The organism is Curtobacterium luteum (genome assembly GCF_014646995.1).
Lineage (GTDB): Bacteria > Actinomycetota > Actinomycetes > Actinomycetales > Microbacteriaceae > Curtobacterium > Curtobacterium luteum.
Window position 1 is genome coordinate 95,860 of record NZ_BMOI01000004.1, and the last position, 57,671, is coordinate 153,530.

General features: G+C 72.8%; 50 protein-coding genes, 2 pseudogenes and 1 riboswitch (1 of these 53 running past the window's edge). Of the genes and pseudogenes, 15 read left to right on the forward strand and 37 right to left on the reverse strand.

The features are described from left to right. From murG to IEY20_RS06360, 7 genes are all read right to left on the reverse strand, one after another. A partial coding sequence (gene murG / locus IEY20_RS06330) for an undecaprenyldiphospho-muramoylpentapeptide beta-N-acetylglucosaminyltransferase (protein ID WP_188888975.1) occupies positions 1 to 1,098 on the reverse strand: 1,098 nt, incomplete at its 3' end. After that, positions 1,095 to 2,519: a putative lipid II flippase FtsW gene (ftsW, locus tag IEY20_RS06335; protein WP_229727913.1), complete on the reverse strand. Its 1,425-nt coding sequence runs from the start codon at positions 2,517 to 2,519 to the stop codon at positions 1,095 to 1,097. The genes murG and ftsW, both read right to left, overlap by 4 nt. Next, positions 2,491 to 4,035: a UDP-N-acetylmuramoyl-L-alanine--D-glutamate ligase gene (gene murD, locus IEY20_RS06340; RefSeq protein WP_175329655.1), complete on the reverse strand. Its 1,545-nt coding sequence runs from the start codon at positions 4,033 to 4,035 to the stop codon at positions 2,491 to 2,493. Before murD ends, ftsW begins: the two co-directional genes overlap by 29 nt. Continuing rightward, on the reverse strand, positions 4,025 to 5,128 hold the full coding sequence (gene mraY / locus IEY20_RS06345; RefSeq protein ID WP_175329654.1) for a phospho-N-acetylmuramoyl-pentapeptide-transferase: 1,104 nt from the start codon (positions 5,126 to 5,128) through the stop codon (positions 4,025 to 4,027). The genes murD and mraY overlap by 11 nt, the downstream gene beginning before the upstream one ends. Beyond that, positions 5,125 to 6,675, reverse strand: a complete 1,551-nt coding sequence (locus tag IEY20_RS06350; protein WP_175329653.1) for a UDP-N-acetylmuramoyl-tripeptide--D-alanyl-D-alanine ligase — start codon at positions 6,673 to 6,675, stop codon at positions 5,125 to 5,127. Before IEY20_RS06350 ends, mraY begins: the two co-directional genes overlap by 4 nt. Beyond that, the gene (locus IEY20_RS06355) at positions 6,672 to 8,309 is read right to left on the reverse strand and encodes a Mur ligase family protein (protein WP_175329652.1); all 1,638 of its coding nucleotides are present in this window, start codon (positions 8,307 to 8,309) and stop codon (positions 6,672 to 6,674) included. Before IEY20_RS06355 ends, IEY20_RS06350 begins: the two co-directional genes overlap by 4 nt. Before the next feature lie 14 nt (positions 8,310 to 8,323). Then, complete coding sequence (locus IEY20_RS06360) at positions 8,324 to 10,093, reverse strand: peptidoglycan D,D-transpeptidase FtsI family protein (protein WP_175329651.1); 1,770 nt, start codon at positions 10,091 to 10,093, stop codon at positions 8,324 to 8,326. Between the two features lie 125 nt (positions 10,094 to 10,218). Here IEY20_RS06360 and IEY20_RS17420 point away from each other — a divergent pair. Next, positions 10,219 to 10,353 (forward strand): annotated as a pseudogene (locus tag IEY20_RS17420) (hypothetical protein); the annotation flags it as partial. 189 nt (positions 10,354 to 10,542) lie between these two features. Here the strand turns inward: IEY20_RS17420 and ftsL are convergent. The 4 genes and pseudogenes from ftsL to IEY20_RS06380 form a co-directional block, all read right to left on the reverse strand. Further along, positions 10,543 to 10,902, reverse strand: a pseudogene (ftsL, locus tag IEY20_RS17475) (cell division protein FtsL); the annotation flags it as partial. A gap of 1 nt (position 10,903) precedes the next feature. Further along, complete coding sequence (gene rsmH / locus IEY20_RS06370; protein WP_022904576.1) at positions 10,904 to 11,878, reverse strand: 16S rRNA (cytosine(1402)-N(4))-methyltransferase RsmH; 975 nt, start codon at positions 11,876 to 11,878, stop codon at positions 10,904 to 10,906. Positions 11,879 to 11,984: 106 nt separating this feature from the next. Beyond that, on the reverse strand, positions 11,985 to 12,416 hold the full coding sequence (mraZ, locus tag IEY20_RS06375) for a division/cell wall cluster transcriptional repressor MraZ (RefSeq protein WP_022904577.1): 432 nt from the start codon (positions 12,414 to 12,416) through the stop codon (positions 11,985 to 11,987). A 906-nt stretch (positions 12,417 to 13,322) separates the two neighbouring features. After that, positions 13,323 to 13,715: an SCO2097 family morphological protein gene (locus IEY20_RS06380; protein WP_022904578.1), complete on the reverse strand. Its 393-nt coding sequence runs from the start codon at positions 13,713 to 13,715 to the stop codon at positions 13,323 to 13,325. Positions 13,716 to 13,799: 84 nt separating this feature from the next. On the opposite strand from IEY20_RS06380, the gene IEY20_RS06385 reads away from it, so the two are divergent. Further along, positions 13,800 to 14,918: a polyprenyl synthetase family protein gene (locus tag IEY20_RS06385; RefSeq protein WP_175329650.1), complete on the forward strand. Its 1,119-nt coding sequence runs from the start codon at positions 13,800 to 13,802 to the stop codon at positions 14,916 to 14,918. A gap of 75 nt (positions 14,919 to 14,993) precedes the next feature. Here the strand turns inward: IEY20_RS06385 and IEY20_RS06390 are convergent, their stop codons facing one another. After that, positions 14,994 to 15,350 (reverse strand): Rv2175c family DNA-binding protein, encoded by a 357-nt coding sequence (locus tag IEY20_RS06390; protein WP_229727915.1) that lies wholly within the window; start codon positions 15,348 to 15,350, stop codon positions 14,994 to 14,996. Positions 15,351 to 15,520: 170 nt separating this feature from the next. Here IEY20_RS06390 and IEY20_RS06395 point away from each other — a divergent pair, with 170 nt between their 5' ends. After that, positions 15,521 to 16,780: a LysM peptidoglycan-binding domain-containing protein gene (locus IEY20_RS06395; RefSeq protein ID WP_229727916.1), complete on the forward strand. Its 1,260-nt coding sequence runs from the start codon at positions 15,521 to 15,523 to the stop codon at positions 16,778 to 16,780. A 136-nt stretch (positions 16,781 to 16,916) separates the two neighbouring features. Next, positions 16,917 to 18,950 carry a Stk1 family PASTA domain-containing Ser/Thr kinase gene (gene pknB, locus IEY20_RS06400; protein WP_175329649.1) on the forward strand — a complete coding sequence of 678 codons (2,034 nt, stop codon included), beginning with the start codon at positions 16,917 to 16,919 and terminating at the stop codon, positions 18,948 to 18,950. Between the two features lie 385 nt (positions 18,951 to 19,335). On the opposite strand, the gene IEY20_RS06405 is transcribed toward pknB, so the two are convergent. The 3 genes from IEY20_RS06405 to IEY20_RS06415 all read right to left on the reverse strand — a co-directional run bounded on the left by IEY20_RS06405 (position 19,336) and on the right by IEY20_RS06415 (position 22,529). After that, positions 19,336 to 20,721 (reverse strand): class II 3-deoxy-7-phosphoheptulonate synthase, encoded by a 1,386-nt coding sequence (locus tag IEY20_RS06405; RefSeq protein ID WP_188888977.1) that lies wholly within the window; start codon positions 20,719 to 20,721, stop codon positions 19,336 to 19,338. Positions 20,722 to 20,816: 95 nt separating this feature from the next. Next, positions 20,817 to 21,542 (reverse strand): lysophospholipid acyltransferase family protein, encoded by a 726-nt coding sequence (locus tag IEY20_RS06410; protein WP_022904584.1) that lies wholly within the window; start codon positions 21,540 to 21,542, stop codon positions 20,817 to 20,819. A 33-nt stretch (positions 21,543 to 21,575) separates the two neighbouring features. Then, positions 21,576 to 22,529, reverse strand: a complete 954-nt coding sequence (locus IEY20_RS06415) for an ROK family glucokinase (RefSeq protein ID WP_175329647.1) — start codon at positions 22,527 to 22,529, stop codon at positions 21,576 to 21,578. Positions 22,530 to 22,673: 144 nt separating this feature from the next. Between IEY20_RS06415 and IEY20_RS06420 the strand changes: the two genes are divergently transcribed. Continuing rightward, on the forward strand, positions 22,674 to 24,650 hold the full coding sequence (locus IEY20_RS06420) for an AMP-dependent synthetase/ligase (RefSeq protein ID WP_188888979.1): 1,977 nt from the start codon (positions 22,674 to 22,676) through the stop codon (positions 24,648 to 24,650). A gap of 106 nt (positions 24,651 to 24,756) precedes the next feature. Here the strand turns inward: IEY20_RS06420 and IEY20_RS17265 are convergent, their stop codons facing one another. From IEY20_RS17265 to IEY20_RS06430, 3 genes are all read right to left on the reverse strand, one after another. Next, the gene (locus IEY20_RS17265) at positions 24,757 to 24,888 is read right to left on the reverse strand and encodes a hypothetical protein (RefSeq protein ID WP_268239142.1); all 132 of its coding nucleotides are present in this window, start codon (positions 24,886 to 24,888) and stop codon (positions 24,757 to 24,759) included. A gap of 122 nt (positions 24,889 to 25,010) precedes the next feature. Then, a complete protein-coding gene (locus tag IEY20_RS06425; RefSeq protein ID WP_175329645.1) occupies positions 25,011 to 25,514 on the reverse strand; it encodes a peptide deformylase in 504 nt (167 codons plus the stop codon). Position 25,515: 1 nt separating this feature from the next. Further along, positions 25,516 to 28,926, reverse strand: a complete 3,411-nt coding sequence (locus tag IEY20_RS06430; protein WP_175329644.1) for a pyruvate carboxylase — start codon at positions 28,924 to 28,926, stop codon at positions 25,516 to 25,518. A 61-nt stretch (positions 28,927 to 28,987) separates the two neighbouring features. Between IEY20_RS06430 and IEY20_RS06435 the strand changes: the two genes are divergently transcribed. Further along, positions 28,988 to 29,800, forward strand: coding sequence for a ParA family protein (locus IEY20_RS06435; RefSeq protein ID WP_027465232.1), 813 nt, complete (start codon positions 28,988 to 28,990; stop codon positions 29,798 to 29,800). Positions 29,801 to 30,135: 335 nt separating this feature from the next. Here the strand turns inward: IEY20_RS06435 and IEY20_RS06440 are convergent, their stop codons facing one another. The 7 genes from IEY20_RS06440 to IEY20_RS06470 all read right to left on the reverse strand — a co-directional run bounded on the left by IEY20_RS06440 (position 30,136) and on the right by IEY20_RS06470 (position 38,729). Then, entirely contained in the window at positions 30,136 to 30,696 is a 561-nt protein-coding gene (locus IEY20_RS06440; protein ID WP_058725924.1) for a MerR family transcriptional regulator, read from the reverse strand. A gap of 190 nt (positions 30,697 to 30,886) precedes the next feature. Beyond that, positions 30,887 to 31,591, reverse strand: coding sequence for a transcriptional regulator FtsR (gene ftsR, locus IEY20_RS06445; protein ID WP_022902147.1), 705 nt, complete (start codon positions 31,589 to 31,591; stop codon positions 30,887 to 30,889). After that, on the reverse strand, positions 31,591 to 32,001 hold the full coding sequence (locus IEY20_RS06450; protein WP_175329667.1) for an FHA domain-containing protein: 411 nt from the start codon (positions 31,999 to 32,001) through the stop codon (positions 31,591 to 31,593). The genes ftsR and IEY20_RS06450 overlap by 1 nt, the downstream gene beginning before the upstream one ends. A gap of 294 nt (positions 32,002 to 32,295) precedes the next feature. Further along, positions 32,296 to 33,849, reverse strand: coding sequence for a chitinase (locus IEY20_RS06455; protein WP_175329643.1), 1,554 nt, complete (start codon positions 33,847 to 33,849; stop codon positions 32,296 to 32,298). Next, a complete protein-coding gene (locus tag IEY20_RS06460) occupies positions 33,849 to 36,257 on the reverse strand; it encodes a glycosyltransferase family 2 protein (protein WP_175329642.1) in 2,409 nt (802 codons plus the stop codon). Before IEY20_RS06460 ends, IEY20_RS06455 begins: the two co-directional genes overlap by 1 nt. Before the next feature lie 433 nt (positions 36,258 to 36,690). Continuing rightward, positions 36,691 to 37,692: a FecCD family ABC transporter permease gene (locus IEY20_RS06465; RefSeq protein WP_175329666.1), complete on the reverse strand. Its 1,002-nt coding sequence runs from the start codon at positions 37,690 to 37,692 to the stop codon at positions 36,691 to 36,693. A gap of 5 nt (positions 37,693 to 37,697) precedes the next feature. Next, positions 37,698 to 38,729 carry a FecCD family ABC transporter permease gene (locus tag IEY20_RS06470; RefSeq protein ID WP_175329641.1) on the reverse strand — a complete coding sequence of 344 codons (1,032 nt, stop codon included), beginning with the start codon at positions 38,727 to 38,729 and terminating at the stop codon, positions 37,698 to 37,700. A 176-nt stretch (positions 38,730 to 38,905) separates the two neighbouring features. On the opposite strand from IEY20_RS06470, the gene IEY20_RS06475 reads away from it, so the two are divergent. Further along, complete coding sequence (locus IEY20_RS06475; protein ID WP_175329640.1) at positions 38,906 to 40,432, forward strand: S1C family serine protease; 1,527 nt, start codon at positions 38,906 to 38,908, stop codon at positions 40,430 to 40,432. 61 nt (positions 40,433 to 40,493) lie between these two features. Here the strand turns inward: IEY20_RS06475 and IEY20_RS06480 are convergent, their stop codons facing one another. Next, complete coding sequence (locus IEY20_RS06480) at positions 40,494 to 41,648, reverse strand: hypothetical protein (RefSeq protein WP_175329639.1); 1,155 nt, start codon at positions 41,646 to 41,648, stop codon at positions 40,494 to 40,496. Positions 41,649 to 41,832: 184 nt separating this feature from the next. After that, positions 41,833 to 42,075 carry a hypothetical protein gene (locus tag IEY20_RS06485; RefSeq protein WP_229727917.1) on the reverse strand — a complete coding sequence of 81 codons (243 nt, stop codon included), beginning with the start codon at positions 42,073 to 42,075 and terminating at the stop codon, positions 41,833 to 41,835. A 42-nt stretch (positions 42,076 to 42,117) separates the two neighbouring features. On the opposite strand from IEY20_RS06485, the gene IEY20_RS06490 reads away from it, so the two are divergent. Further along, complete coding sequence (locus IEY20_RS06490) at positions 42,118 to 42,480, forward strand: RNA-binding S4 domain-containing protein (RefSeq protein WP_175329638.1); 363 nt, start codon at positions 42,118 to 42,120, stop codon at positions 42,478 to 42,480. Between the two features lie 19 nt (positions 42,481 to 42,499). Here IEY20_RS06490 and IEY20_RS06495 read toward each other — a convergent pair whose 3' ends face one another. The 3 genes from IEY20_RS06495 to IEY20_RS06505 all read right to left on the reverse strand — a co-directional run bounded on the left by IEY20_RS06495 (position 42,500) and on the right by IEY20_RS06505 (position 45,433). Further along, on the reverse strand, positions 42,500 to 43,447 hold the full coding sequence (locus IEY20_RS06495; protein WP_175329637.1) for a J domain-containing protein: 948 nt from the start codon (positions 43,445 to 43,447) through the stop codon (positions 42,500 to 42,502). A 138-nt stretch (positions 43,448 to 43,585) separates the two neighbouring features. Further along, on the reverse strand, positions 43,586 to 44,677 hold the full coding sequence (locus IEY20_RS06500) for a winged helix DNA-binding domain-containing protein (protein WP_175329636.1): 1,092 nt from the start codon (positions 44,675 to 44,677) through the stop codon (positions 43,586 to 43,588). A 15-nt stretch (positions 44,678 to 44,692) separates the two neighbouring features. Beyond that, on the reverse strand, positions 44,693 to 45,433 hold the full coding sequence (locus tag IEY20_RS06505) for a phosphotransferase enzyme family protein (protein ID WP_175329635.1): 741 nt from the start codon (positions 45,431 to 45,433) through the stop codon (positions 44,693 to 44,695). 155 nt (positions 45,434 to 45,588) lie between these two features. Here IEY20_RS06505 and IEY20_RS06510 point away from each other — a divergent pair, with 155 nt between their 5' ends. Then, entirely contained in the window at positions 45,589 to 46,230 is a 642-nt protein-coding gene (locus IEY20_RS06510; RefSeq protein ID WP_204620503.1) for a GntR family transcriptional regulator, read from the forward strand. After that, positions 46,227 to 47,480 carry an MFS transporter gene (locus tag IEY20_RS06515; RefSeq protein ID WP_217504554.1) on the forward strand — a complete coding sequence of 418 codons (1,254 nt, stop codon included), beginning with the start codon at positions 46,227 to 46,229 and terminating at the stop codon, positions 47,478 to 47,480. The genes IEY20_RS06510 and IEY20_RS06515 overlap by 4 nt, the downstream gene beginning before the upstream one ends. Before the next feature lie 333 nt (positions 47,481 to 47,813). On the opposite strand, the gene IEY20_RS06520 is transcribed toward IEY20_RS06515, so the two are convergent. Then, on the reverse strand, positions 47,814 to 48,749 hold the full coding sequence (locus IEY20_RS06520) for an NUDIX domain-containing protein (RefSeq protein ID WP_229727924.1): 936 nt from the start codon (positions 48,747 to 48,749) through the stop codon (positions 47,814 to 47,816). Positions 48,750 to 48,834: 85 nt separating this feature from the next. Continuing rightward, positions 48,835 to 48,929, forward strand: a riboswitch (TPP riboswitch). On the opposite strand from IEY20_RS06520, the gene thiM reads away from it, so the two are divergent. From thiM to thiD, 3 genes are all read left to right on the forward strand, one after another. Then, on the forward strand, positions 48,918 to 49,775 hold the full coding sequence (gene thiM, locus IEY20_RS06525) for a hydroxyethylthiazole kinase (protein WP_175329632.1): 858 nt from the start codon (positions 48,918 to 48,920) through the stop codon (positions 49,773 to 49,775). Its footprint overlaps the riboswitch before it by 12 nt. Continuing rightward, complete coding sequence (gene thiE / locus IEY20_RS17060; protein WP_229727918.1) at positions 49,772 to 50,491, forward strand: thiamine phosphate synthase; 720 nt, start codon at positions 49,772 to 49,774, stop codon at positions 50,489 to 50,491. Before thiM ends, thiE begins: the two co-directional genes overlap by 4 nt. Further along, positions 50,488 to 51,984: a bifunctional hydroxymethylpyrimidine kinase/phosphomethylpyrimidine kinase gene (thiD, locus tag IEY20_RS06530; protein ID WP_229727919.1), complete on the forward strand. Its 1,497-nt coding sequence runs from the start codon at positions 50,488 to 50,490 to the stop codon at positions 51,982 to 51,984. Before thiE ends, thiD begins: the two co-directional genes overlap by 4 nt. A gap of 49 nt (positions 51,985 to 52,033) precedes the next feature. Here the strand turns inward: thiD and IEY20_RS06535 are convergent, their stop codons facing one another. The 4 genes from IEY20_RS06535 to IEY20_RS06550 form a co-directional block, all read right to left on the reverse strand. Next, entirely contained in the window at positions 52,034 to 52,537 is a 504-nt protein-coding gene (locus IEY20_RS06535; protein WP_175329630.1) for a metallophosphoesterase family protein, read from the reverse strand. Next, a complete protein-coding gene (locus IEY20_RS06540; RefSeq protein WP_175329629.1) occupies positions 52,534 to 53,007 on the reverse strand; it encodes a MarR family winged helix-turn-helix transcriptional regulator in 474 nt (157 codons plus the stop codon). Before IEY20_RS06540 ends, IEY20_RS06535 begins: the two co-directional genes overlap by 4 nt. Positions 53,008 to 53,099: 92 nt before the next feature. Further along, on the reverse strand, positions 53,100 to 53,561 hold the full coding sequence (locus tag IEY20_RS06545; protein ID WP_175329628.1) for a VOC family protein: 462 nt from the start codon (positions 53,559 to 53,561) through the stop codon (positions 53,100 to 53,102). 17 nt (positions 53,562 to 53,578) lie between these two features. Then, positions 53,579 to 53,935 carry a GNAT family N-acetyltransferase gene (locus IEY20_RS06550; protein ID WP_372379366.1) on the reverse strand — a complete coding sequence of 119 codons (357 nt, stop codon included), beginning with the start codon at positions 53,933 to 53,935 and terminating at the stop codon, positions 53,579 to 53,581. A gap of 29 nt (positions 53,936 to 53,964) precedes the next feature. Between IEY20_RS06550 and IEY20_RS06555 the strand changes: the two genes are divergently transcribed. Further along, positions 53,965 to 54,612, forward strand: coding sequence for an NADPH-dependent F420 reductase (locus tag IEY20_RS06555; protein WP_175329626.1), 648 nt, complete (start codon positions 53,965 to 53,967; stop codon positions 54,610 to 54,612). A gap of 182 nt (positions 54,613 to 54,794) precedes the next feature. Here the strand turns inward: IEY20_RS06555 and IEY20_RS06560 are convergent, their stop codons facing one another. Next, positions 54,795 to 55,775, reverse strand: a complete 981-nt coding sequence (locus IEY20_RS06560) for an aldo/keto reductase (protein ID WP_022903940.1) — start codon at positions 55,773 to 55,775, stop codon at positions 54,795 to 54,797. 281 nt (positions 55,776 to 56,056) lie between these two features. On the opposite strand from IEY20_RS06560, the gene IEY20_RS06565 reads away from it, so the two are divergent. After that, complete coding sequence (locus IEY20_RS06565; RefSeq protein WP_175329625.1) at positions 56,057 to 57,076, forward strand: hypothetical protein; 1,020 nt, start codon at positions 56,057 to 56,059, stop codon at positions 57,074 to 57,076. 4 nt (positions 57,077 to 57,080) lie between these two features. Here IEY20_RS06565 and IEY20_RS06570 read toward each other — a convergent pair whose 3' ends face one another. Beyond that, positions 57,081 to 57,671 carry the 3' portion of a LysR substrate-binding domain-containing protein gene (locus IEY20_RS06570; RefSeq protein ID WP_022903942.1) on the reverse strand. The gene runs 267 nt beyond the window's last position, so only the last 591 of its 858 coding nucleotides appear in the window; its start codon lies beyond the right edge, outside the window — the gene reads right to left on this strand; the stop codon is at positions 57,081 to 57,083.

Here is a 57,671-nt window from a genome sequence, read left to right on the forward strand (position 1 = left end):
TGCGTTCCGCGCGGCGTCGGTCGTCGCGTTCCGCGCGGCGTCGAGCACGAGGTCCGTCATCCGGTCGGCGCCGTCGCGGTGTCCGACGCTGCCCGCACGGACCGCCATGCTCGCGATGCGGGCACGGTCCTGCAGGAGCGTCAGGAGCTGGAACGTCACCCAGTCCTGGTCGAATTCCTCGTCGGCGACGAGGACCGCTCCCCCGGCGTCGACGACGTCCTTCGCGTTGTGGCGCTGCTCGCCGTTGCCGACCGGGTACGGCACGAGGACGCTCGGGAGGCCGACGGCGGTCAGCTCGCAGACCATGCCGGCGCCGGACCGGGAGACCACGAAGTCGCTCGCGGCGTACGCGAGGTCCATGCGGTCGCAGTACGGCAGCACGTGGTACCCGTCGAGGTCGCTCGGCCCGATGTCCGACTTCGCGCCGACGACGTGCAGCACCTGCCACCCCGCACCGACGATCGCCGCCGCGCTGCGGTTCACCGTGCGGTTGATGCTCCGCGCGCCCGACGAGCCACCGGTCACGAGCAGCACCGGACGGTCCGGGTCCAGACCGAACTCGGCGAGCCCCTCGGCCCGGGCCGCCCGGCGGTCGAGGGACTCGACCTCGCGCCGCAGCGGCATGCCGACGACCCGGCCGTGCCGGAGCCGGGTGTTCGAGAACGTGACGCCGACGTGCTCGGTGAGGAACGCGGCGAGACGGTTCGCGAGGCCCGGCTTCGCGTTCTGCTCGTGCACGACGATCGGGGTCCCGGTGCGACGGGCCGCGATGTACGCCGGCGCGGCCGCGTAGCCGCCGACGCCGAGCACGACGTCGACGTCCCGGTCACGGATGATCTGCTCCGTGCGGCGCACCGCGCGCGCGAACGCGCCCGGGAAGCGCAGGGCTGCGGCGTTCGGCTTGCGCGGGAACGGCAGGCGCGGGATCGTCAGCAACTCGTAGCCGCGCATCGGGACCAGGCGCGACTCGAGGCCCTCGGCCGTGCCGAGCACGAGCACCTCGGCGTCCGGGTCGCGCTCGGTCAGCCGGTCGGCGACCGCGAGCAACGGGTTGACGTGACCGGCGGTGCCGCCGCCGGCGAAGAGGTAGCGGCTCACCGCTGGGCTCCGTTCGTGCGTGTGCCGCGCGGGGACGAGGTGGTCCCGGCGCGCAGGGTGGTGCCGGGGTCGAGGCCGGCGTCGTCGTTCCGCTTGCCCGGCAGGTCACGCGCGAAGGAGAGCACCACGCCGATCGCGACGAGCGTCATGATGAGCGCCGAACCACCGGCGGAGATGAGCGGCAACGGGACGCCGAGGACCGGCAGCAGCCCCAGGACGACCGCGATGTTGACGAGGGCCTGGCCGATGATCCAGGCGAGGATGCCGCCGGTGACGGTCTTCACGAACGGGTCGCGGCTCTGCCGGATCACCTTGATCATGCTGATCGCCAGCACGACGAAGAGGGCGAGCACGACGACCGCGCCGATGAGTCCGAGTTCCTCGCCGATGATCGCGAAGATGTAGTCGTTGTCGGCCTCGGGCAGCCAGGACCACTTGGCCTTCGAGTTGCCGAGCCCGACGCCGAAGACCCCGCCGGACGCCAACGCCCACATGCCGTGCACGGGCTGCCAGCAGAGGTCCTGGTACTGGTTCGAGTCGGTGCAGCCGGAGAGCCAGGCACTGATGCGGTACGACCGCGACGAGGACGACATCGTGACGAACGGCAGCGCGACCGCGATCGCGCCGACGACGGCGAGCAGGTGCTTGGCCCGGGCGCCGCCGATGTAGAGCGCGCCCAGCACGAGGATGAGCATGATCATCGCCGTGCCCTGGTCGCCCCCGAGGAGCACGAGGCCGAGCGGGAGGAGGATCGCGATCCCGATCGGGACGAACAGCTCCTTCCAGTTGTCGAGCTTGTCGCGCTTGACGTACATGATCGCGCCGACGCCCAGCGCGAGGCCGAGCTTCACGGCCTCGGACGGCTGCGCGGTGAACGAGCCGATGCCGATCCAGTTCCGGTTGCCCTGCACCTCGATGCCGAGCGGCGCGTAGACGAGCAGCTGCAGCGCGAGGGCGGCGCCGAAGATCCGCATGGCCCACTTCCGCCAGACGCGGGAGGGGACGCGGCTCGCGATGAGCATGAGCGGCACACCGAGCACGGCGTAGAGGCCCTGGCGCGAGGCTGCTCCGAAGAAGTCGTGCGTGGCGGCGTACTGCTCGACGCTCGACGAGGACAGCACCATCACGACGCCGAAGACGACGAGGAAGAGTGTGACGCCGAGGATCGTGTAGAACGTCGCGGACTCGGCCACGAACACGTTCTTCACCGCGACCACGGCACCCTGCGGACGACGCCGCCCGGAGGCGCCGGTGTCGGTCGCACGCCCGGTGCGTGCGGCACCCGTCATCGCGCCGCGTGCGGCACCCGTCGTCGCGCCGCGTGCGGCACCCGTCGTCGCGCTGCGTGCGGCACCCGTCGTCGCGCCGCGTGCGGCACCCGTCGTCGCGCCGCTAGTGCCGTTCGCCGGAAGGTCCGCCATCGCCGTTTCCTCCCAGGTGCTCGTGGACCGCCGCCGCGAACCGACGCCCCCGGTCGGAGTACGAGTCGAACTGGTCGAACGACGCCGCAGCCGGGGCGAGGAGGACCGTGTCGCCCGGCCTCGCGACCGATGCGGCATGCCGGACCGCCTCGGGCATGACCTGATCAGTGTCCGATGCCTCGACCTGCAGGACCGGGACCGACGGCGCGTGTCGCGCGAATGCCTCCAGGACCGGCTGCCGGTCGGTGCCGATGACGACGACGCCGCGGACACCGGGGCCGAACCGCGCCACGAGCCCGTCGATGTCGACGCCCTTGAACAGGCCGCCGACGATCCACACGACGGTGTCGAACGACGCCAGGGACGCGGTGGCGGCGTGCGGGTTCGTCGCCTTCGAGTCGTCCACCCAGGTGACGCCGTCGGCGCTCGCGACCAGTTCGGTGCGGTGGTGGTCGGCGCGGAATCCGCGGACCGCCTGCTGGATCGCTGCGGGCTGCACCGTCGCCGCACGGGCGAGGGCGGCCGCGGCGAGCACGTTCATGGTCATGTGGGGACTCGCGAGACCGGCGACCTCGAGGTCGGCGAGGGTCGCGAGCTCGAGCGCGCTCGACCGGCGGTCCTCGGTGAAGGCGCGGTCGCAGAGGACGTCCTCGACGACGCCGACGTCACCGGGTGCGGGCACTCCGGGGGTGAACCCGACGGCCCGGCACCCGTCGACGACGTCCGCCTGCTCGACCATGCCGCGGGTGACCTCGTCGGTGGTGTTGTAGACGCACGCCATCACCGTGCGCTCGTAGACCTTCGCCTTCGCCGCGCGGTACGCCTCGGCGGACCCGTGCCACTCGAGGTGGTCGTCCGCGATGTTGAGGCAGGCACTCGCGAGGGGCACGACCGCACCGTCGCCGGCGTCGGCCATGTAGTGCAGCTGGTGGCTCGAGAGCTCGACGACCAGCACGTCGAACCCGTCCGGGTCGCGCACGACGTCGAGCACCGGCACGCCGATGTTGCCGCACGACACCGCCCGCAGCCCGGCGGCCTCGAACATCGCGGTCGTCAGCTGGGTGGTGGTGGTCTTGCCGTTCGTGCCCGTGATGGTGACCCACGGCGCGGCGACCGGGCCGCGGACGACCTTGTCGCGAACACGCCACGCGAGCTCGATGTCACCCCAAACCGTGCTGTTCGTGGTCGCCCACTGCACGGTGGGGTTGTGCGGCGGCAGGCCGGGCGAGACCACGACGACGTCGGGCGCCTGGGCCACCAGTGCCTCGGGGACGGCGTCGAGCGGCGTGCGCTCGAAGCGGGCCCCGATCACGTCGAGCAGCTCGACCGTGTCCGCGGGACCGTCCGGGGCGTACACCGAGACCTCGCTGCCGAGCTCGACGAGGGTGTCCGCGACCGAGAAGCCCGTCGACCCGAGGCCGAGCACGGCGACGCGGAGACCCTTCCAGCCCTCGGCGTACCAGCTGTCGAGACCGGCGAGGCGAGCGGGGGTGGGCGCCGACGCGTCAGCCGACACGGGTGATCCACTCCAGGTAGAACAGTCCGACACCGCCGACGACGCAGAGACCGGCGATGATCCAGAACCGGACCACGACCGTCACCTCCGCCCACCCCTTCAGCTCGAAGTGGTGGTGCAGGGGACTCATCCGGAAGATGCGCTTGCCGTGCGTGATCTTGAAGTACGCCCGCTGCAGGATCACGGACCCGGTGACGATGAAGAACAGGCCACCGATGAGGACGAGCAGGAGCTCGGTGCGGCTGAGCACCGCGAGGCCGGCGAGGGCACCGCCGAGGCCGAGGGACCCGGTGTCGCCGAGGAAGATCTGCGCCGGGGACGTGTTGTACCAGAGGAAGCCGATCAGGCCACCGACGACGGCTGCGGCGACGACCGCGAGGTCGAGCGGGTTCGACACGGTGTAGCAGGCGTGCGCGGAGCTCTCGTCGAGCCGCGGGCTGCCGCACTGCTGGTTCGACTGCCAGAACCCGATGATCACGTATGACCCGATCGCGAGGATGCTCGAGCCGGTCGCGAGGCCGTCGAGGCCGTCCGCCACGTTCACGCCGTTCGAGGTGGAGACCGTGAGCAGCACGATCCACGCGAGGAACAGGATCGTGCCGATGACGGTGCCGAGCGCCATGAAGTCGAGCCACGGGACGTCGCGGATCGCGGAGATCATCGTCGACGCGGGCGGCTTGCCGTTGCCGGAGGGCACCACGAGGGCGACGGTGGCGAAGATCACGCCCACGATCACCTGACCGAGGACCTTGGCCCACCCGCCGAGCCCCAGGCTCCGCTGCCGGCGCACCTTGAGGAAGTCGTCCACGAAGCCGACGAACCCGAGCCCGACCATCAGGAAGAGCACGAGCAGGCCGGACAGCGTCACCGAGTCACGCCCGACGAGGTGCCCGACGAAGTACCCGAGCACCGCGCCGATGATGAGGACGATGCCGCCCATCGTCGCGGTCCCCCGCTTGGTGTGGTGGGACTGCGGGCCGTCGTCGCGGATGAACTGTCCCCACCCGAGCCGGTGGAACAGCTTGATGAAGAGCGGCGTGAGCAGCAGCGTGAACACCAGCGACACGGCGCCGGCGACCAGGAGCGCGATCATTCGGTGACTCCTCCGAGTCGGTCTCCGAGGAAGCGCAGTCCGGCGGAGTTCGAGGACTTGACGAGGACCACGTCGCCGGGGCGGAGCATGGCCTGCAGGGTGCGGACGGCCTCGTCGACGTCCTCGGTGAACACGGACTCGCCGTCCCACGATCCCTCGAGGGTGGCGGCCTGGTGGATCGGCATCGCGCCGCGGCCGACGACCACGAGCTGGCCGATGCCGAGCCGGACCACGAGCCGGCCGAGCCGGTCGTGCTCCTCCGTCGCGAACTCGCCGAGCTCGCTCATCTCGCCGAGCACGGCCACGGCGCGCTCCCCCGGACGCACGATCTGCGCCAGGGTGCGAAGCGCCGCTGCGGTCGAGTCCGGGGACGCGTTGTACGCGTCGTTGATGACCGTCACGCCCTCCGGTCCACCCGGGAGGATCTCCATGCGCCAGCGCTCGGCCCGCGTCATCGACGCGAGCGCCTCGGCGCCGGTGGCGAGCGGGACGCCCCACAGGTTCGCTACGGTCAGCGCCGCGCTGGCGTTCATCGCGTGGTGTTCCCCGATGATCGCGAGGCGGACGTCGGCGGTCTCGCCGAGGTGATCCGTGCCTCTCCCCACCGGCACGGCCGGCTCGCCGCTGGCGCGTCGATCCGGGACCGGCGGCGTGGGCCCAGGCTGGTCGGCGGCGGGCCCGGTCAGCGTGAAGCGGGTGCCGCTGCGGTCCGTCTCGATGCCGGTGATGCGGTAGTCGGCGTCCGCCGACGTGCCGAAGCCGACGACGCGGGCACGGGTGAGCCCGCGCATCGCGGCGACGCGGTCGTCGTCGACGTTGAGGAGGGCGGTCGCGGTCTCCGGCAGGTCGGTGACCATCTCGGACTTGGCCTTCTGGGTGGCCTCGATCCCGCCGAACTCGCCGGCGTGCGCGAGGCCCACCTTGAGGACGACGCCGACGTCGGGCTCGGCGATCGAGACGAGCTTCGCGATGTGGCCCTTGCCGCTCGCCCCCATCTCGACGACGAGGAAGCGGGTGTCGTGGGTGATCCGCAGCATCGAGATCGGTGCGCCGACGTGGTTGTTGAACGAGCCCTTCGGCGCGATCGTCTCGCCCTGCGTGGGCAGGATCGTCGCGAGCATGTTCTTCGTGCTCGTCTTGCCGTTCGAGCCCGTGATGCCGACGACCCGGAGTGGGGCCGGGCGGCCCTCGGCGTCGACACGGTCCGCGCTCGATGCGCGGACCCGGGCGACGACGTCGTGCGCGAGCGCGGCGAGGGCGGCGTACCCGTCGGTGACGACGATCTGCGGCGCGGTGGTGTCCACGCGCTCCGGCGTGACGATCAGCGCTGCGCCGGCCTCGGTCGCGGCGGGGACGAAGCGGCGACCGTCGGTGACCTCGCCCGGGAGGGCGAAGAAGACGCTGCCCGGACCGACGAGGCGCGAGTCGGTCTCGACGGACCCGTCGACGACGAGGTCCGCCTGGTCGGCGACGTCCGCCTCCTGGGCACCACTGATGAGCTCGCCGTCGACCGCGGCGGCGATCTCGGCGAGGGTCATGGCGATCATCGCGTCTCCTCCTGCGGGCCGCTGTTCGGTTCCCAACCGGCTTCGCGGAGGGCCTGTCGCGCCTCGTCGCGGGCCGAGTAGGGCGTGCGCACCCCCTGGATGTCGCGGTAGTCCTGGTGTCCCGGGCCGGCCCAGAGGATCGAGTCCCCCTCGCCGAGCAGGCCCACGGCCTTCCGGATCGCGGCCTCGGGCGGGCTCACCTCGTAGAGCTCGTGGTCCGGGTACGCCTCGCGCGCGGCGTCGACCAGGGTCTTCCGGATCGACGCGGCGTCCTCGAAGCGCGGGTGGTGGTCGGTGACGATCAGGATGTCGCTGCCGGCGGCGGCGACGCGGGCCATGTCCGGGCGCTTGGTCGTGTCGCGGTCGCCGTCAGCGCCGAACAGCATGAGGACCTTGCCGGGGGTGAACTGGCGGACCGCCGCGAGGGTGTTCTCGAACGCGTCGGGGCTGTGGCCGAAGTCGACGTACACGCTCGGGCCGTGCTCGCCGGAGACCCGCTCGGTGCGACCGGGGAGGTAGCACTCGATCGCGCTCGTCGGCTCGTCGCGCTGCTCGCGCTCGTCCTCGTCCGGGTAGCGGCGGTGGTTCGACTCGAGCGCGTGCGCGATGGCACCGAGCTCGAACCCGCCCTCGACGAGCATGACGATCGCGAGCGCGGCGTTCGCGGCCATGTGCCAACCGATGAGCGGCACACGGGTCGTGAGTTCGCGTCCCTCCGGCCCGGTCAGGCGGAACTCGGTGTACGCGGCGTGCGCCTCGACGATGTCGACGTGCCACTCGGCCTCGACGTCCGGGTGCACCGTGATGGTCGTCACCGGGATGCGGGAGTCCTGCACCACGCGCTGGCCCCAGTCGGTGTCGAGCGAGACGACCCCGCGACGGGCGTGCTCGGGCTGGAAGAGCGGCAGCTTGGCCTGGTAGTACTCCTCCATGTCGGCGTAGTCGTCGAGGTGGTCGTGCGACAGGTTCGTGAACCCGGCGACGTCGAACACGATGCCGTCGACACGGTGCCGGCTGAGCGCCTGCGCGCTGACCTCGACGGCAACCGCGCGCACCTCGGCCTCGCGCATGCGGGCGAGGAGGGCGTGCATCTCGCTCGCCTCCGGGGTCGTGAGCCGGCTGGTCACGCTGAGCGTGCCGATGTGCCGCTCGGCCGTGGAGCTGAGGCCGGTGACGAGCCCGAGCTGCTTGAGGACGCCCTCGAGGATGTAGGAGGTGCTCGTCTTGCCGTTCGTGCCGGTCGTCGCGAAGAGCTGCGGGAGGTCGCTGGCCTCGTCCGGGTGGGTGCGGTAGACCCACGCGGCGACGTCGCCGAGCGCGGCCCGCGGGTCGTCGACCACGAGCACGGGGAGCCCGGACGGCTCGACCAGGGCGACGCCGTCCGCGTCGGTCAGCACCGCGACGGCACCGCGCTCGGCGGCCTCGGTCGCGAACTGGGCTCCGTGGCGGTTCGCGCCGTGCACACCGACGAACAGGTCACCGGGCTGCACCTCGGCAGCGCTCAGGGTGACACCCGTGGCCTCGACGCCGTCGACCGAGCCGACGACGCGCAGCCCGAAGCCGTTCGCCAGTTCGGCGACCGATCGGGGGGTGGGGTGTTCGGGTCGGAGGACCGGGGGGATCCGTGCGGACAAGTGCTCCTTCTTCCTCACCACGTGGACGGGTACAGCTTCGCCTCGGACGCGGAGGGGGTTACTCGGTACTTCTCGAGCACCTGGGACATGAGGGTTCGGAACGCCGGAGCCGCTCCGGACGAGAACTTGCTCGTCTGCGGCTTCGTGAACGTCACCGTGACAACATACTGGGGGTCTTCGGCGGGTGCCATTCCGGCCACCGAGATGATGCGCTGACCGCCGTAGCCACCGGACCCCTCGGCCACCTCGGCGGTGCCGGTCTTCGCCGCGACGTTGTAGCCCGAGATCGGCTCCATGCCGTTGAGCGTGCCGCCGCGGACGACGCTCTGGAGCATCCCGACCGTCTGCTGCGCGGCGCTGGCGGACACCACGCGCTCGGGCTGCACGTCGGGCGCGTCGATCGTCTTGCCGTCGGCCGTCACGCAGCCCTTGACGAAGTGCAGCGGGATCCGGACACCCTGGTTCGCGAGCGTCTGGTAGATGCTGGCGACCTGCAGCGCGGTCGTGGAGATGCCCTGGCCGAACATCGAGTTGATGCCGGTCTGCTCGTCCCACTGCGGGCTGGAGCCGTACTGCATGCCCGGCTGGCCCGGGTAGTCGATCGCGGACTCGGGTTCGAACAGGCCGAACTTCTTCATGTAGTCGTAGCGCTGCTGCGCCGTCAGACGTTCACCGAGCTCGGTGATGCCGACGTTCGAGGAGTCCTGCAGGATCCCGGTGAGCGTGAGCTTCTCGGTCTCGTGGTACTCGGCGTCGTGGATCGAGCCGCCCCACGGGAAGGTGCGCGAGTACGGGACGGTGGTGCCGTCCGTCGGGCTCGACTTCCCCTGGTCGATGAGCGCGGCGGCGATCGCGGCCTTGATCGTCGAACCGGGCTCGTACGTGTCGGTGATCGCGCGGGACCCGAAGGCACCCTTGTCCGTGGTGCCGTCGACGTTGTTCGGGTCGACCGTCGGCCAGTCCGCGACCGCGAGCAGCTCGCCGGTCTTCGCGTTCGTGACCGTCGCCGTCGCCGACTGCGCCTGCAGCTGCTTCGCCGCCGACGCGATCGTCTGGTCCGCCATGTACTGCAGGTCGCTGTCGATGGTCGTCTCGAGCGTGCCGCCGTCCTTCGCCTGCTTCGTCGTCACGGTCGAACCGGGGAGCTGGACGCCGTCCGCGCCGCGTTCGTACGTCTGCGACCCGTTCGTGCCGGCGAGGCACTTGTCGTACGCGTACTCGAGGCCGGCCTGGGCACCGTCGGTCCCCATGAAGCCGGTGACGTTGCCCGTGGTCGCGCCCGTCGGGTACACACGGGCGGACTGCGGCACGGCGTAGACCCACGGGATCTGCAGCGCGACGACCGCCTCGTAGTGCTTCACGTCGAGGCCCTTGACGAGGTACGCGAAGTCCGACTCCGGATCCGCGGCGATGTTCTGCCGCATGGTCTTCAGGTCACCCCCGGAGGCCTCGACGAGGGCGCCCAACGCGGTGTCGACGCTGACGTGCTTGACCCGTGTGCCGCCGAGCTTGCCCTGGAACTTCGAGACCAGCCGCGGCGCCGTCGTGATGTTGTACCGCGTGACGCTGTCGGCGAGTTCGACGCCGTTCCGGTCGACGATCGCGCCGCGGTCGCCGTAGACGGTGACCGGGATGCTCCGCTTCGCCTCGGACGCCTTGTCGAGGTCGGCGGCCTGCACCACCTGGATGTCGACGAGCCGGACGACGAACACCGCCACGAGCGCGATCACGGCGATCATGACGACGCTGTAGCGCAGTCGGCGGTTGCGGATCGTCTTCGTCACGCGGCGCGGTCCTTCCGGGTGGTCGGCACCAGCCGTGGTCACCGAGCGGTGGCCGAGCCGGCCCGTCGGTCACCGGGCGGTGGTCGGCCCCAGCCCGCTGATCACCGGGTGGTGGGTGCCTGCAGTTGGTTCGGGTCGGACTCTACGGAGGACTTCGGGGATGCCCCGTCCGACGCGCTGGCGCCGCTGGTCTTCTCAGCGTCCGTCGCGGTGGCGTCGTTCTTCGCCGCGCTGTCCTTCGCCGCGCCGTCCTTCGCGGTGCCGTCCTTCGCGGTGCTGCCCTTCGCGGTGCCGTCCGTCGCGGTGCCGTCCTTGCTCGCGTCCTTCGTGACCAGCGGCACGTCCTGCAGCAGGGAGTTCGGCACGAGGTTCTGCGTGCTCGCGGTCCCCTCGTCGGCCTTCGCCGGGGTGGGGGTGCCGTACACGCGACCGGTCTTCGGGTCGAGGTACACCGGCGTGGAGTTCGCGATCATGCCGAGGCCCTGGGCGTTCCGCGCCAGGTTCTGCGGCGAGTCGAGCACCCGGAGTTCCTCGGAGAGCGACTGCTGGGTCCGTGCGAGCTTGGTCTGCTGCGCGTCGAGGGAGTTCAGCGTGTAGGCGCCCTGGCTCAGCACCATGCTGATGCCGAGCTGCGCGAGGAGCAGCACGCCGAGCGCCGACACCGCGACGACGGCGTACGCGATCCGGGGACGGGCCCGGCGCTGCGCCTTGCTCGGGGCGACCTCGACGAGCTCGGGGCGGTCCTGCCGTGCGGGGCGGGGCGCGCTGGACGGGACGACGGGGTCGACGAGTGCGAGGTTCGTGCTCATGTCACTTCCGGATCCGTTCGGCCGCGCGCAGGCGCACGGGGATGGCTCGGGGGTTGGCGGCCCGTTCGGCCTCGTCGGCGAGCTCCGCGCCCTTCACGACGAGGCGGAACGTGGGGCGGTGCTCGGGCAGCTCGACGGGCAGGCCGGCCGGGGCGCTCGAGGTGGTGCGGGCCGCCAGCTCGCGCTTGACCATGCGGTCCTCGAGCGACTGGTACGACTCGACGACGATGCGACCGCCGACCGCGATGGCGTCGAGCGCCGCCGGGATCGCCCGCTCCAGGACGCTGAGTTCTGCGTTCACCTCGATGCGGAGGGCCTGGAAGACGCGCTTGGCCGGGTGCCCCTGGCGCTGGATCGCCACCGGCGTCGCATCGTGCAGCACCTGGACCAGGTCGCCCGACATCTCGAACGGCTTCGTCGCACGCCGCTCGACGATCGCCCGGGCGTAGCGGCCGGCCAGCTTCTCCTCCCCGTAGCGCTGGAAGATGCGGCGCAGCTCGCCCTCGTCGTAGGTCGCGAGGACGTCGGCCGCGGTCTGTCCCTCGGTACGGTCCATGCGCATGTCGAGCGGGGCGTCCTGGCTGTACGCGAAGCCCCGCTCCGCCCGGTCGAGCTGCAGCGAGCTGACGCCGAGGTCGAACAGGACGCCGTCGACCTCGGTGAAGCCCTCGCCCTCGATCGCCTCGCCGATGCCGTCGTACACGGTGTGCACGAGACGGACGCGGTCGCCGAAGCGGGCCAGCCGGTCGCCCGCGATGCCGAGCGCGTCGGTGTCGCGGTCGAGGCCGATCACGGTGAGCTCCGGGAATCGTTCGAGCAGCCCCTCGGAGTGGCCGCCCATGCCGAGGGTCGCGTCGACGACGACCTTGCCCGGTCCCTCGAGCGTCGGCGTGAACAGGTCGACGATGCGCTGGAGCATCACCGGCGTGTGCGGGAAGCGTTCCCGCTGGTCGTTCGGTTCGGTCGCATCGGCCATGTCAGCCCCTGTGCCTTCCGGGCCACGGGTCCGGATCCCCATCCATGCGACCTGACGTCGGGGAAGTGACGTCAGGGCACCACGGCTGGGAGTCCCGATCCGCGGATCAGAAGATCCCCGGGATCACCTCCTCGTCGTTGTCGGCGAAGCCCTCTTCGACCTCGGCGTAGTAGGCCTCCCACGCGGGGGTCGACCAGATCTCGGCGCGGTCACCGGAGCCGATGACCGTCAGGTCCCGCTCGAGCCCCGCGTAGTCGCGGAGGTTCTGCGGGATCGTGACGCGGTTCTGCTTGTCGGGCTGCTCCGCGCTCGCTCCGGAGAGGAACAGACGCATGTAGTCCCGGGTGCGCTTCGACGTCATCGGAGCGGTGCGGATGCGCTCGTGGAGTTCCTCGAACGTGTCCGCGCTGAAGACGACGACGCAGCGCTCCTGCCCGCGGGTCATCACGAGCCCCCCGGACAGCTCGTCCCGGAACTTGGCGGGGAGGATCACGCGACCCTTCTCGTCGAGCTTCGGGGCGTAGGTACCGAGCAGCACGTCGGGCCTCCCCTCCGCTCCACCGGACCGTTGCGAGCCCCACTTTACTCCACTCCCCTCCCCGCGGCCATGATTCCGCTCCCGAAATCGCCCTCGTGCCCCGTTCTGGGGCGGTCGGGGCGGGGTGGATCGCGGCGCTCTGCGGCTGTGATGCCCGGATTCCCGGGGATGTGGAACGGCGAGGAGGGCGTGGAGGGAAGTGGAGGAGATTCGCAGCCCGGTGGCGGTCAGGAGGCGCGGTTCGGCCTCGCCACGCCGCTCACGTCCGGCGAGGGGTCGCGTCCGGCCGCGGCGTCCGGCAGCTCGTCCCGCCCGCGGCCGGTCACGACACCCCGCCGGAACCCCGCCGGCCGGTCACGAGCCGTCGCCCGACCGCGCCCAGAGCGACACGTCGTGACCGCTCGAGAGCACGCGCGCGGGGTGTCGCGACCCATCGGCCGGGCACCTCCGATCGCCCACGGCCGGTCACGACACCCCGCCCGCACCCCGCCGGCCGGTCACGAGCCGTCGCCCGACCGCGCCCAGAGCGACACGTCGCGACCGCCCGACAGCACGCGCGCGGGGTGTCGCGACCCCTCCGCCGGACGCCCCGCACGCCCCCGCCCCGCACGCCCCGCACGCCCCGGACGCCCCGGACGCCCCGGACGCGCCACACTCGACCCACGCCGCCGCTGGTCGCGGAACCTGCCGCTCAGGTTCGGAGCAGCCCGACGATCGGTGCGACCAGTGCGCCCCGCACGCGGCACGTCCTGCGACCAACCCACTCCGGCGCGTCGCAGCGAGCCCCTACCAACCCGACGAACCCCGACCCAGGGCCCCGAGACCGAAGCCGAGGACGGGCGGACCCCGGGAACGCAGAACGGGGCCGGTCCCGAAGGACCGACCCCGTGGAGGCGTGTGGAGGAGCTACTGCCCCTGCTCGTTGCGCTTGTCCCAGCGCTCGTTCATGCGGTCCATGAAGGACCCGCCCGACGACGACGGCCGCGACCCCCGCGAACCAGGGGACTTCGGCGTCCGACCCGGCTTCGCCTTCGGCGCGCGCATGCCCGGCCGCAGCGCGAACAACACGCCGGCGAGCATGATCACGAACCCGAGGATCCCGATGAGCGGCTGGCGGATGACCAGCCCGACGATGACGACGGCGACGCCGGCGAGAGCCGCCAGCACCCCGAGCGCGATCGACGTGTAGGTCGGACGGCCCTGGCGCCGCGTCACGCGCGCGACGAAGTCGGAGTCGTTCTGGTAGAGGCTGCGCTCCATCTCCTCGAGGAGGCGCTGCTCTTGCTCCGAGAGTGGCATCTGTGTTCCCTCTTGTTCTTGGGATCGACGCAAGGTTTTGGTTGGCCGATTCTACGTCCCGACCGCTCCACTAGGGTAGGGAGTGTGGCTGAGAGTACGCGATTAGTGGACCTCGTTTCCGCACGGATCGAACGGGCCCTCGACGAGCAGCGTGAACGGCTCCTCGCGATCAGCCCCGACCTCGCCCCGTTCGACGAGTACGCGCGGGACCTGCTGTCCGGCGGCAAGCGCTTCCGAGCCCTGTTCTGCTATTGGGGCTGGCAGTCCGTCGCCGGTCGGTCCGGCTCGTTCGACCCGCTGGCCGAGGGCTCCCGCCAGACCACCGCCGAAGCGATCGTCACCGTGGCCGCTGCGCTCGAGGTCTTCCACGCCGCGGCCCTCGTGCACGACGACATCATGGACCGGTCGGACACCCGTCGTGGCCGCCCGGCCGTGCACCGTCGGTTCGAGGCGCTCCACCGCGACTCGGGCTTCACGGGCGACCGCGCGCAGTACGGCACGAACTCGGCGCTCCTGCTCGGCGACCTGCTGCTCTCCCTGAGCGACGCGGTGTTCGACGAGGGTCTCGCGCTCCTCGACCCGGCACGGGCGCGCATCGTCCGTCAGGAGTTCCACGCCATGCGTCTCGACGTCACCGCGGGGCAGTACCTCGACGTGCACGAGGAGACCGCCTGGCCCGCGATCGACGAGAGCGAACACCTGCTCCGGGCCCAGCGGGTCATCGTCTTCAAGTCGGCGAAGTACTCGGTCGAGGCCCCGCTCGTCATCGGCGCGCTCGTCGCCGGGGCGAGCGAGTCGCAGCTCGAGGGCCTGCGCTCGTTCGGACTCCCCCTCGGCGTGGCCTACCAGCTGCGCGACGACATGCTCGGCGTCTTCGGCGATCCCGAGGTCACCGGCAAGCCGGCCGGCGACGACCTCCGCGAGGGCAAGCGCACCGTCCTCATCGCGAGCGCCCGCAAGACCCTCCCGCCCGGTCCGCGCCAGCTGCTCGACGAGCTCCTCGGCGACCCGGACCTCGACGAGGGTCAGGTGCAGATGCTCCGCGCCACCCTCACCGACTCGGGTGCCGTCGCCGCGGTCGAGCGGTCCATCGACCGCCACGTGCAGCGTGCGAAGGCAGCGCTCGACGCCGCACCGCTCACCCCGTCCGCGCGGGAGCAGCTCGCGTCGCTGGCCGACACGGTCATCCGCCGCGTCGCGTAGTCGACGCGGTCGGTCGACGGCCGGGAGGCACGGGGCGGGCCCGCACCGCGCCTCCAGTCCGTCAGTGGGTCGCCACTAGAGCAGCGACTGGGCGATCCTGCGGACCTCGGCCTTGCGGCCCGCGCGGAGCGCGTTGATCGGCGAGTCGCCGATGGCGTCGTCGACGGCGAGCATCCAGCGGACCGCCTCGTCGTCGGAGAAGCCGTTGTCGCCGAGCACGATGAGCGTGCCCCGGAGTTCCGGGAGCGGCTCGGTGCCGTCGAGGAACTCGCTCGGCACCTTGAGCACGCCGTCCACCCGCGCAGGCAGGAGGGTCTTCTGCTCGAAGAGCCGGTGGATCCGGCCGGGGGTCACGCCGAGCAGGTCGACGAGGTCGGGGACCGTCAGCCAGCGTTCGGACAGGGTCGCGTCGTCAGTGGGTGCAGGACTCACCCGCCCCATGTTGCCAGAGCGACGGGGTCCTGCCACGCACCTCGCTCGTCACACGAGTCACACGCGCAACATCCGACTCTCTGGTTGACTTGGGACTCAGCCCGTGTCAGCGTGGAGCCACCTGTGAGTGCGCACACGCGCGCGCGGCTCACCGAGGACAGGAGACCACCGTGGACAACGCTGCAGACGAGGCCGCCCGCCGCGCTCGATCGGCCCGCTTCGCGACCGTGCCCATCGTCCTCGCGGGCACGATCGCGGTGACGGCCGGCCTCACCGGCCCCGTCGCCCACGCCGAGCCCCGGCACGACGACGAGGGCGCGGGGAACAAGCGCCACGTCGACCAGGACCGCAACGAGGGCGACCGGCCGGTGTTCAGCACCGCCGTCGCGCGGCCGGCCACGACGCGGGTCACGACGGTGGCCGCGGTCTCCCAGGCGCCGACGACCTACACCGTCCGTCAGGGCGACACGGTCTCGGGCATCGCGGCCCGGTACGGCCTGTCGGCGCAGGAGGTCCTGGTGCGGAACGGCCTCGGCTGGAACACGATCATCCACCCGGGCCAGACGCTCCACCTGACGAACGCGCCCGCGGTGCACCGGGCGCCCGCGCGGACCGCCACGACGACGTCGACGAGCACCACGAGCAGCTACCACGTCCGTTCCGGGGACACCGTCTCGGGCATCGCGGCGCGCATCGGCGTGTCGACGTCGGCGCTGCTCGGCGCGAACAACCTCTCGCAGCGCAGCGTGATCTACCCCGGGCAGACCCTCCGGGTGCCGTCCGCGCACCAGGCGGCTCCGTCCTCCCCGCGACCGGAGGTGTCCACGAGCACGGCGACCGCGTCGAGCGGCAGCGTGAAGATCAGCACCGGCGACACCATCGCGTCGATCGCCGCCGAGCACCACGTCTCCGTGAAGGCGCTGCTCGCCGCCAACGGCCTGAGCTACACGAGCACCATCTACGCGGGCAAGACCCTCGTGCTGCCGGGAGCGCCCACGGGCGCTGCGGTGTCCACCTCGGTGCAGGGATCCTCCACGACGCTGAGCGCCGAGCAGTGGCGGAACGCGGCGACGATCGTCAGCGTCGGCCGGTCGCTCGGCGTGCCGCAGCGCGGGCTCGTCGTCGCCCTCGCCGCCGCGATGCAGGAGTCGAGCCTCCGGAACCTCGCGGACGGCGACCGCGACTCGGTCGGCCTGTTCCAGCAGCGCCCGAGCCAGGGCTGGGGCAGCAAGGCGTCCCTGCAGGACCCGGCGACGGCCGCGAAGCGGTTCTTCCTCGGCAACCCCGGGCGCACGCGCGGCCTGCTCGACGTGCGCGGCTGGTCCTCGATGAGCGTCACCGACGCCGCCCAGGCCGTCCAGGTCTCGGCCTACCCCACGGCGTACGCGAAGTGGGGCGGCCCCGCCGAGACCTGGCCCGCCTCGCTCTGACGCCCTCGATCGGCCACGCCGGCCTGCCCCCACCGCGGCGCCGTCGACCCGGCAGTCTCATCCCTGAGATCGAGATCGGGTAACGGTCGGAGCGTCACGGCGGGCCTGTGCGGTCCGGATTCGTAGAATGCCGCAGATGACCACGAACGCCACGGACCCGATGATCGGTCGCATGATCGACCGCCGGTACCGTGTGCGCTCGCGGATCGCCCGCGGCGGCATGGCGACGGTCTACCTCGCGACCGACGTCCGACTCGAGCGCCGCGTGGCGATCAAGATCATGCACGGGCACCTGGCCGACGACCAGGCGTTCCGCGAACGCTTCATCCAGGAAGCCCGTTCGGCCGCACGGCTGTCGCACCCGAACCTCGTGGGCGTGTACGACCAGGGTGCCGAGGACGACACCGCCTACATCGTCATGGAGTACATCCCGGGCATCACCCTGCGGGACCTCCTCCAGGAACACCACGCCCTGACGCCCGAGCAGGCGACCGACATCCTCCGCGCCGTCCTCGCCGGGCTGGCATCCGCCCACCGCGCCGGGATCGTGCACCGCGACCTCAAGCCCGAGAACGTCCTGCTCGCCGACGACGGCCGCATCAAGCTCGGCGACTTCGGTCTCGCCCGCGCCACGACGGCGAACACGGCCACGGGCGCCGCGCTCCTCGGCACCATCGCCTACCTCTCCCCCGAGCTCGTCACGCGGGGTGCGGCGGACTCCCGCAGCGACATCTACGCGCTCGGCATCATGCTCTACGAGATGCTCACCGGCGAGCAGCCGTACAAGGGCGACCAGCCGATGCAGATCGCGTACCAGCACGCGAACGACACCGTGCCGCCGCCGAGTGCGTCGATCCCCGGCGTCCCGCCCGAGCTCGACGAGCTCGTGGCCTGGGCGACCGCTCGGAACCCAGGTGACCGGCCGGCGGACGCCCGCGAGATGCTCGACCACATGTCCGGCGGGCTGCAGCGCGCGACCGGGCAGTACCGCACCGCCGTGCTCCGGCCGGAGAACGCCACCGCGATCCTGCCCTCCGAGGGCCCGGCCGCACGCACGCCGTCGTCGGTCGGTTCGGCACCGGAGGACGACTCCGCCGACGCCACCACCGTGATCGACCGGTCCGCAGGCGCCGCACCCGTCGGTCGTGGTCGCAACCAGCCCGGACCCCGGCGGACGGGCTCGCAGCCAGGCGCCCTCTCCCCCGCCGCGCAGCGCCTCGCCGACAAGTCGGCCAAGCGCCGGAAGCGCGGGTGGATCGTCTTCGCGGTCATCGTCCTGCTCGCCCTCGTCGCGGGCACGATCGGGTGGGTGTACGGCCCCGGTCCGCTCGGCAACGTCCGCATTCCCGAGGTCGCGGGCAAGAGCGTCACCCAGGCACGCCAGCTCCTCGAGGCCCAGGGACTCCGCACGGCCGCCACCACCGCGCGCCGCTTCGACGCGGTCATCGCGAAGGGCGAGGTCTCGGCGACGAAGCCCGCGGCGAAGCGCGAGGTCCAGAAGGGCACCGCAGTGCAGCTCGTCGTGTCGAACGGGCCGCGGATGATCACGCTGCCCGCCATCATCGGGCAGCCCGAGTCGACCGTCACGGCCGCGCTCGACGACGACTTCGAACTGCAGGACAACCGCTACCAGTTCTCGGCCGACGCCGCGAAGGACACCGTGATCGCCGCCACCGGGCGCGACGCCTCCGGGCCCGTCGACCTCGGCACGGCCACCACCTACGCGGAGCGCGGGACGGTGACGCTCACGGTGTCGCTCGGACCGGTGCCCGACGTCGTCGGCAAGACGGTGGACGAGGCCGGTGCGACGCTCGAGGGCGTCGGGTTGCGACTCGGCTCCCAGGACCAGAAGTACGACGACCAGGTGCCCGAGGGCCAGATCATCTCCGCGAGCGTCGCCGACGACCCCGCGGTGCAGGGTTCGGCGGTCGACGTCGTCGTGTCGCGGGGGCCGGCGCCGATCCAGCTGCCGGACGTCCACGACAAGACGATCAACGACGCGACGAGCACCCTCGAGGGCCTCGGGCTGAAGGTCTCCGTCCCGGACTGCACGAACATCCTGTGCGGCTTCTACGACTGGAAGGCCACACTCCCGGTGACGGGGACGGACCCGCCCGCGGGCACCACCGTGCACCGCGGCGACACCATCACCCTCGCCTACGAGCAGTAGGGGCGCGGCGCCGCCGAGTCTCGCGTGCGCTGCGCCGAGTCTCGCGTGCGCTGCGCCGAGTCTCGCAGACAGCGACATTGCTCGTGGCCGCGAGCGCGAGACGTGTCGCTCACCGCGAGACTCGTGCCCGCGGCCGCGTGCGCGACCGGACCACCCACCGGCCGGGAGGCGCGGCGCGGGCCCGCACCGCGCCTCCCGGCCGGTACGCACGCGCGCACGCGCGGCGAGGCGAGTCTCGTGCCTGCTGGGGCGAGACTCGCTCACAGCGACGGGTCTCGTGCCCACGAGCGCAAAAACGGTCGCTCACCGCGAGACTCGGCGGCGCCGCGCGGCACGCGCGCCGCGCGTAGCGCGCGCCGCGCTCAGCGCGCGGCGCGCGCCGCGCTCAGCGCGCGGTGTGCGGGTGCGCCCCGAGCTCCTCGGCCACGAGGAACGCCAGCTCGAGCGACTGCAGGTGGTTCAGCCGCGGGTCGCACAGGGACTCGTACCGGGTCGCGAGCGTGGCCTCGTCGATGTGCTCGGAGCCGCCGAGGCACTCCGTCACGTCGTCGCCGGTGAGCTCGACGTGCATGCCGCCCGGGTACGTGCCGACCTCCCGGTGCGCCTCGAAGAAGCCGAGGACCTCGTCCACGACGTCGTCGAAGCGGCGGGTCTTGTAGCCGGTCGGGGTCGTCAGGCCGTTGCCGTGCATCGGGTCGGTCACCCAGAGCGGGTTCGCGTCCATGCACTTGATCGCCTCGAGCAGCTTCGGCAGCTCGTCGCGGATCTTGCCGGCACCCATGCGGGTGATGAACGTCAGGCGGCCGGGCTCGCGGTTCGGGTCGAGCTTCTCGACCAGGGCCTTCATGTCGTCGACCGAGGTGGTCGGGCCGAGCTTGACGCCGATCGGGTTCCGGACGCGCGACAGGAAGTCGACGTGCGCACCGTCGATGTCACGCGTGCGCTCACCGATCCAGATGAAGTGCCCGGACGTGTCGTAGGCCTGGCCGGACCGGGAGTCGATCCGGGTCATCGGGCGCTCGTAGTCCATGAGCAGCCCCTCGTGCGAGGCGTAGAACTCGACGTGCTTCAGCTCGTCGAAGTCCGCACCGCAGGCGTCCATGAAGCGGATGGCGCGGTCGATCTCCTTCGCGAGGTGCTCGTACCGGGCGTTCGCGGGGTTCGACGCGAAGCCCTTGTTCCACGAGTGCACCTGACGCAGGTCGGCGAAGCCACCCTGCGTGAAGGCGCGCACGAGGTTCAGCGTCGACGCAGCGGTGTGGTAGCCCTGCACGAGACGACGGGGGTCGGCCTGCCGGCTCTCCGGCGTGAAGTCGTACCCGTTGACGATGTCCCCGCGGTAGGCCGGCAGCGTGACGTCGCCGCGGGTCTCGAAGTCGCTCGAGCGGGGCTTGGCGAACTGGCCCGCCATGCGCCCCATCTTGATGACCGGCATCGAGGCGCCGTAGGTGAGCACGACCGCCATCTGCAGGATGGTCTTGACGCGGTCGCGGATGGAGTCCGCGGTGGCACCGGCGAAGGTCTCCGCACAGTCACCGCCCTGCAGCAGGAACGCCTTGCCCTGGGCCGCGGCGGCGAGACGGTCGCGCAGCTTGTCGACCTCGCCCGCGAACACGAGCGGCGGGAGCGTCGCGATCTCGGCCGAGGCGGCCTCGGCGGCGGCGGGGTCCGGCCACGTCGGCTGCTGCTTGATCGGGAGCGTGCGCCAATGGTCGAGCCCCTCGATGACGTCCGGATCCTGCAGGGCGACGAAGTCGGTCGACTCGAACAAGGCGTTACCTCGGTGTTCTGGGCTCGCGGCCGGTCGGACGACCGCTTCTGCGGTCGTGGACCCGCCGTCCGGCCGGGTTGCCGGACCGTACGAGCCTACCGTCCGGAGGTGCCGCCCCGCTCCTTCATGACCTGCTCGCGTGCGGAGCTCGCGCGTTCCTTGACACTCGTCGCGTAGACGTCGACGTACTCCTGGCGGCTCAGCCCGGCGAGCTCGTGCATGACCTCGTCCGTCACGCTGCGGAGGATGAAGCGGTCGGTCTCGAACCCCTGGAAGCGCGAGAAGTCGAGCGGCTTGCCGAAGACCACGCCCACCCGCTTGAACTTCGGGAACCGCTGCCCGATCTGCTGGACCTCACGCGTGCCGACCATGGCGACCGGCACGACGACGACGCGGCCCTCGAGGATCATCCGGGCGATGCCGGTGCGACCGCGGTACAGCTTGCCGTCGGGGCTGCGGGTGCCCTCGGGGTAGATCCCGAGCTGCTCACCGCGGGCGAGGACCTGGAGGCCGGTGCGGAGCGACGCCTCGGACGCCTTGCCGCCGGAGCGGTCGATGGGCAGCTGTCCGATCGCGTTGAAGAACGTCTTCGTCGCCCAGCCCTTGAGCCCTCGCCCGGTGAAGTAGTCGCTCTTGGCGAGGAACGAGATGCGGCGGTCGAGCACCGCGGGCAGGATCACCGAGTCGATGAAGGAGATGTGGTTCGAGGCGAAGATGACGGGGCCCTTGGCGGGCACGTGCTCGCGCCCGATGACCCACGGCCGGAAGAGCGTGAGGATGAGCGGGCCGAGCACGAAGTTCTTCAGCAGCCAGTAGGTCATCGATGACTCCGAGGGGGTGGGGTGCGCCCGACCCTACGCCGTCCGGGCGTGGATCCGGGCGAGGTCGGCGGCCCCGACGACCCCGGCGTCGTTGACGAGCTCGGCGATGACGAAGTCGGGCTCCGGGTGGTAGCCGCGTACCGGCAGGTTGCCGAGGTAGGCCTGCTTGATCGGCTCGAGCAGCCGGTCCCCCGCGCTCGCGACGCCGCCGCCGAAGACGAACAGCTGCGGGTCGAGCACGGCGGACAGCGAGGCGCAGGCCTCACCGAGGTGTCGGCCGAGCCGCCGCAGGGCCGCGAGGGCACCCGGGTCGTCGGCCAGGATCAGGTCGCCGACGATCTTCCCGTCGAGGTGACCGCCGTTCTGCTCGCGTGCGTCGGCGAGGGCGGACCCGATGCCGCCGGCGTCCGCAACGTCGTTCGCCATGCGCTGCAGGGCGCGGCCGGAGCCGTACTGCTCGATGCACCCACGGGCGCCGCAGCCGCAGGGCAGGCCGTTCGGCACGATGCGGAGGTGGCCGATCTCGCCGCCGGTGCCGAAGCCCCCGCGGAAGAGCCGGTCCTCGGTGACGATCGCGCCGCCGACGCCGGTACCGATCGTGAGCATGGTCATGTCGGACACGAGCCGACCTGCTCCGAAGCGGAACTCCGCCCAGCCCGCGGCGTTCGCGTCGTTGTCGACCGTGATGTGCAGGTCGCCGATGCGCTGCTGGAGCTTCTGCCGCAGGGGTTCGTTCCGCCAGCGGATGTTCGGCGTGTAGTAGACGATCGACTGCGAGGCGTCGATGAACCCGGGGGCCGCGACGCCCACCGCGCCGACCTCGTGCGAGGCGCGGAGGCGCGTGACCATCGCCACGACGTCGTCCAGCATGGCGTCCGGGTCCGCAGCGTTCGTGGCGACGCGGTCCTCGGCGAGGATCTCGCCGAGCTCCGTGACGACCGCTCCCGCGATCTTGGTGCCCCCGATGTCGATTCCGATGGCGTGCACGGTCCACGAGCCTACCGGTTCGCCGTGTCCACACCGAACGCACGGCTCCGTCCACACGGAACGCCCGGCGTGCGCCCCTATGCTGGCAGTGTCACCTCGACGATGAGGTGCACTCGAATCGAACCGGCCGACGAGGGAGTCACCGTGAACGATCAGCGACCCGAGCGCCTCACCAGCGCCGCCGCCGAACAGGGCACCGCCGCGACCAGCACCGAACCCACCACGCAGTCTGCCGCGGCTCCGGCGGGCGCGTCGCCGTCCGCGACACCGGCCGGGAGGCACGCTGCACGTCCCGGCGCCGGTCCCGTCGCGCCGGACCACGGCTCGGCAGCCCGGCTCCTCACGGAGCGTGCGCGGCTCACGCCGGACCGGCCGATCCTGGCCGAACGGCACGGCGACACCTGGACGCCGATCACCGCCGCCGAGACCCTCGCCCGCGTCCGCGCGATCGCGAAGGGGTTCGTGGCCGCCGGCCTCGAGCCGGGCGCGCACGTCGCGATCCTGTCCCGCACCCGCCTCGAGTGGACGCTCGTCGACTTCGCCGTGTGGACCGCCGGCCTGGTCTCCGTGCCGGTGTACGAGACGAGCTCGCCCGACCAGATCCGCTGGATCCTCTCCGACTCCGAGGCCGTGGCGATCGTGGTCGAGCAGGAGCAGCACGCCCGCCGGGTCGCCGGCATCGCGCCGGACCTCCCGCACCTCGGCCAGCACTGGACGATGGACGGCGGCGGGCTCGACGACCTGGCCCGGCTCGGCGAGGACGTCAGCGACGAGGACCTCGACGCCCGCACGGCGACCGTGCACGGGCACGACGACGCGACGATCATCTACACGTCCGGCACGACCGGGCGTCCGAAGGGCTGCGTGCTCCGCCACGACAACTTCACGGGCACCGTCGAGGGCGCGTCCGAGGCCATGCCCGAGGTCATCGCCGAGGGATCGTCCACCCTGCTGTTCATCCCGATGGCCCACGTCTTCGCGCGGTTCATCGCGGCGATGTCGCTCTCCGCCGGCGTGCTGGTCGGCCACGAACCGGACACGAAGGACCTCATGAAGGCCGTGTCGACCTCCCGACCGACGTTCCTGCTCGCGGTCCCCCGGGTCTTCGAGAAGATCTACAACTCGGCCGAGCAGAAGGCCGACCTCGGCGGCAAGGGCCGGATCTTCCGCGCGGCCGCCGCCACCGCGGTCGCGCACTCCGAGGCGCTGACGTCGGGGAAGGTCCCGCTCGGACTCCGGCTGCGATTCGCCCTGTTCGACAAGCTCGTCTACGCCAAGCTGCGCGACGCGATCGGCGGGCGCGTGCGCTACGCCGTCAGCGGCTCCGCACCGCTCTCGCCGCGGCTGTCGCACTTCTTCCGGTCCATCGGCGTCCTCATCCTCGAGGGCTACGGGCTGACCGAGACCACCGCCCCGGCGACGGTGAACCGCGCCGGCGAGCTGCGCATCGGGACGGTCGGGCGGGCGCTCCCCGGCGTCGAGGTCCGGATCGCCGACGACGGCGAGATCCTGATCCGCGGCGTCGACGTGTTCGACCGGTACTGGCGGAACGACGAGGCGACCGAGAAGGCCTTCGCGGACGGCTGGTTCCGCACCGGCGACCTCGGGCGGCTCGACGACGACGGCGTCCCGACCGTGACCGGTCGCGCGAAGGAGCTCATCGTCACGGCGAGCGGCAAGAACGTCGCACCGGCCCCGCTCGAGGACGCGATCCGCGAGCACCCGCTCGTCGGGCAGGCGGTCGTCGTCGGCGAGGGCAAGCCGTTCGTGGCGGCGCTCGTGACGCTGGACCGTGACATGCTCCCGGGCTGGTGCGAGGCGCGGGGCATCTCCCCCGTCCTCAGCCCGCACGAGGCCGCGTACGACGAGCGGGTGCACCAGGCCGTGCAGGAGGCCGTGGACACCGCGAACCAGCGGGTCTCGCGGGCGGAGTCGGTGCGGTCGTTCACGATCCTCGACACCGACCTGACCGAGGCCTCCGGGCACCTCACCCCGAAGCTGACGATCAAGCGACCGGTCATCATGCGGGACTTCGCCGCGGACATCGAGCACATCTACTCCGGCTCGAAGGTGCAGACCACCGCGACGCCGGTGGTGACCAGCCGTCGTCGACGCGGCTGAGACACGCGACGCGACCGCCGGGAGGCCCGGTGCCGGTCCCTGGGACCGGCACCGGGCCTCCCGGCGGTTCGCGGTGTGCGCGGGGCGCGACGCACCCCGCTCGAGCTCAGCCCTGCGGGGCCAACTCCGCGGTCGGTGCGTCGAGCACGGCCGTCGACGACGTCGTCGAGGCGACCGGTTCGGGTCGGAGGTTGGTGCGGGTGCGGTGCGAGCTGAGCTCGTTGTCCTGAGCGGCCATGATGCTGTCCTGGGGGTGTGGGGGTACGACGTCGGTGGGGAGCCGACGACGGTACGGTACCTCCTCGTCAGGACGAGACGACAATCCCCCGTGGGGGTGTCACTCCGAGCAACGCGCGGACGTCAGTGGAACCAGTCCTGCGCCCGGATGTCGCGGAGTGCCTGACGGCGGACCTCGGGGTCGAGCGTCATCACGTAGACGGTGCCGTCGAGGTGGTCCACCTCGTGCTGCAGCGCCTCCGCCATGAGGCCGTCGCCCTCGAGGACGACCTCGTTCCCGTCGACGTCCACACCGCGGACCTTCGCGTGCGGCCACCGCCTCGTCGGGTAGCCGAGACCGGGCACGGAGAGGCAGCCCTCCTCCATGAGCTCGGGCTCGCCGGAGACCTCGACGACCTCGGGGTTGAGGACGTAGCCGACCTCGCCGTCGACGTTGTACGAGAACGCGCGGAGGCCGACGCCGATCCGCGGGGCCGCGACGCCGGCGCGCCCGGGCTCCTTCACGGTGTCGATGAGGTCCTGCACGAGGTCCCGGACGCCCTGGGAGCCGAGCGCCTCGGGGCGGATCGGGTCGGACGGGGAACGGAGGACGGGATCGCCGAAGAGGCGGATGGGACGGACGGTCACGTTACTGCAGCACCACCAGGAGGTCGCCGGCGTCCACCTGCTGGGTCGCCGGGATCGCGAGACGGCCGACGGTGCCCGCCACGGGCGCCGTGATGGCCGCTTCCATCTTCATCGCCTCGATGCTCGCCACGGCCTGGCCGGCCACGACGACGTCACCGACGGCGACCTTGAGCGTCACGACGCCGGAGAACGGCGCCGCCACGTGCTTCTGGTCGGACGGGTCGGCCTTCTCGGCGGCCTTCGTCTCGACCTCGATCGACCGGTCGCGGACCGCCACCGGGCGCAGCTGCCCGTTGAGGGTCGCCATGACCGTCCGGATGCCCCGCGCGTCCGCCTCGCCGATCGCCTCGAGGCCGACGAACAGGTCGACGCCCTTGCCGAGGCGCACGACGTGCTCCTGCCCCGGCCGGAGCCCGTAGAGGTAGTCGACGGTCGGGACGACCGAGAGGTCGCCGAAACGCTGGCGGACCTCCTCGAACTGGCGGGTGGGCTGCGGGAAGAGCAGCCGGTTCAGCGCCTGCTGCCGGTCGCGCCCCGGCGTCGCGAGGTGCTCGCGCTCGGCCTCGGGCACCGGTGTCACCTCGGTGCGGACGTCGCGGCCGGCGAGGACCTTCGACCGGAAGGGCTCGGGCCAGCCGCCCGGCAGGTCGCCGAGCTCGCCCGCCATGAAGCCGATCACGGAGTCCGGCACGTCGTACCGCTCCGGGTGCTCCTCGAAGTCCGCCGGATCGGCCCCGACCGCGGCGAGCTGGAGCGCCAGGTCGCCGACGACCTTCGACGACGGGGTCACCTTCGTCGGGCGTCCGAGGATCCGGTTCGCCTCGGCGTACCAGTCCTCCACCTGCTCGAAGCGGTCGCCGAGGCCGAGCGCGATGGCCTGCTGCCGGAGGTTCGAGAGCTGGCCGCCGGGGATCTCGTGCTTGTACACGCGGCCGGTCGGGCCGGGCAGCCCCGACTCGAACGGGGCGTACGCACGGCGGACGGCCTCCCAGTAGGGCTCGAGGTCGCCGACGGCGTCGAGGGACAGCCCCGTGTCGCGCTCGGTGTGCGCCAGGGCGGCGACGAGCGCGGACATGCTCGGCTGGCTCGTCGTGCCCGCCATCGGGGCCGCGGCGACGTCCACCGCGTCCGCACCGGCCCGGGCAGCGGCGAGGAGCGTCGCGAGCTGGCCGCCGGCGGTGTCGTGCGTGTGCACGTGGACGGGCTGGTCGAAGCGCTCCCGGAGGGCGGCGACGAGCCGCTCCGCGGCGCCGGCGCGGAGCAGCCCGGCCATGTCCTTGATGCCGATGACGTGCGCGCCGGCCTCGACCATCTGCTCCGCGAGGCGAAGGTAGTAGTCGAGCGTGTAGAGGTCCTCCGCCGGGTCGAGCAGGTCGCCCGAGTAGCAGAGCGCCGCTTCGGCCACCGACGTGCCGGTGGCGAGCACTGCCTCCAGGGCGGGTCGCAGCTGGCTGACGTCGTTGAGGGCGTCGAAGATCCGGAACACGTCGACGCCGCTGGCGGCGGCCTCGGCCACGAACGCGTCGGTGACCTCGGTCGGGTACGGCGTGTAGCCGACCGTGTTGCGGCCACGCAGCAGCATCTGCACGGGGATGTTCGGCATCGCCGCCCGGAGTGCCGCCAGGCGCTCCCACGGGTCCTCGCCGAGGAGACGGAGCGCGACGTCGTAGGTCGCGCCGCCCCAGGCCTCCACGGAGAGCAGCTGCGGCGTCAGGCGAGCGACGTGCGGAGCGACCGCGACGAGGTCCTTCGTGCGGACCCGGGTCGCCAGGAGCGACTGGTGAGCGTCGCGCATCGTGGTCTCGGTGACCGCGAGCGCCGTCTGTGCCCGGAGCGACCGCGCCCACCCGGCCGGGCCGAGCTCCAGGAGCCGGTCGCGCTGCCCGGGCGGCGGCGCGGCGGACAGGTCGACCGCGGGGAGCTTCTCGCTCGGCTCGACGGTCTGCGGGCGCCGCTCGCCGTTCGGCTTGTTCACCGTGACGTCGGCGAGCCAGTTCACGATCTTGGTGCCGCGGTCCTTCGACACGTGGCCGCCGAAGAGCTGCGGGCGCTCCTCGATGAACTTCGTCGACACGTCGCCGCGGTCGAAGTCCGGGTCCTCGAGGACGGCCTGCAGGAACGGGATGTTCGTGCTGACGCCGCGGATCCGGAACTCGGCGAGGGCGCGCTTGGCCCGGGACACGGCCGCCGGGAAGTCACGACCGCGGCAGGTCATCTTCGCGAGCATCGAGTCGAAGTGCGGGCTGATCTGCGCGCCGGTGGCGATCGTGCCGCCGTCGAGTCGGACGCCGGCGCCGCCCGGGCTGCGGTAGGTGGTGATCTTGCCCGTGTCCGGTCGGAAGCCCTGGGTGGGATCCTCGGTGGTGATGCGCGTCTGGAGCGCGGCGCCGTGGACCGCGACGGTGTCCTGCGACAGCCCGAGGTCGGCCAGGGTCTCCCCCGCCGCGATCCGCATCTGCGACTGCACGAGGTCGACGTCGGTGACCTCCTCCGTGACGGTGTGCTCGACCTGGATGCGGGGGTTCATCTCGATGAAGACGTGCTGGCCGGCCCGTTCGCCGTCGGTGTCGAGCAGGAACTCGACCGTGCCCGCGTTCACGTAGCCGATCGAGCGGGCGAAGGCGACGGCGTCCCGGTGCAGGGCGGCCGCGATCGACGGGTCGAGGTTCGGCGCCGGGGCGATCTCGACGACCTTCTGGTTCCGGCGCTGCACCGAGCAGTCGCGCTCGAAGAGGTGGATCGTGCCGGCGTCGGTGCCGGTGGCGTCGGCGAGGATCTGGACCTCGATGTGCCGCGGACGGATCACGGCCTGCTCGAGGAACATGGTCGGGTCGCCGAAGGCGCTGTCGGCCTCGCGCATCGCCTCCTCGAGCGCGGGCCGGAGTTCGTCCCGGGTCTCCACCCGACGCATGCCCCGCCCGCCGCCGCCCGCGACCGCCTTCGCGAACACCGGGAAACCGATGGCGTCGGCGCCCGCGAGGAGTTCCTCGACGTCGCGGCTCGCCGGTGTGCTCGCGAGGACGGGAACGCCGGCGGCGATCGCGTGCTCCTTCGCGGTGACCTTGTTGCCGGCCATCTCGAGGACGTGCTCGCCCGGACCGATGAACGTGATGCCGGCAGCGGCAGCGGCAGCGGCGAGCTCGGGGTTCTCGGACAGGAAGCCGTAGCCCGGGTAGATCGCGTCGGCGCCGGACTCCCGCGCCACGCGGATGATCTCGGAGACGTCGAGGTAGGCCCGCACCGGGTGCCCCGGCTCACCGATCAGGTAGGCCTCGTCCGCCTTCAACCGGTGCAGCGAGTTGCGGTCCTCGTACGGGTAGACGGCGACGGTCCGGGCGCCCAACTCGTACGCGGCACGGAATGCACGGATGGCGATCTCGCCACGGTTCGCCACGAGGATCTTGCTGAACACGAGGTCCCTTTCAGCCCGGGGTTGAGGTGAGACAACCCTAGTCGCGGTAACGTTGCTCACCGTGCATGTACTCAGCGTGAGCTCCCTCAAGGGTGGTGTCGGCAAGACGACGGTGACGCTCGGCCTGACCTCGGCCGCGTTCGCCAAGGGACTGCGCACGCTGGTGGTGGACCTCGACCCGCAGTCCGACGTCTCGACGGGCCTCGACATCAACCTCGCCGGACACCTGAACGTGGCCGACGTGCTCGAGAACCCGAAGGAGAAGATCGTCCGCCAGGCGATCGCCCCGTCCGGGTGGACCAAGGGCTCCCAGGGCAAGATCGACGTCATGGTCGGCTCGCCCTCGGCCATCAACTTCGACGGGCCGCACCCGTCGATCCGCGACATCTGGAAGCTCGAAGAGGCCCTCGCGAACGTCGAGCAGGACTACGAGCTCGTCCTCATCGACTGCGCGCCGTCGCTGAACGCCCTCACCCGCACCGCGTGGGCGGCGTCCGACCGGGTCACCGTCGTCACCGAGCCGGGGCTGTTCTCCGTCGCCGCTGCCGACCGGGCACTCCGTGCGATCGAGGAGATCCGACGCGGGCTCTCCCCCCGCCTGCAGCCGCTCGGCATCATCGTGAACCGGGCGCGCGTGCAGTCGCTCGAGCACCAGTTCCGCATCAAGGAGCTCCGCGACATGTTCGGGCCGCTCGTGCTGTCGCCGCAGCTGCCCGAGCGCACGTCGCTGCAGCAGGCGCAGGGTGCGGCGAAGCCGCTGCACGTCTGGCCGGGTGAGTCGGCGCAGGAGATGGCGAAGAACTTCGACCAGCTGCTCGAGCGCATCATGCGCACGGGCAAGATCGGCCCGTACGCCGAGGGCGGCGCGGCCTAGGTCCTGCCTGCGGGGCGCCGGTGACGCCTCGGCCGCGGTCCTGCCGGCGGGGCGCCCATGACGCCCCGGCCTCGGTCCTGCCGGCGGGGCGCCCGGCGCCCGTGACGCCGCGGCCCCGGCCTCGGTCCTGCCCGACGTTGGTCGTGACGTCGCTCGAGGGTCACGACTCCCCGCTCACAATCGGCCATCGGTCACGAAGCGTCGCTCGAACCCCGCGACACCGACCGCGCGTGACCGCTCGACGGACACTCAGCGGGGTGTCGCGACCCGGCAACGCCAGGGCCAGGCAGCGGCGACCACGCCCGACAGCGCCGGGCAACGGCCCGGCAGCAGCGTCAGGACGCGCGCGACGCCCGGCGAGCGGCGAGCTCGTCGTCCGGATCGGCAGCGGGAGCCGCGTCGAGCTCCACGAGGGAGGACTCGACCTCGCGCAGGACCTTGCCCACCGCGATGCCGAACACGCCCTGCCCACGGGAGACCAGGTCGATGACCTCGTCGTCGGAGGTGCACAGGTAGACCGAGGCACCGTCGGACATCAGGGTGGTCTGTGCGAGATCGGACACGCCCGACTCCCGCAGCTGGTTCACCGCGGTGCGGATCTGCTGCAGCGAGATGCCGGTGTCGAGCAGCCGCTTCACGAGCTTGAGCACGAGGATGTCGCGGAACCCGTAGAGCCGCTGCGAGCCGGAACCCGCGGCACCACGGATCGTCGGCTGCACGAGTTCGGTCCGGGCCCAGTAGTCGAGCTGACGGTAGGAGATGCCGGCTGCACGGGCGGCGACGGTGCCGCGGTAGCCGTTCTGCTCGTCGTGCTCGGGCATGCCGTCGGTGAAGAGCAGACCGAGGTCGTACCGCGTCATGTCCGACCCGGTACCGGGGGTGTCAGTCCCACTCATGCGCTTGCCTTCCACGACGATCGAGCCCTCACCCGAAGCTTCAATGCCGGGTTGAGAGTTGTTCCGAGGTCCACGGTAGCGACTCCGAGCCGTCGCGCGCGGGACATCCGCTCCGGCGCGTCCGGCGTGTCGAGGATACGCCCCGCCCTCCGACACCCGCCAGAAACGGGAGCCTCCCCCAGCGAGCGCTTCATGCGTCGAGACGCCCGATCGCCGACCGGATGAGCTGCGATCGGATGGTCTCGAGGTGCCCCGCGATCTCCCGAGCGAGTTCGGTGGCCTTGGCCTTCGACGTGGCGTCTCCGCGACGCGAGACCGGCATCAGCGCGGACTCGATCAGCCCGACCTCACGCTCCGCCGTCGCCCGGAAGGTCCGCAGGTGCCGCGGTTCGATGCCGGAGCGCTGCAGCTCGACGAGCGCCTTCAGGACCGCGACGGCGTCGTCGCCGTAGGTGTCGGTCGCGGGCAGCAGGGACGCGGTGACCGCATCGGCGAGCAGCATCGGCGTGGCCCCGGCAGCGCGGACGGTCTCCTCGCGCGTGTAGCGGCGCTCGCGCCCGAGGATCGACGGCTTCGGTGCTTCTCCCCCACCCGGCAGCGTCGGTTCGCGACCCGCGTCGAGGTCGGCGAGGTACTCCTTGATGACCTTGAGCGGCAGGTAGTGGTCGCGCTGCAGTCCGAGGATGATGCGCAGGCGCTCGACGTCGGCCGGCGAGAACTTGCGGTAGCCGCTGGCGGTGCGGACCGGCGTGACGAGTTCGCGTTCCTCGAGGAAGCGCAGCTTCGAACCGGCGAGGTCCGGGAACTCCGGCTTGAGGCGAGCGAGGACCTGCCCGATCGTGAGCAGGTCCGGCGCCGCCGACCCCGCCCGGGCCGCGGCGGACCGCGCGGGCACTACGCGGTCGCCAGGCGCGCCAGGTCGACCCGGGAGGCGTAGAAGGTCAGGCGGAACTTGCCGACCTGGACCTCGGACCCGTCGGTGAGCAGTGCCTCGTCGATGCGGGCACCGTCGAAGTAGGTGCCGTTGAGCGACCCGAGGTCCTTCACGGTGAAGCTCGTGCCGTGGCGGAGGAACTGCGCGTGCTTGCGCGACACCGTGACGTCGTCGAGGAAGATGTCGGCGTCGGGGTGCCGACCGGCCGTCGTGACGTCGGAGTCGAGGAGGAACCGCGCGCCCACGTTCGGGCCGCGACGGACCACGAGGAGCGCCGAGCCGGAGGGCAGCGCCGTGATCGCGTCGCGCTCTTCCGTCGAGATGCCGGACTCGGGCGTGAGGGCGGCAGCCTGCTCCAGGCTGAAGGTCATCGTCGTGTCGACGAGTCGCTGCTGCTGGGTGCGAGCGTCGTTGCCGGCCGGACCCTGCTGCGGGACCACTGGATCGGACATCGTGGACCTCCCTCTCTTGGCCCATCAGCGTATCGGAAACGGGTGACCCCGCGGGAGCCCGGAAACGGGCTGTTCACAACTCGGCAGTCCGCGATCAGCGAACGTGCACGGCACCCACACCGAGACAACGGGAGGGACGGCGCATGCCCGCACCGCGCCTCCCGTCCGTCACATGGTCGCCACCGGCGGACCGACACTGCCGGGGCGGAGGCGTCACTGCTGCAGATCCGACAGGATCTGCTTGATCTCGGAGTCCTTGAGCTTCACCCACGGCGAGCCGTCGGGGTCGCTGGTCGAGGCCTCCGGGCTGTCGCCGGTGTTCCACCACTTCGCCTGGTACGGCACGCCGTCGAACAGGACCCGCGCCCCGGTGTCGTACTGCTTCGTGCCGGACCACGACGGGTAGGTGCCCTTCGGCAGCGTGACCTGCTGCACCGGCTTCTCGCCCTGCAGCACCGGGCCGATGAGCTGCCACGGCGTCTCGTAGGCGCTGAGCACCGGGTCGTCCGGCAGGTCGCCCGAGGTCCACCACTTCGCCTCGTAGACGTTGTGGTGCCAGACGATCTTCGTGCCCTCGAGGTAGGACGCGTCCGCGCTCCACACCGGGTACGGGCTCGTCTTCGGGTCGTCGGTCGGTTGCACGGTCGCGCTCGGCTCGGCCTTCGTGACGTCCGATGCCGCCGCGACGATCCCGCCGGTGAAGCCCTTGCCGAGGACGTCGGCGAACAGGACACCGCCCTGGTCGACCCCCGAGCAGGAGTTCGACACCGTCGACAGGTTGACGTAGTTCGACCCGCAGGTGGTGTCACGGTTCAGGGACCACATCGACATGCGCCCGAGTCCGCGCTCCCGCGCCCACGCGTTGAGCTTCGTCGCGTCGGCGAGCGAGAACACCTCGTCCTGCTCGTCGTTCTGGCCGATCATCGGCGTCGCGCCGATCTTGTGCCAGAGCGTCCGGTCGCCGAGCGGCGTGCCCGACCGCGTGTACAGGATGCCGAGCTGGCGCTGGACCTCCTGCAGGGTCTGGACCGAGGCCGAGTACATGCTCTGGCTCGAGCCCTTGCTCTGGCCGTAGTCCATCGTCATCGCGTTGACGCCGGCGAGGTCGACCCCGGCCTTGAGGAACTGCGCGACCGCGGTGGTCCCGTCGCTCGTCAGGCCACCGGGTGCCGCGGGCAGCGTGAGCCAGACGGCGAGCGGGTGGCCCGCCGCGCGACGCTCGTCCTGCAGCTGCTTCACGGCGGCGGCTCGACGCTTCCCCGCGGCGTGGTTCGTGAGGTCGTCGCCCTCGACGTCGAAGTCGACCGTGCTGACGTCGTAGCGCTGCACGACCGTCCGGTACGCCCCGACGAGGTCCGACGCGCTCGTGCAGGTCGTGGCGAGCTCGTCGTTCGCGAGTCCGCCGAAGGACACACCGACCTCGCCCTTCTGCTGCTCGAGCCGGGCGATCCGCCGGTCGAGGTCGAGCGAGTCGGACGCGCCCTGCAGCGAGTACGCCGAGCCCCACGTCGGGGTGCAGGCGGCGTCGTGGTCGGCGACCACGAACGAGAGCATGACGTCGCGGCCCTTCGCGGACTTGACGTCCTCGAAGGCGAAGGTCGGGGTGGCGGTCACGTCCGTGTAGGCGGCGAACCAGCTCTGCTGGGCGTCGGCTGCGTGCGCGGACTGCCACCGGTCGAAGCCGGCGTAGCCGCCGACCGCGACCGCGGCGGTCACCACGACCGCGAGGCCGACCCGGAACGGGGAGAGTCGTCTGGTGGAGGACATCAGGCAGCGGTCCGTTCGTCGGAGGTGGTGGTCGTGACGGTCGGGGTGCTCCGGGTCGCCGGGGCGCCGACGGTGCCGACGCCGTGGCGGGTCGGCATCTCCGCCCCGCCGTGGCCGAAGTAGAGCACCGCGCGCCAGTCCTCGACGACCGGCTCCGGCTCCGGCAGCAGGCCCCTGCGCGCGGCCTTCCGGTCCTGTCGTGCCTGCCGGCGACGGGCGCGACGGGCGGCCCGGGCGGTCGGGTCGTAGTACATCCACTTCGTGGCCCAGAGCCAGACGTCGACGATCGAGTTCCAGATGCCGATGTAGGCGACGATCGCGTACAGCGCGAGCAGGGCGTTGAACGCCGCGAACACGGCGTTGCCCCAGTTCTGCGCCTGGGAGTCGCGAACGAACGTGAAGACCGAGAACGCGACCATCGCGTACGGCGCGAGGACGTACAGCGCGGGCGAGGCCGTCCGGTCGCGGACCTTCGGGGTGCGGGCGAACGGGATCTTCTTCGCCGTCAGCGCCTGCTGGACACTCTTGAGCACGCCGGCCACGTTCACCGGCATCAGGATGAGGTTGAAGCCGTAGATCCGGAGGATGTCGGTGCGCTTGTAGCCGCAGTACTTCAGGTCCGAAGCGAACAGCCAGAAGTACGGCAGCGCGGCGAGCAGCACCATCGGGCTGAGCAGCCGGGAGTCGTACGGGTAGGCGAGCAGGAAGATGAGCCCGAGCGACCCCCACGCGATCGAAGCCATGTAGTTGACGCGGAGCGACATCTCCACGATCCCGACGCGCTCCCCGCGCTGCCGGCGCTCGCGCACCTGGCGGAGGTACTTCGGGAGGATGAGCAGCCCGCCGTTGGCCCAGCGGCGACGCTGGACGATGAGCGAGCCGAAGTCCGGCGGGGTCGCGCTGTAGGACAGCCGCTCGGGGTAGTTCACGAGGGTCCAGCCGTGCATGCCGAGGTCGACGCTCGACTCGGTGTCCTCGATGACCGTGCGGTCCTGCACGTAGCGCTTCACCTCGAAGCCGCCGACGGTCTCGACCTCCTCGATGTCGCGCAACGCCCGGGTCCGGATGACCGCGTTCGCGCCGACCCAGAAGGTGGCGTTGTGGCGGGACATGCCCTGGTGGAGGATGTGCTGGATGTCGGTGGTCGCACCGGCGAGCCGCTCGATGCGGGTCGCCGCGCCCCGGAAGGACGAGTACGGCGTCTGGGTCACGGCGACGCGGGCGTTCTCCGGCTGCTCGAGGAAGTACACGAGCCGCAGGCAGTAGTCGCGGAGCAGCACCGAGTCGGCGTCGAGGGTCAGGACGTAGTCGGACGCCGGGACGACGAGGTCCGCGGTCGTCGGGTCCGACACGGTCCGGAGCACCGTGCCGCTCGCGGTCTCCTCGAACGCGTACGCGCCACCGAGCAGGCCGATGTACGAGTTGAGGTTCATCGCCTTGTTCGCCTCGTCGGAGAGGTTCACGAACCGCTTCCGCTCGAAGGTCGTGATCTCGGCAGTGAAGGTCCAGGCGAGGCGACGGGTCAGCTCGAGGGCGCGGGCGCTGGTGACCTCGGTGAAGGCGTGGTCGGCAGCGACGGCGTCGACGATCGCGGCCTCGAGGGCCTCCGAGGTCAGTCGGAACTCGTCGGCGAGCGCGACGAGGACCTGGTCGTGGAAGAAGTGGTCGACGTGGTCGACGACCTCGTGCTCACGGGCGTGCCGTCGGAGCCACGCGTCGGCCCAGCGGTGGTGCTCGACGAGGGTGCGGAGCGCGTCGACCGAGGCCTGCGGCGCGGTGTCGGCGTCGATCTCGGCGACGAGCAGCGCCTCCTGGAACCGGCGGGACGGCGCCGCGAGCTGCGACTGGATCCGGCCGGCAACGGCCCGGGTGCGCTCGAGCTTGTCGGCCACCTCGGGGTCGGTCGGGAACGGGGCGTCGTCGACGAGCAGGACGACGCGGAGGTTCGGGTACTCCTGCAGCGCGGCCGACCACAGCGTCGTGGCGACCACGTCGGGCTCCTCGGCGTAGCTCGGCACCAGGACCGTCATCGGTGCCTCGTGGCCCTCGGCGAAGTGGCGGTCGAGCTCGGCGCGCGGGACGCGGACGTGGGTGGCGAAGCGTTCCATCGCACCCTGGCGGGCGATGAGGTGCATGAGGGCGGAGAACGTCAGGAAGGTGACGACGACCAGGTATGAGAGCGCCTCCGTGGTGAAGCGGAAGCTCTCGGTGCCGTAGTCGAGGAACTGGCGGATCACGGTGTACACGACGTACGCGAGCCAGAACGCGATGGTGAGGATGATCGCGATGCGACCGGAGACGAGCTTCCGGTCGGAGGGTCGGGCGTGGAGGGTGTCGAGCGGGCGGGTACGACGCTCGGAACCCCACTGCCTGCGGCGCACGGGGGCGCCGTCGAGCTGTTCGGGCATGACGGTCCTTCTTGCGCGGGGGTCAGCGCGCCATCGGGTCGGCACGCCGTCGGGTTGCCCCCGCCGGTCGGGTGCGAACCTACGGGGACAGAACGAACGGTGCAGACACCCGGAAGGGGGGTCCGGGGCACCTCCTGCGGGAAACCGCACGATGTTGCGTGGAGGGGGTCCGCGCGTGTCGACCGCGGTCCGCTGCGGGCGGGGTCGGGCGGGCGCGCGAGTCGGCCGTGCGCGGGGTCGGGCGCGGCGGGTGGTCGCGACACCCCGCTCACCTCGGGCGGATGGTCACGAGGTGTCGCTCCGATCGGGCGGAAGCGACCGTTCGTGACCACTGGGCGGAACGAGCGCGGGGTGTCCCGACCCGGGCGGGAGCGACACGTCGTGACCCCTCGGCGGAACGGCCGCGGGTCGTCCCGACCGCAGCAGGGGTCGGTCAGCGCCCGCGGGCGAGGAGCCAGAGCAGGTAGGGCGCGCCGACCACGCCCGTGACGACGCCCACGGGCAGCGCCGTGCCCGGGATCGCGAACTGCGCGACGAGGTCGCTCGCGAGGGTGATCGCCGCGCCGACGGCAGCCGCGGGACCGAGGGCCACCCGGCCGCCGCCGACGATCCGCCGGGCGATCGGTGCTGCCATGAGCGCGACGAACGACACCGGCCCGGCGGTCGCCACCGCCCCCGCGGTGAGGCAGACCGCGGTCAGGAGCAGCAGCACCTTCGCCCGGTCCGGACGGAGCCCCAGCGCCGACGCGACCTCGTCGCCGAGCGCGAGCACCGTCAGCCGGGGCGACTGCAGCAGCGCGAGCACCATGAGCACCACGAACGCGACGGCGAGGACGACGACCAGGTTCCGGTCGACCGCGTTGAGCGACCCGGACAACCAGAGGAGCGCCGTACCCGCCTGGGTCACGGTGCCGCTCGTGAGCATCCACCCGGTGACCGCGAGGCAGATCGCGGCGACCCCGATCCCGACGAGCACCACCCGGTTGCCGGTGATGCCCCGCTGCCAGGACAGCGCCGCGATCGCGAGCGACACCACGACGGCGCCGACGAGCACCGTGCCGAACAGCACCCCGCCGGACGCCCCGAACAGCACGATGGCGGTGATCCCGGCAGCGCTCGCGCCCGAGGTGACGCCGATGACGTCGGGGCTCGCGATCGGGTTCCGGACGACGCTCTGCACGATGGCGCCCGCCACCCCGAGCGCGGCGCCGACGAACACCGCGCCGAACACCCGGGGACCCCGGAGCTGTCCGATCACGAAGTCGGCGATCGCGTCGCCGTGGCCGAAGGCCGCCGCGACGACCTGTGCCGGGGAGAGCGGGATCTCGCCGACCCCGAGACCGGTGAGCACGAGGGCGACCACGACGGCCAGGAGCACGACGGTGACGACCAGTTCCCGGCGCGCGCCGACGAGCCGACGGCGCCGTGGCTGCACCGCCGTCACAGGCCCCTCACCGCCCGCGATCGCACCAGGAGGATGAACACGGGCGCCCCGATGAGCGCGGTGACGATCCCGACCTGCAGCTCCCCCGGGTACGCGACGACCCGACCGATGACGTCGGCCACGAGCAGGAGCGCCGGGGCGACGATCGCGGACAGCAGGATCGTCCAGCGGTTGTCGGGTCCGGTCAGCCGGCGGACGGCGTGCGGGACCGCGAGCCCGACGAAGGCGATCGGTCCCGCAGCGGCCACCGCCGACCCGGCCAGCAGCACGGTCACGACCCCGCCGACGACCCGGACGAGCACGACCCGCTGCCCGAGCGACGCCGCGAGCTCGTCGCCGAGCGCGAGGGTGTTGAGCGACCGCCCGAGCGCGACGGCCACCACGAGCCCGACGAGGACCGGCACCGTGATCACCCCGGCGGTCCCGAGGTCCTTCCCGGCGAGCGCCCCGACCTGCCAGAAGCGCAGCTGGTCGAGCAGCGCCTGGTCCGTCACGAGCACCGCGGTGGTGACCGACGAGAGGGCCGCGGCGACGACGGCGCCCGAGAGCGCGAGGCCGACCGGGGACAGCCCGCGGCGGGCCACGGCTGCGATGCCGTAGACGAGGAGGGCGGCGAGGCCGGCGCCGACGAAGGCGAACGGCAGGTAGGCGGCGGTGCCGCTCAGGCCGAACAGGGCGATGCCGGCGACCACGGCGAGCGAGGCCCCGGCGTTGATGCCGAGGACGCTCGGGTCGGCGAGGGGGTTGCGGGTGACCCCCTGCATGACGGCGCCCGCGACGCCGAGGGCCGCGCCGGCGAGGAGCCCGACGACCGTGCGCGGGACCCGGTTGCCGAGCACGATGAGGCCGATCTCGTCCTGCCGGCCCGGGTGGAGCACGGTGTCGAGGACGGTCCCGAGCGGGATCGGCCGGGAGCCGAACGCCACGGACAGCGCGACGGCCATCAGGAGGACCACGACCGCAAGCACGGTGGCGCGGACGAGCCGGCCGACGGAGCCGGGGGCGGGTGCGAGGACGGGAGCTGCCATGGGGGTGAGGCAACCCTAACGCGGGCGCCCTCCGTGGCCGGCGCACGCGTTCGGCCGTCCCCGAGCAAGCCGGGAGCGTGCGCAGTGCTCGTTCATAGGGTCTCCTTGGGGAACGGTCCTGTACTGGGATCCATCGACGCCCGACCGGGTCGTCGAGGGACGACCGGAGAGCACCGATGAACGAGACCCCGAACCCCGACGCCACCGCGGGCGGCACGAACGGCGCGACGACCAGCGGATCCGACGGACGGACGCCGGGCGCCTGGGAGGCACCCCACGCCGACCGGTCGACCCTCCGCCCGGCGTACGCCTTCGACGGGAGCGGCCCGTACCTGTACGCACCCGACGGGTCGGGGCCGTACGCGTACACGTCCGACGGTCGTGGGCCGTACCTCGTCGGCAGCCCGGCGCTCGGACAGTCCTGGGCGAACGGCGCCGCGGCCGCGAACCACCCCGGGTACGCAGGCCACGCTCCCGCGGGGACGAGGCGGCACCGTCGTCTCGGGCTCGTCATCGGCTCCGGGATCGCCGCGCTCGCCATCGTCGGCGCTGCGGGCGGGACGGCGCTCGGGCTGTCGTCGCAGCACCCGACGACGACGTCGAGCCAGTCGCAGGGCACGACCACCCTGCCGGGCACGGGGAGCGGCAGCAGCAGTGACGGCAGCGGCACGAACGGCTTCACCGTCCCCGGCGGCGGGACCGGCAGCGACGGGACCGGCAGTGACGGCACGGGCCAGGGCGGCACGAGCGACGGCGGGACGAGCAGCGGCACGAGCACGGAGTCGTCCGCGACCGCCGCGACGAGCGCACAGAAGAAGGGCGTCGTCACGATCAACACCGTCCTCAACTACGACGAGTCGTCGCAGGCCGCCGGGACCGGGATGATCCTGTCCTCCGACGGCACGGTGCTCACGAACAACCACGTGGTGCAGGGCGCCACGAGCATCACCGTCACCGACGAGACGACGGGCAAGGAGTACAAGGCCGACGTCGTCGGGACGGACGCGACGCACGACGTCGCGGTCCTCAAGCTCGAGGGCGCGTCGGGCCTCTCCACGGTCACGCTCGACGACGACGGTGGCGCGTCGACGGGCGACACCGTCACGGACGTCGGGAACGCGGAGGGCACGGGGAACCTCGTGGCCGCCGAGGGCACGGTGACCGCCACGGACCAGGACATCCAGGTGCAGAGCGAGTCCGGCACGGGTACCGAGTCCCTCACCGGCATGATCCAGATCGCGGCGGACATCGTGTCCGGCGACTCCGGCGGGCCCGTGCTCGACAGCGAGGGCGTGGTCGTCGGCATGGCGACCGCGGCGTCCTCGGGTTCGACGGAGGTCACGGGCTTCGCGATCCCGATCTCGACCGCGAAGTCGATCGCGGAGAAGATCCTCGCGGGTGAGTCCTCCTCGACGGTCACGATCGGCCTGCCGGCGTTCCTCGGGGTCGAGGTCAGCGGCACCGCCACGACCGGCGGCGTCGCGGTCGCGGGCACGGTCGAGGGGTCGGGCGCGGCGAAGGCGGGCCTCGAGTCCGGCGACGTCATCACGGCCCTCGACGGGACGGCTGTCTCGACCTCGGACGCGCTGACGAAGGCGATCCAGTCGCACAGCGTCGGCGACACGGTGACCGTCACCTACACGGACGCCGCCGGCACGTCGCACACCGTGACGGTCACGCTGACCGCGGGGCCCGCCGCTTAGGAGCCCTGTACCGCCCGCACCACCGACCGGTACACGTCGGCAGAGGGAGCGCTGCAGTCCGCTACGCGCCCAGCACCGCCCGCACCACCGACCGGTACACGTTGGCCGGGGAGTCCGCCGAGAACGCGGTCGCCCCGGCCTCGGTGCGTCCGACGCGCGCGAAGCCGTGCCCCTCGGCCCGGACGATCGTGACCGGCTCCGGTCGTCCCGGACGCCGCAGGTGCGACACCGTCCAGGGGGCGGTCCAGAAGCGCGCCAGCCGCGGGTCGCCCTCGGCGACGTCGGCGGGGAGGCCCGGCGCGCTGTCCCCGCCGCCGAGGCGGCGTGCCACGAGGTCCGCCCGGAGCGACCCCGTCCGGAACGGGAAGGTCCACGCCGGGCCGATGCCGAGCCTCCCGGCCATCAGCGCGACCACGCGCTCCGGCGTGGCGGCGGCGACCACCTGGTCCTCGGTGCCGTCGACGACGGTGCCGTCCCAGGCCTGGAGGCGCGACTCGCCCCCGCCGGGGAGGCGCTGTTCCAGCGTGGTCGGCTGGGTGTCCTCGCCCCAGGGGGCGAGCAGTGCCTGCGTGGTGTCCGGCAGGGTGCCGAGGCGTCCGACGAGCCCCGCGTCGATGAGTTCACGGCCGGCGGAGCTGCGGAGGAGGCCCGGGTTCCACCGGCGCCCGGCGAGGCTGCGGAGGGTCGTCACGGCCTCGGCGGTGAGGCGCGACCCGTCGACGACGGTCGGCGTCGGCGCCCCGGGCAGCGGTTCGAGGTCGCGGTGCGGTCGTACCGGCGTGCGTTCGGTGGCCCGGACGGTGTCGAGCACGGCGAACACGACGTCGTCGGTCGCGAGCATGCGGGACAGCGGTCGCTCGATCGTGAGGTCGACCCGGTGCCGCCCGGTCACGAAGAGCAGGTGGGCGCCGACGACGGCGCCGTCCTCGTCGGGCCGGACGTACTCGACGAGGCGGGCGGGTGCGTCCGCGGTGGTCCAGACGTCGACACCGACGAGCAGGAGCCCGTCGACGGATCCCGGCAGCCGGTCCAGGAGGCTCGTGTGCTCCTCGGCGATCGTCCGGTCGCTCGGGCGTGAGCGCACGGTGAGCACGACGTCGTCGCCGCCGATGCGGAGGTCCGCCTGGGGCGTGTCCTCGCGGCGCCAGGACTCCGGGCGGCGCAGGGTGAGGCGTGCCGTGCGGTCCTCGGTGCCGAGCGGGACGGGGACTGCCATGCCTCCGAGGCTACGTGTGTCGCCTGGTCGAGCCAGGTGCGGCACGCCGGGCGCGGGGGGCGCGGACGGACGGTGCGAGGTTTCCGGCACGGTGCGAGGTCCTCGGGGTCCCACGGTGTGCAGAACCTCGCACCGCGCGGGCGCGCCCTCGCACCGCGCGGGCGCACCTCGCACCGTGCGAGGGTCAGCGGCGCCGCGGCGGCGGCGGGACGGGCTTCGCGGCGACGACGTCCGCGAGCGCGACCTCGACCGGACCGCGCCGGGTGTCGACCGTCACCGTGGTGGCAGTGCGGGCGACCAGCTCGCCGAGCGCGTCCCGGGCACCCTCGCCGTGGTGCGCGCGGACGACGACCCGGTCGCCGAGCGCCGCGTCGTGCAGCACCCCGAGCGCCAGTGCCCGTGCGACGGCGGCGGGATCGGTGGTCACGCGTCCCAGGGTAGGGCGGTGCCGGCGTCCTAGAGTGTCGGGATGGAGAAGGCACGGGTCGACAGCTGGATCTGGGCGGTCCGCATCACGAAGACCCGCTCCGCCGCGACGGCCGCGTGCAAGGCCGGGCACGTCCGGGTGAACGGCGAGCGCGCGAAGGCAGCGCAGCCGATCGGCCCCGGCGACGAGGTCCGGGTGCGCCAGAACGGCTTCGACCGGATCGTGGTGGTGCGGGGCATCATCCTCAAGCGGACGAGTGCCCCGGAGGCGGCGAAGCACTTCGAGGACAAGACCCCGCCGCGACCGCCCCGCGAGGAGGCCGGGTTCGTGCCGCAGCGCGACCGGGGCGCCGGGCGTCCGAGCAAGCGGGAGCGCCGGGACCTCGAGAAGCTGCGGGGCTACTGACGCCCGACCGGCTCGGACGTCAGACGAACCGGACGGTCTGCTGGAGACGGTCGCGGACGTCGAACACGTCGACCGAACCGACCGGGGACAGCGCGCCGGAGAGCACGTACGCCAGGGCGCTGCGTCGCACGACGAAGGCCGTCGGCTTGCGGTGGGACCCGACGAGTTGGACGTCCTCGTCGACGGCGGAGTCCGGCACGACGAGGATCCGGCCGGTGAAGCGCACGCGGGTCTGCTTCTCGACGGCGCGGGCGGCGCGCACGAGTTCCTTGACGGGCCGCTCCCCCGGCGCCAGGGTCTCGCCGGTGATCTCGCCGCCGTCGACCTGCACGGGGCCGCCCCAGTCGATGGACTCGAGCGCCCAGAGGCCGGAGTTCGTCAGGACGGCGTGGTCGAGCTTGCCCTCGGGTCCGGCGTCGAGGTCGTGCCAGACGGTCACGCCGATGCCCATGTCGGCGACGATGGAGGCCGTCGCCTCCTCGGCGAGCGCCTCACCGAGCAGGCGGCGGACGTGCCGGGGTGCGGAGCGGACGAGGGCGGGGTCGTAGGGGTCCTCGATGGGGTCGCCGAGTCCGACCCACTCGCGTTCGGCCTGCAGGAAGACCTCGCGAGAGCGTCCGCCGGGGTGCCCGTGGGACCGGGCGCGCGGGCGGGAGTCGCGACGTGCCGCCGGGGGTGCGTAGGCGTCGCGGGGTGATCCGTGCCTCCAGGCGGAGGATCCGGACGGACCGGACTCGTGCGGGGCCGAGCCGGGACGGGCGCCGGCGTCGTAGGCGCGGCGCGCGGCGGGCGTGCCGATGCGCTCCCAGGCGAGCTGGACGCGGCGGAAGGACTGGGGGTCGCCACCGAGGTCGGGGTGCGACTCGCGGGCGGCCTTGCGGTAGGCGCGTCGGAGGGCGTCGTCGTCGGCGGTCGCGGGGACGCCGAGGACCTCGTAGGGGGTGGCGTCGGCCGGGCTGTCGGTCATGGCCCTGCGACATTACCCGAGGCAGTGTCGGGGTCCGCCGCACGTGCGCTGGGTGCTGGCTGGAGGCGCGGGGCGCGACCGGCGGGCGACGGCCGACACCGTCGGCGTGAGCGCGCGTGAGCTCGTGTGGGCTCGCGATCACGCGGGCGGGGCGACGTCGAACGTCACGGGGGCGACGAGCCAGCGTGCGTACCGCTCGGCAGCGGCCTCGAGCGCGCGGACGGCTGCGGGGTCCAGGGGCTCGAACGGCGTGACGACGAGCCGGATGCCGGTCGAGCGCTCCGCCCGGGTCCACGTGCCCGCGACGACCCCGCGGACGACGGCCATCGGCAGGAAGACCCCGTTGCCACCCGGTACCACGCGGTCCTGGTGCACGACGGGCAGCTGCGCGCTCCGGTCCGCGTAGCCGAGGAGGTACTCGTCGAACCCGGGCAGCAGGTGTCCGGTGGGGACTCCTCCCGGAGCCGGACGGTCCGCGAGCGCGAGGAGCCCGTCGCCGAGCCGTTCGATCGCGTCCCCGGCGGCCGCGGCGCCCCGTCGGACGTCGCCGATCGGGAGCTTCTTCCACGCGGCGGTGTCGGCCTCGGTCGCGGGACCCCGCCCCCGCAGGTGTCCGGTGACGACGCGCCGCAGGGCCTCGTCGCGGTCGGGCAGGTCCTCGGTGGCCGGCGCCCACTCGTCCAGGAGCACGATGCCCTGCCCCACCCGCGCGGTCGGCCCCCACACCACCAGGCCGTCGAGGGCGAGCCGGAGCAGCAGGTGGTAGCCGCGCCCGCCCGCCGGGTCGATCCCGACCGCGCGCCAGTGGTCGAAGAGGTCGTCGCGCACGAGGGACCGGCCCCCGTGGAGGGCGTCCACGGTGGCGTCCCTCGCGCGGGTCACGAGCGCGTCGTCGATCCCGAGCTCGGTGGCGCGCCGGGCGATGGAGCGGATGGTCCGCTCGGCGGTGAGCGATGCGATGAGCCGGAGGTCGTCCGGCCGGAGCGCGTGCAGCGTGCCGCGCATCGGCCACGCCCGGACGACCTCGCCGCGGTCGAACGCAGCACGGACGTCCGCGCGGGTCGAGCCGGGGGCGCGTACACCGATCGCCCACAGCACCTGCCCGAGGTCCTGCCCCTGCACCGCCGTCATCCGGGCGACCACCGCGGCCGGGGTCGCGCCGGGAGCACCGACGCCCTGCGCGGCGAGCCGTTCGGCGCGGAGCCGGGCGGGTGTCAGCGTCGCGGGCACCGTCGGGCGGACGGGTCAGGCGACCGCGGCGGCGATCGCGTCCGCGTGCTCCTCGATGAACGCCACGTCGGCACGGTAGAGCTCGACGTGCCCGTGTCGGAGGTCGCTCACGAACTTCGGGTCCCCCGCGGCGGCCTCGGTCTCGATGGTCGTGACCAGCGCCACGAGCGAGGACACCATGGTCTCGACGAGGACCGACCGCGAGCGGGCGTCGAGGCCGTAGGCGCGGCAGAACTCCGCGGCGCGCCCGAGCCGGTGTTCGAGGCTCGCGGAACCGCCCTCGACGAGGCCGGTGGTGAAGGGCGCGAAGCGGTACACGGCACTCGCGACGTCCCACACCCGCGGACCGGGGTGCGCGGTGTCGAAGTCGATGATGCCCACGGCGGCGATGCCGTCGTAGACGCAGTTGTAGGGCGCGAAGTCACCGTGGACGATCGTCTCGACGGGGGCGCGCTCGGCCTGGGACCACACGTCGGCGTCGCTGCGGGGGTAGTCCTGCGCGGCGTCGTGGTAGTGCCGGAGCATCCGGGCGGTGGTGACGAGCGCGGCCTCGCTGGCGATGTCCTGGTTCCACGGGTAGTCCCCCGCGGTGCCCGGGACGAACGACACCGTCTCGAGCGTGTCCCCGAGTGAGATCGGTTCCGGGACCCCGACGAACCCCTGTCCGTGCGCGTGCTCGAGCAGCCGGTGGACGGTGGGCGTCCACGGACCCGCCGGGCGGTGCACCCGGTCGTCGGCCCTGGTGATGCGTTCCATCAGGGGAACCTCCTGTGTCGAACGTCCTCGTTGACGTTGGCCGCCAGCGTATCCGTGCGGCTCGCACCGCGCCGAGGACGATGTCGGGACGTCACGCGACCGTCACGGGACGGAAATGCGTGCAGCGTTGCATGCAAGGCGTAGACTCGGTGCTCGTGACCGCTCCGATCAGCACCACCGCGGCGTCCGACCGGGCGTACGACCACGTCAAGCGCGCCATCATCCGGGGTGACCTCCCCGGTGGCACCGCCATCAGCGAGAACGCGCTCTGCCAGGAGATCGGCGTGTCGCGGACACCGGTGCACGAGGCCTTCCTGCGACTCGCGGCGGAGGACCTCATCATGCTGGAGTCGCGGAAGGGTGCCGTGGTCCGGCCGATGTCCCCGAACGAGGCCGCCGACGTCCTGGAGATGCGGGAGGCCATCGAGTCCACCGCCGCAGCCCGGGTCGTGCGCGACGGCCGGGCCGCCGACGTCGGCCCCGCGCTCCTGGCCGTGCTCGGCGAGCAGCAGCACGCGGTCGCGGCCGGTGACGTCGACCGTTTCGTCGAGCTCGACGCCGAGTTCCACGGCGCGGTCATCGGGGCGTCGCGGAACGGCATCGCGGTCATGTTCGCCCGGACGCTCCGGGACCGGCAGCAGCGGCTCCGACACCAACTCATGCGGCTCCGACCCGAGCAGCTGCAGGCGTCGCTCGACGACCACCGTGCGCTGGCCGCAGCGCTCGAGGCCGGGGACGCGGCCCGCTACGCGGCGGTCCTCCACGAGCACGTCGCCTCGCACCGGGGCGCCCTGTGAGCGCGGCCGACGCCACCACGGGCAGCGTGCCGGCCACGGGGTCCGTCGCCGTTCCGCAGGCCCGCGCCCTGCCGTGGGTCGCCGTGTGGGGCGCGGTGTTCGTGTGCTCCTGGGGCGGCAACCAGTTCTCCCCGCTCCTGCTCATGTACGAACAGCGGCAGCACTACTCGTCCGTCCTCGTCACCGTCCTCCTCGGGGTCTACGTCCTCGGGCTCGCGCCAGCCCTGCTCGTCGCCGGGTCGCTGTCCGACCGGCACGGTCGTCGCCCGCTCATGCTCGTCGGCATCGGCACCGCCGTCGTCGGCAGCGGGCTCCTGGCCCTCGGACCGCTCGGGCCGGGGTTCCTGGCGGTCGGTCGGCTGTTCTCGGGCGTGACGGTGGGCATCGCGATGGCGGTCGGCAACAGCTGGGTGAAGGAGCTGTCGCAGGGACGCTTCGACCCGCGCGCGGACGCCGGGGCCGGAGCGCGACGGGCGTCCCTGGCGTTCACGCTCGGGTCCGCGTCCGGGGCGCTCGTCGCCGGGCTCATCGCCCAGTGGGGCCCCGTCCCGGAGGTCCTGCCCTTCCTCCTGCACATCGTCGTCGCCCTGCCCTTCGCAATCGTGGTGTGGCGGACGCCCGAGACGAACACCACCGGCGGCCTGCCCGGACCGTGGTGGCGCCAGCTCCGGGTGCCGAGCGCCGGCCACCGACGCTTCACCCGGGTCGTGCTCGTAGCAGCCCCGTGGATCTTCGGGTCCGCGGCGATCGGCTACGGCTACCTGCCGACACAGCTCACCGCGGCGACCGGGTCGTGGGGGCTCGTCTTCGCCACGGCGACGACCGTCGTCGCCCTGGGCGTGTCGAGCGCGATGCAGCCGATCGCGAAGCGCGTGCACTCGGTGACCTCGGCCCGCGGACTCGCGGTCGCGGTGGCGCTGATGACGCTCGGCATCGGGGTCGTCGGCCTCGCGGTCGTCGCGCAGTCGGTGTGGATCGGTCTCGCCGCCAACGTGGTCATCGGCGCGGGGATCGGCACGGCGCTCGTGTCGTCTCTGCTCGAGGTGCAGCGGATCGCGGGTCCCCGTGACCTCGCGGGGCTGACGGGCGTGTTCTACGCGGCTGCGTACGCCGGGTTCCTCGCGCCGGCGGTCATCGCGGCGATCGCGGGCACCGTGCCCGTCCCGGTGATCCTCGGGGTGGTCGTCGCGCTCGGCGTCATCGCGTGGGTCGCGATCACGGTGTCGTCCAGGAGGCACATCCCGGCCTGAGCGCGCCGGCGCCGGCCCGACGGTCGGTCCAGGCCCCGGTCCGGTCCGGTCGGGTCGAGTCCGGTCAGGTCGGGTCCGGTCCGATCCGGTCCGGTCCGATCCGGTCCGATCCGGTCCGGACCCGTCCGATCCGGTCCGGTCTGGACCCGTCCGGTTCGGTCGGGTTGGGTCCGGCTCGGCCGCTGCGCCCGGCCCGGCCCGAGGCGCCGTTCCGTTCGGTCGGTGGCAGTTCCGGTTCCGGAACCCCGACGGTCGTGCACCGGAACTGCCACGAGACAGAGCGAGATCGTGCGCAGCTCGGGGACGGTCGCCAGCGCGTGCGCTCACTGTCCGTCACGCCGGCAACGCGTCGCGCAACCACGCCGGGCCGCGCGCACCGGCGCCGAGCGCCTCGACCCGCGAGCGCAGCTCACGGTCCGCCGTGACGACGACCACGGGGGCATCGCCCTCGGCGAGCGCCCGCTCGGCCGCTGCGACGATCGCGTCGTCACCCGAAGCGGGTGCCCGGACCACCTCGACGCCGTGGGCGGCCGTGTCGGGGGCGAGCCGGGCCTCCCCTTCGAGCACCACGGTCCACCGTGGCCACCAGCGCGCGAACGGCAGGTCGAGTCCGGACGCGGCGATCCCGTCCGCAGCGAGCGCGTCGACGCCCGCGACGAGCGTCGCGGCCGCGCCGGCGCGGTCCCGCCACCAGCCGTCCGGTCGGCTGCCGACGACGTTGGCCGCGTCGACGACGACGTGCGGCGTCGTGTCGAGGGCGGCGCGCAGCGTCGGCCAGGAGGCACCGAAGCCGGGGTGCAGCGGGAGGTCGGCGACCTCGTCGACCGGGATCCAGGAGAGCGCGAGGCTCTCCCGGTCCGCGATGACCGGTTCGAACGGCCGGGAGGCGCGCCCGACGACGGTCGTGTAGGTCCAGAACCCGAGGTCGAGGACCGCGGTGTGGCGCAGGTCGACGCCGTCGTGCGGGACGCCTGCCTCCTCGGCGGACTCGCGGAGTGCGCCGGTGACGGCGTCCTCGCCCTGGTGCCGGGCGCCGCCGGGGATGCCCCAGGTGCCGCCGTGGTGGCTCCACTCGACGCGGTGCTGCAGGAGCACGCGGCCGGAGCCGTCGTCGACGAGGAGGCCGGCGGCGCCGAAGCGTCCCCACGCCTTCGTGCCGTCGGGGCCGACCGCCCAGGCGTCGCCGGGGTCACGGGGGCCCGGAGGCGGCCCGGGCGGCGTCGCACGGTCCGCGCCGGGGCCACGGTCCGCACCGGAGAGACGGTTCACACCAGGGACGTCGGGCACCGCTCCACCTTCCCACATGCGCCTGGCCGTGTGTCCGTCGGTGTCGCGCGGCGTCGTGTACGGTGACGCTCGAGACACGGGGTGCCGCGACCGCGGCTGAGATCACACCCGTCGAACCTGCTCGAGCTCGTACTCGCGAAGGGATCGTCCATGCACGCTGCTGCGCCCGTACCCACGACCGCCGCGCCGGACCTCGTCCGCCGGACGGCCGACCTCCTCGAGGCCCTCCGCGCCCGCGCCCCGCTGGTCCAGTGCGTCACGAACACCGTGGTGCAGAACGTCACGGCGAACGTGCTCCTGGCGCTCGGGGCGTCGCCGGCGATGGTCGACGTCCGCACCGAGGCCGGACCGTTCGCCCGGGTGGCGGACGGGCTGCTCGTGAACACCGGCACCCCGCACGAGGAGGCTCGGGACGCCGCCGTCGAGGCAGCGACCGCCGCGACGGACGCGGGGACGCCGTGGGTCCTCGACCCGGTGGCGGTCGGGGCGCTGCCGGTGCGGACGGCCCTCGCCCGGGAGCTGCTGGCGCTCCGTCCGACCGTGCTGCGCGGGAACGCCTCCGAGGTCCTGGCGCTGCTCGACGGTGCGGCCGGTGGCCGTGGCACCGATGCCACGGCCGATGCGGACGACGCCCGGTCCGTCGCTCGGGCATCGGTCGGGAGGCACGTGGGCGCGATCGCCGTGTCGGGTCCGGTCGACCTGCTGGTCACCCCCGACGGCACCGTCGTGCGGGTGGCCAACGGCACGGAGGTGCTCACGCGGATCACGGGCGGTGGGTGCGCGCTCGGCGCCGCCGTCGCCGCGTTCGCCTCGGTCGCGGCGGACGCCGGGGAGGCCGCGGTGGCCGCGACCGTCGTGCACACCCTCGCGGCCGAGCTCGCGGCTCGGGACGCAGGCGGTCCTGGCACGTTCCAGCCCGTGTTCCTCGACCGCCTGGCGACCCTCACCCCCGATGACGTCGTGCGTGGGGCCCGGGTCGCCACCGAGGCGTCGGACGGCGACCGGTGACCGGGGTCGGGTTCCCGGGCGGTCGGTCGGACGTCGGCGTGTACCTCGTGACGGACACCGCGCTCGCGGGTCGCCACGGTCACGGTGTCGTCGAGGTCGTGCGGGCAGCCGTCGCCGCGGGCGTCCGGACCGTCCAGGTGCGGGACAAGCACGCGTCGGCGCGGGACCTCCTGGCCCTGAGCGTCGCCGTGGCAGACGCCGTCGGGGCCCGGGCGACGGTGGTGGTCGACGACCGGCTGGACGTCGTCCTCGCCGCGCGGCACGCCGGGCACCGGGTCGCCGGGGTGCACCTCGGCCAGTCCGACGTGCCCGTCACCGTGGCCCGGGCGCTGCTCGGACCGGGCGCGCACGTCGGCCTGACCGCCAACACGCCGGAGCACCTCGACGCCGTCGCTGCCCTGCCGTCCGGGACGGTGGACCTGCTCGGCGTCGGGGTCGTCCACCCCACGACGACGAAGGCCGACCACCCGGAGCCGCTCGGCGTCGCCGGGTTCGGTCGGATCGCCCGGTCGACCGGTGTGCCGTGCGTCGCGATCGGTGGCGTGACCCTGGAGGACGTCGCGGCCCTGCGCGCGGCGGGTGCTGCCGGCGTCGCGGTGGTGTCCGGCATCTGCGCGGCGCCCGACCCCGGGGCGGCGGCGGCCGCGTACGTGACCGCCTGGCGGACGGGCGGTGCGCGCGATGGTGCACCGCGCCTCCAGGCCGGTGCCTCGTGACCGGCGTCGTGCGCGTCCTGAGCATCGCCGGGACCGACCCGACCGGCGGGGCCGGACTGCAGGCAGACCTCAAGAGCATCGCCGCGCACGACGGCTACGGCATGGGCGTCGTCACGGCGCTCGTCGCGCAGAACACCAGGGGCGTGCGCTCCGTGCACGTCCCGGACACGGGGTTCCTGCGCGAGCAGCTCGATGCCGTGTCGGACGACGTCGTCATCGACGCGGTCAAGGTCGGGATGCTCGGCACCGCGGACGTCGTGGCGACGGTCACGGGCTGGCTGGCGGAGCACCGTCCGCCCGTCGTCGTGGTGGACCCGGTGATGGTGGCGACGAGCGGCGACCGGCTGCTCTCGGCCGATGCCGAAGCCGCCCTGGTCGACCTGTTCGTGCACGCGGACCTGCTGACGCCGAACCGGGCGGAGCTGCGGGTGCTCGGCGACCTGGCGCGTCGCACGACCAGCGGCGCGGACCGGGCCGGAGGCGCGACCGCCGTCGACGGCGTGGGCACGGGCGGTCCGCTCGACGACGCGGCGCTCGTGGCGGCGACCTGGGACGTGCTCGTCCTCGCGAAGGGCGGTCACGACGACGGCCCGACCTCGGACGACGTGCTCGTGGCACCGGACGGACGCGTGCGCCTGTTCTCCGGCCCCAGGGTGCTCACCGAGAACACGCACGGCACCGGTTGCTCGCTGTCCAGCGCGATCGCCACGCTCGCCGCTCGCCACGGAGACTGGGAGGTGGCCGTCCGCGCTGCCAAGCGGTGGCTCACGACCGCGCTCGAGCACGCCGACGCGCTCGACGTCGGCGCCGGGAACGGCCCCGTCGACCACGGCGCGGCGACCCGCGCAGCACTGCCACCGGTCTCCTGGACCGATGCGTGGTGGGACGACGTCGCCGAGGTCCGCGAGGACCTGCTGCACGACGAGTTCCTCCGCGGCCTCGCCGACGGCACGCTGCCGACCGCGGCGTTCGAGGGGTACCTGGCGCAGGACGTGCACTACCTCCGCGCGTACGAACGCCTCCTCGCCCGCCTCGCCGCGGAGTCGGACGGCCCGGCCGCGGCGTTCTGGACGACGGCGGCGGAGGGGTGCGCCGCCGAGGCACGCGACCTGCACCACCGGCGTCTCGCGGGCTCCCACGAGGACGACCCCGTGCACCCGGTGTGCGCCGGCTACCTCGCGCATCTGCAGGCGGCCGCCTGCACCGGGTCCACCGCGGTCCTCGCCGCCGCCGTGCTGCCCTGCTTCCGGGTGTACGCCTGGGTGGGCACGCGGCTCGGCACCGCTCCCGAGGGGCACCCCTTCGCGGACTGGATCGGATCCTACGGTGACCCGGCCTTCGCGGCGGCGAGCGCCGAGGCCACGTCGTGGGTCGAGCGTCTGGCAGCGACGGCGACCGGCGCGGAACGGGGGCGGATGGCCCGGGCACACCGGCGGTCGACACAGTGGGAGGCTGCGTTCTTCCGGATGCCGTCCGGGTTCGTGACGGTCTGAGCGCCGCGGACCGTGACCGGCCGTGCTGCGCGGGGGCAGGTCGGCGACGTCAGCGCGGGGGCAGCCGCACGAGCTCGACGTGCAGGTCGCGGCCGTCCACGGTGCCCCGCATCCAGGTGTGGTCGGGTTGCCGGCGGCGGTCGGTCGGCGAGCCCGGGTTGAGCAGGCGCAGCCCGGAGTCGGCGACGGTGTCCCACGGGATGTGCGAGTGCCCGAACACGAGCACGTCGACGTCCGGGTACGCCGCTGCCGTCCGGCGCTCACGACCGGTCGCCGCGCCGGTCTCGTGCACGACCGCGAACCGGAGGTCCTCGACTGCGCACCGGGCCACGAGCGGGAGGCGGTCGTCGAACTCCGGCCCGTCGTTGTTGCCGCGGACGCCGACGAACCGGCGTGCACGGCCGGACACGGCGTCGAGGGTCGCGAGGTCCACCCAGTCCCCCGCGTGCACGACCAGGTCCGCGGCGTCGATGTCGGCCCAGAGCCCGGGCGGCAGGTCCTTCGCACGCTTGGGCAGGTGCGTGTCGGAGAGCAGGACGAACGAGGTCGTCACGAGGCGTCGCCGCGCGCCGGCATGGGCAGTCCGGACTCGTCGGCGGTGCCGAGCCGTTCGAGCAGCCCGGCGAGCAGCGCGACGTCGTCGTCGGACCAGTCGGCGAGGCGTTCCTCGAGGGCGTCGCGGTGCAGCCGGACGGACCGCTCGAGTGCGGCGCGCCCGTCGTCGGTCGCGACGAGGGGCTTGGCGTTGCCGGTCCCGCCGTCGGTGGTGCGCACGAGCCCGGCGGCGAGGAGGCCCGACAGCTGCCGCGAGATCGTCGACCGGTTCAGCCGCAGGTACCGCGCGATGTCGATGGCCATGCAGCCGGGGTGCTCGACGACGAAGTCCACGAGGGACTGGTCGACCACGCTGAGCACCTCGTCCGCCCCCCGCGCCCGGATGCTCGCTCGTCTCGTGATCCGCGAGAGCTCGGTGTACGCCCGTCCGATGTCGGCGTTCCGGACATCGGACCTCGGGTGGTCCATGGTGGCTCCTGCCTGTTCCCGGTGCTGTGGCCTCCGAGGGTACCGACGGAGCGGATGGCCCCGTCAGCGACCCGCCGAGGCCGGCCGCGCTGTCAGCGACCCGCCGCCGCGGCCCGCAGCGCGGCGATGTCGAGCTTCTGCATGTCCATCATCGCCTCGTACACGCGGGCGTTCGCTGCGGGGTCGCCCGACCCCGTCATGAGCTCCCCCATCATCGACGGGGTCACCTGCCACGCCAGACCCCAGCGGTCGAACAGCCAGCCGCACACGGACGGTCGGCCGCCGTCGGCGAGGAGCGCGTCCCAGACCCGGTCGAGCTCGTCCTGGGTGTCGACGTCGACCTGGAACGACACCGCGTCGGAGTGCGGGTGGCCCGGTCCGCCGTTCATCGCACGGCACGGCCGGCCGAGCAGCGTGAACTCGACCACGAGGACGTGCCCGTCCGGGGTCTCCGCCACGCTGTCGATCCGCGAGTCCGCGAACAGCGACACGTAGTGCTCGGCGGCCTGCCGTGCCTCGTCGTCGTACCAGAGGAAGGGGGTGATGGTCGTCACGGTCGGGTCCTGTCCTGTCAGTCGGCAACGCCGCGGCTGAGCAGCCCGGCCCGCTCCGGGTGCTCGTCGAACCACTGCCCGACGAACCAGCACATCGGGACGATGCGCTTGTCGGACGTCCGCTCGACCTCGTCGACCGTGTGCTCGACGAGCGCGGCGGCGTAGCCGCGGCCTCGGTGCTTCGGCACCGTGTACGTGTGCGGGAACGCGATCGCGTCCCCGTTCTCGCGGTAGTCGAGGACGGTCACCAGTTCGCCGTCCACGTACATGGCGTAGCGGTGCTCGTCGGGCTCGTGGCGGAACTCCTCGGTCATGCCGCCATCATGCTCCCGGAACGGCGTTCTGCTCGCCCGACGTCTGCCCGGCCCGGGAATGCACCCCGTTCCCGCGCGTTGCGTCCTGCATGACCACGATCGGCATCATCGGAGCAGGCAACATCGGATCCCAGCTGGCACGCCTCGCCGTGCAGCACGGCCACGAGGTGGTGATCGCCAACTCCCGCGGCCCGGAGACGCTCACCGACCTGGTGGACGAGCTCGGCCCGTCGGCACGCGCCGCCACCCGCGACGAGGCGGCGGCAGCCGGGGAGGTCGTCATCGTCACGACCCCGCTCGCCGCGATCGAGACCATCCCCGTCGAGCCCCTCACCGGCAAGGTCGTCATCGACACGAACAACTACTACCCGCAGCGCGACGGGCACATCGCGGCGCTCGACGACGAGACGACGACCACCGCGGAGCTCCTCCAGGCCCACCTGCCCGCCTCGCACGTCGTCAAGGCGTTCAACCACATCGGCGCCGCCGACCTCACCGGTCACGCGAGCCCGGCGGGCACGGCCGACCGCCGCGCACTCGTCATCGCCGGTGACGACGAGGGCGCCAAGCAGGCCGTCACCGCGCTCATCGACGCGTTCGGGTTCGACGTCGTCGACGCCGGGCCGCTCGCCGAGGGGTGGCGCATCCAGCGCGACACCCCCGGGTACGGTCCGCGCCTGACCGCGGACGAGCTCCGCGAGGCGCTCGCCGCCGCGAAGCGGTACCGCGACCAGTAGGTCGGCACGGGCCGGGTCGGCGGGCCGCGAGACTCGCGGGTCGGCAGGCGGCGAGACTCGCGCTGAGCGACAGATCGCGCGCGTGCGAGCGCGAGAACGGTCGCCCACGGCGAGACTCGCCGCAGCCGCCGCGAGACTCGCCGCGGCGAGACTCGCCGCCGCCGCGAGCCTCGCGCCGCGCCTCAGCGCCGCGCGGTCGCACCGTCGAAGATGACGGTCATCTCGGTGACGTCCTCCTCGGACGGCGCCCACGCGGCGCCGGCCTCGGCGTTCTGCGTGATCTGCTCCGGCTTCGTCGCCCCCGCGATGACGCTCGACAGTCCGGGCTGGGCCAGCAGCCAGGCGAACGTCGCCTGCAGCATCGTCACACCCCGCTGGTCGCAGAACCGCTGGAACTCGTCGAGTACGTCCCACGGGGCGTCGGCCAGCAGCTGCGGCTTCGACGTGCTGAGGCGTCCGTCCGCCGGTCCGCCCGCCTTCGTGTACTTGCCCGTGAGGAGCCCGTTGTACAGCGGGAAGTACGGCAGGAACCCGAGGGCGTACGCCCGGACGGCGGGGAGCACCTCGTCCTCGACGCCGCGCGCCAGGGGGCTGTACTCGTTCTGCGCCGACACGAACTGCGTGGTGCCGGCGATGGACGCGGTGAGCTCGGCCTCGGCGATCTGCCACCCGGCGAAGTTCGAGTGGCCGACGTAGCGGATCTTGCCCTCGCGGACGAGGTCGTCGAGCACGGAGAGCGTCTCCTCGATCGGCGTGACGCTGTCCGGCGCGTGCATCTGGTACAGGTCGATCCAGTCCGTCCCGAGGCGTCGGAGCGACGACTCGACCGCGAGCCGGACGTAGCGCCGCGAGCCGCGCACTCCCCAGTCCGGCCCGTTCGCACCCTGCATGTCGAGGCCGAACTTGGTCGCGAGCACGATCTCGTCCCGGCGACCGGCGACGGCCTTCCCGAGCATCTCCTCGCTGAGGCCGGGACGACCGCCGTAGATGTCCGCGCAGTCGAACAGGGTGACCCCGGCGTCGAGTGCGGCATGCACCACCGCGTCGGTGCCCTCCTGCGTCTCGGAGGCGGTGCCCGGCCGTCCGAAGTTGTTGCAGCCGAGGCCGACGGTGGACACGACGAGCCCCGAGGGCCCGAGCGGACGGTGTTCGATTCCGGTCATGCCCCGACCGTACCGGCGACCGGCCGCGGACGGCCCCGAACTGGGGATGCGCCCGCCCGGGGGCTCCCCGATACAACTGAGTCTGGATCAGACCAGCGGAGGGAGCTGCAGTGGCGTCGCATCGCATGCCGGAGTCCGAACGACCTCGTCGGCCGGTCCCCGCCTGGGTCACCGCTCCCCCGGAGGACGGCCTGGAGGCACGCCCCGCGCCCGCCACGACGGCCGCCGCCCTGCCCGTGGCCGGTCCGCCCGTGGCCGGTCCGCCCGTGGCCGGTCCGCCCGTGGCCGGCCCCACGGCGGTCGTGGCCCCGGCCCCCGCGGGTGTCGCCGCCGCGGCTCCTGCTGCTGCCGCTGCCGAGGTCGAGGCCGCGGACCCCGTCGCCGGTGGGTCCGCCCCGCTCGCCGACGTCGTCGGTGGGTCCGCCCCGCTCGCCGACGTCGTCGTCCCCGACTTCCCGCCGGACCAGGACCTCCTGCCGCCGGCGCCGACCTCCCCCGCGGTCCACACCCTGCCGTTCGACCAGCTCCTGACCGCGTCCCCGGCACCGGTCTCCCCGGTCGACGCCGGTCCGCTCGCCACCCCTGCGGCGGCGGCTCCGGCCCCCGTCGCTCCCCGGGCACCGGCCGTCCCGACGGTCGGGCAGCCGCGCTTCTCGGTCCCGGGCCTCGAGCACGTGGTCGTGCAGGGCACCGAACCCGAGCCGACCGGACCCGTCGGGTACCGCACGCCCGCGCGGTTCGCCGCCCGCCAGGGTGTCGTCGCACCGCCGCTGACCACGGACGCATCCGCCGGCGCCGCGGCACTCGCTGGCGCACCCGCGTCCGCTGTCGGACCGGGCCTCCCGGTCGCGCCGCAGGCCGACGCGGCGCCGACCCTCGCCGCGCCCGTGGTGCGCGAACCCGCCCCGACCGAGCCGATCCTCCAGTCCGGCGCAGCCCCGACGGAGGCGACCGCCGCGGACCCGGCGACCACCCGGCGACTCGGCGCGACGCCCGGAGCGGTCCTCGGAGCGCTGGCCGGACTCGCCACGCTCGGACTGGCCGCATGGTGGTTCACCGCGCCGTCGACCGTGCACTGGGTCGGGGTGCTCCTCGGCGTGCTCGCTCTCGTGGTGTCGATCGTCGTGCTCCGCGACCGGACCGCCACCTGGCAGCGGCCCGTCGCACTGCTCGGTGCCGTGCTCGGCGCTGTCGGCACCCTGGTGCTGTTGTGGGCGGTGGCCTCGGCGCTGCTGCCGGCGGCCGGCATCACGTTGCCCGACCTCACCGGGACCGGGACCGTCCCGACCGTCGCGCCGTAGGCCGTCAGACCGCGCGGATGACGCCTCGGGACAGGATCGCGTTCGTGAGGGCGTCCACGGGCTCCCGCTGCGTCGTCGGGTTCGCGATGAGGACGTAGTCGACGGCGGGCAGGTCCGGCAGCGCCAGCCGCTGCGACACCTTCACGAGGTCCGCCGGGATGAGCGAGTGCGGGAACACCGCGACGCCGATGCCCGCCCGCACCGCCGCGAGCACGCCGTTCACGTCGCGGGTGTTGCACGTGATCCGCCAGGTACGCCCCGCGGCCTCGAGCGCGTCGATCGCCATCTGCCGGCTGATGCTCGGCGCCTGGTAGACGATGAGCGGCACCGGCTCGCCCGCTTCGAGCGCGATGCCGTCCTGCGCCATCCACACCATCTGGTCGGTCGCGACGCGGGTGCCCTCGGCGGACTCCCCCGCGGTCTGCTTGATGAAGACGAGGTCGAGCTGGCCCGCGTGCACCCGGCGCAGCAGCGGCGCGGACTGGTTCACCGTGAGCTCGAGGTTCACCTGCGGGTGCAGGCGCCGGAAGTCCCGGAGGATGCGCGGCAGCTGGGTGATCGCGAGGTCGTCGGCGGCGCCGAAGCGGAGCCGCCC

Coding starts and splice junctions, on each gene's coding strand:
- ftsW (WP_229727913.1), bottom strand. CDS start 2,519: ATGGCGGACCTTCCGGCGAACGGCACTAGCGGCGCGACGACGGGTGCC.
- mraY (WP_175329654.1), bottom strand. CDS start 5,128: ATGATCGCGCTCCTGGTCGCCGGCGCCGTGTCGCTGGTGTTCACGCTG.
- IEY20_RS06350 (WP_175329653.1), bottom strand. CDS start 6,675: ATGATCGCCATGACCCTCGCCGAGATCGCCGCCGCGGTCGACGGCGAG.
- rsmH (WP_022904576.1), bottom strand. CDS start 11,878: ATGGCCGATGCGACCGAACCGAACGACCAGCGGGAACGCTTCCCGCAC.
- IEY20_RS06380 (WP_022904578.1), bottom strand. CDS start 13,715: ATGCCACTCTCGGAGCAAGAGCAGCGCCTCCTCGAGGAGATGGAGCGC.
- pknB (WP_175329649.1), top strand. CDS start 16,917: ATGACCACGAACGCCACGGACCCGATGATCGGTCGCATGATCGACCGC.
- IEY20_RS06410 (WP_022904584.1), bottom strand. CDS start 21,542: ATGACCTACTGGCTGCTGAAGAACTTCGTGCTCGGCCCGCTCATCCTC.
- IEY20_RS17265 (WP_268239142.1), bottom strand. CDS start 24,888: ATGGCCGCTCAGGACAACGAGCTCAGCTCGCACCGCACCCGCACCAAC.
- IEY20_RS06440 (WP_058725924.1), bottom strand. CDS start 30,696: ATGAGTGGGACTGACACCCCCGGTACCGGGTCGGACATGACGCGGTAC.
- IEY20_RS06450 (WP_175329667.1), bottom strand. CDS start 32,001: ATGACCTTCAGCCTGGAGCAGGCTGCCGCCCTCACGCCCGAGTCCGGC.
- IEY20_RS06455 (WP_175329643.1), bottom strand. CDS start 33,849: ATGTCCTCCACCAGACGACTCTCCCCGTTCCGGGTCGGCCTCGCGGTC.
- IEY20_RS06460 (WP_175329642.1), bottom strand. CDS start 36,257: ATGCCCGAACAGCTCGACGGCGCCCCCGTGCGCCGCAGGCAGTGGGGT.
- IEY20_RS06470 (WP_175329641.1), bottom strand. CDS start 38,729: ATGGCAGCTCCCGTCCTCGCACCCGCCCCCGGCTCCGTCGGCCGGCTC.
- IEY20_RS06475 (WP_175329640.1), top strand. CDS start 38,906: ATGAACGAGACCCCGAACCCCGACGCCACCGCGGGCGGCACGAACGGC.
- IEY20_RS06480 (WP_175329639.1), bottom strand. CDS start 41,648: ATGGCAGTCCCCGTCCCGCTCGGCACCGAGGACCGCACGGCACGCCTC.
- IEY20_RS06490 (WP_175329638.1), top strand. CDS start 42,118: ATGGAGAAGGCACGGGTCGACAGCTGGATCTGGGCGGTCCGCATCACG.
- IEY20_RS06495 (WP_175329637.1), bottom strand. CDS start 43,447: ATGACCGACAGCCCGGCCGACGCCACCCCCTACGAGGTCCTCGGCGTC.
- IEY20_RS06505 (WP_175329635.1), bottom strand. CDS start 45,433: ATGGAACGCATCACCAGGGCCGACGACCGGGTGCACCGCCCGGCGGGT.
- thiM (WP_175329632.1), top strand. CDS start 48,918: ATGCACGCTGCTGCGCCCGTACCCACGACCGCCGCGCCGGACCTCGTC.
- IEY20_RS06540 (WP_175329629.1), bottom strand. CDS start 53,007: ATGGACCACCCGAGGTCCGATGTCCGGAACGCCGACATCGGACGGGCG.
- IEY20_RS06555 (WP_175329626.1), top strand. CDS start 53,965: ATGACCACGATCGGCATCATCGGAGCAGGCAACATCGGATCCCAGCTG.
- IEY20_RS06560 (WP_022903940.1), bottom strand. CDS start 55,775: ATGACCGGAATCGAACACCGTCCGCTCGGGCCCTCGGGGCTCGTCGTG.